The following is a 56,450-nucleotide window of genomic DNA, read 5'->3' on the forward strand; positions in this document are numbered from 1 at the left end:
CAGCTCGCGGCCTTCTCGTCCTTCTTGTCGTCCTTTGCGTCTGCCTTCGCGGGCTCGCCCTTGGTGCGGACGCCGGTGATCATCTGGCGCATCTGGCGCACGCGGATGCCGTCGGCGATCTCGAACTCGACCTGGTCGTCGTCGACGACCTTGGTCACCTTGCCGACCAGGCCGCCCTGGGTCACGATGGTGTCGCCGCGGCGGACGTTCTTGACCAGGTCGGCATGCTCTTTGACCTTCTTCTGCTGCGGCCGAAGGATCAGGAAATACATGATCACGAAGATCAGCGCGAACGGCAGCAGCGACATCAGCATGCTGTTGGTGTCGCCAGCGCCGGCGGCCTGGGCATAGGCAGGGGTGATCAGCATGTGGTCGATCCTCGTGGGCAGCGCCCGGTGAGACGGGAATAGCCGGCGAACCACGCATGTCTCGGCGCGGGCCGGCCTCTTGCGAATTTCGCGCGGAATATAGCGGCAGCAGTCCCAATAGCAAGGCGCCCCGCCCCTTCATTTCGCCCCGCTTGCGGCAGCCGGCGAGGCCCGATATGGCTGCCCCATCAGGAACTTGCAGCATGTCGAAAAAACCAGCCAAAGCCCCGTCCCGTAGCCCCGCCAAAAACGCCCTCAGACCGCTCGCCAAAGGCACCCGGCCTGCAGCGCAAAAGCCACCAGAGATCGCGGCAAAACGTCCTGCCCGCCCCGCCTCCGACGATACGGCTGACCGGATTGCCCGTGCGCTGGAAGCCATTGCCACGCATCTGGCGGCAACCCATGCGGGTGCCACGCCCGCGCTGGACCTCAACGCGGCCGACGCCTTCGTCTGGCATCCGAACGGCCGGCTCTCGACGGTGCCGCGCGTCAGCCGTGTCGAGATCGACCTGCTCAAGGGCATCGACCGGATGCGCGACATCCTGATCGAGAACACCGAGCGCTTTGCCAACGGCCTGCCGGCCAACAACGCCTTGTTGTGGGGCGCGCGCGGCATGGGCAAATCATCGCTGGTGAAGGCCGCCCATGCCAGCATCAACGTCACGCGCAAGCCGGCCGACCGGCTGAAGCTGATCGAGATTCACCGCGAGGACATCGAGAGCCTGCCGGCGCTGATGGACATCCTTCGTGCCGCGCCGTTCCACTTCATCGTGTTCTGCGACGACCTGTCGTTCGACGGCAATGATGCGTCCTACAAATCGCTGAAGGCCGTGCTCGAAGGCGGCATCGAGGGACGGCCCGAGAACGTCATTCTCTACGCCACCTCGAACCGACGCCATCTGTTGGCCCGCGATATGATCGAGAACGAGCGCTCCACCGCGATCAATCCGGGCGAAGCGGTCGAGGAGAAGGTCTCGCTGTCCGACCGTTTCGGCCTGTGGCTCGGCTTCCACCGCTGCAGCCAGGACGAATATCTCGCGATGGTCAAAGGCTATTGCGGTCATTTCGACATCGCAGTCGCCGAGGATCAGTTGGAGCGCGAGGCGCTGGAATGGGCCACGACGCGCGGCTCGCGCTCCGGCCGCGTCGCCTGGCAGTTCACGCAGGATCTGGCGGGCCGCCTCGGCGTGCGGCTGAGCGCGAAGTAATCCGACCTTCCGCGCCCCATCGCAGGCGATGACAGTCGCCTGCGTGGCACGCAACCAGTCTCAGCCTCCGTCATTGCGAGCGCAGCGAAGCAATCCAGAGTCCCGCACACCACCCTGAATTGCTTCGCTGCGCTCGCAATGACGCCTTTGGCTGATATCCCGCCTCAAACGACAAGGGCTCGCCCAGAGGCGAGCCCTTGCATGTGAGGACGGCAGGCGTCGCGGCTCACGCCCCGTTGAGGAATTGCAGCGGGTCAACCGGAGACGATCCCTTGCGGATCTCGAAGTGGAGCTGCGGCGATCCGACTTCTCCCGATTGACCCGACTTGGCAATGACCTGGCCGCGCTTGATCGGATCACCGCGCTTCACCATCAGCTCACTCGCATGGGCATATGCGGTGACATAGCCGTTGGAATGCCGCACCAGGACCAGGTTGCCGTAACCCTTCAATTCATTGCCTGCGTAAGCGACGACGCCATCTTCGGCCGCCTTCACCGGGGTGCCCTCGGGGACGGCGATGTTGATGCCGTCGTTGGACTTGCCGTTGGTCTTGGCGCCGTAGCTCGTGATCACCTTGCCGCGAGCCGGCCAGCGGAAGGTCGGCAGCGAGCTGGTGGTTTCGGCCGGCCGCGCCGGCTCCTCCTCCTTCTCGGGCGCCGGATTGGCCTGGGCCAGGCGGGCGCTCTGGACCGGACCTGCCGCCGCAACCCGCGTCGTCGGCGCTGGCGCCGGCACGGTCGCAACCGCCTGGGGAACGGTTGCGACCGGGGCCACCGGCGCGGCTGCCGCTACGGCCCTGCCAGGGACGGTCAGCCTGGTCCCGAGCTTCAGCGGCGATGCCTGATCGATGTTGTTGGCGCGGGCGAGCTCAGCCGCCGTCAGATGATTCTGGCGGGCGATGCTGGCGAGTGTCTCGCCGCGGTTGACGAAGTGGACGGTGGACGGTGCTGCGGCCGCCACCGGCTTCGGCGCGATCATTGGCGCCGCAGCAACGGGCTGGGCCGCGGGCGCAGCCGCCACCGCGCCAGGATGCGGAATGATCAGCTGCTGGCCCGGCGACAACGCGCGCGGCCCCTTGTAGCCGTTGGCAGCCAGGATCTCAGCCGGCGTCACGCGGTAGCGCTTGGCGAGGATGTCGAGCGTATCGCTGGTGCCGACGATGATCTTGGTGCCACTGGCAGGACGCGCAGCCGCGACCGAACGCGGCGGCACGGTGCCGGTGGTCTCGAGCCGCGGCTGAGCCGGCGGAGCATAGGAATGCGCCGGCTGTGCATAGGCCTGGGGTGCGGCGACGGCGGGCGCTGCGACGGGGACCGCAGCGGGTGGCGCATAGGATGCGACGCCGCGCCCGCCCGACGACATGCCTCCGGCACCGCCGCCCGTCGGATAGGATTGCGGAGCCCCGACCGCCGGGGGCGGCAGCGCCGAGGACGAATAGGCTGGCGCCGGCGCGGGAGCCGGCGTGTAGGACTGGCTGTATTGCTGGTGCTGCCGGGGCGGCTGCGCCTGCACCGACCCGGTGGAATCGGATGCAAACGGGTTTGAAAACGGATTTTGCGTCTGCGACAGCCGCGTCGACATGTCGGCGCTGCAGCCGGCGACGCCGAATGACATCAGCGCCAACGCCGCAACCTGCGGCAGGCGGCGCGAGCGAAGCAACTCGACAGTGGCGGGCATGGTTACTCACTCGTACGCAACAAACAACGAATTCGAGTAAACACAGCCGCGGTAAATAAGCGCTTAAGCCGCGAATAAAGCGTTGTGCGGCCTGCTGATCCGTCTCTTTAGAGTTCGCGCGCAATTCCCGGAATTGCCGGCACAAATCGCACGTCGACGAGCTCTTTTCGGTCGAAACGATCACCCGTCCGCGTGATCCTGACGAGCGTCTGCACCCCGTGTTGCGGCCCGACCGGCGCGATCAGGATACCGTCCGGCTCCAGCCGGTCGAGCAGGCTCTGGGGAATCTCATCCATCGCCGCCGTTACGATGATGCGGTCGAACTGGCCGCCCCCCGGCGGCAGCGCGTAGCCATCGCCGAGCATGACCTCGACATTGAAGCAGCCGAGCTTCTCCAACCGCTCCCTGGCCTTGTCGGCCAATGTCCGGAAGCGCTCCACCGTCAGGACGTTGGTAACCAGCCTGGACAGAATCGCGGCCTGGTACCCCGACCCCGTCCCGATTTCGAGGACACGATGGGACTTCTGCAGCTTGAGCTGCTCGGTCATGTAGGCGACGACGAAGGGCTGGCTGATGGTCTGTCCACAGGCGATCGCCATCGCGCTGTCGCGATAGGCGTCCGGGCGGTCGGCCGGCAGAACGAACTCCTCCCGCGGCACCTCTTCCATCGCACGCAACACCGCCTGATCGCTGATCCCGCGCCGACGCAGGGTCAGCTGAAACATCATTTTCTCGGGAGGAGCAGCTGGGGGCATCGGGATGTCGGTTGGTGGGCTCCTGCGCAATTTACCTGCCGGGCGAGGGTTGCGCACCGATTTTCCGCGCGCCCGTCGCAACCAGGATGCACCGTCATGGTCCCGACGACGACCGCGTTCCGCACGAGGAACCAAGTCGGGTCCGGTTCGTTCACCTTATGGGCGATCGTGCCCACGCCGCACGGCCATGAAAGACGACATTGTTGACGTTGCGCCATAAGCCGTTATTTGCGAGCGTCAAATCGGATATGGGCAAGGACTGACATCATGACTGCACCGCGGCCGCCGCGCGGCTCTGTGTTTTTGGTTGAAGACGAAGTCATGATCCGAATGATGGTGGCCGACATGCTGGAAGAGCTCGGCTACACCGTCGCGGCCGAGGCCGGCGAAATCGGCGAAGCGATGCGGCTGGCCGAGAGCACCTATTTCGACGTTGCCATTCTCGACGTCAACGTCAACGGCAAGGTCATCTCGCCGGTGGCCGATCTCATCAAGGCGCGCAACCGGCCCTTCATCTTCGCAACCGGCTACGGCTCGTCGGGGTTGCCGGAAGAATATCGCGACCGGCCGGCCCTGCAGAAGCCGTTCCAGCTCGAGACGCTCGGAAAGGCGATCGATCATGCCCTGCGTGGCGCTGAGCCGCAGGGGTAGAAGGCGCTTCAGCCGAGAATGTCGCTGAGCTTGCCGGAGAACGCCTCGTCCGTGCGATCCAGGCGAAGCGGAGTCACTGACACGTAGTGCGCCGCGAGAGCTGCGAGGTCCGTCCCCTCGTCGGGCAAATCGAGCGAAGCTGCCCGGTCGAAGCCGATCCAGAAATAGGGGTTGCCGCGGCCGTCGCGCCGCTCATCGACCTTCAAGAAGCCGAGATTGCGCTTGCCCTGGCGGGTGACCACGACGCCCCTGACCTCTTCCGGTGCACAGGCGGGGAAGTTGACGTTGATCACTGTATTCCTCGGCACGCCGGCTTCGAGCACCTTGCGCACGATCTGCGGGCCGAATTTGAGCGCGGTGTCCCAGGACGGCTTGTCGCGAGTGGCGATACTGAATTCCTGCGACAGGGCGAACGACGGCAAGCCGAGAATGGTGCCTTCGAGCGCGCCGGCGATGGTGCCCGAATAGACCACGTCCTCGGCAACGTTGCGGCCCTTGTTGACGCCGGACAGCACCACGTCGGGCAGCTTCGCCCCCAGGATATGCCGGGCCCCCATGATGACGCAGTCGGTCGGCGTGCCGCGCACGGCAAAGTGGCGCGGGCCGACCTCGCGCAGCCGCAACGGATCATTGAGCGAGAGCGAATGCGACACGCCGCTCTGGTCGAGCTCGGGCGCCACGATCCAGACGTCGTCGGACAGGGCCCGTGCGATCTCCTCGATCACCTTGAGACCCGGCGCATGGATCCCGTCGTCATTGGTGCAGAGAATCCGCATGGCCAACCTTCCGTCTCTTCGAAAGCATCGTTCGGGGGTGTCTTATCTGCTGTGCAGCAGCGAGGCAAACCCGAGCGCTCGCCGGCATCACCCGGTCAATGCCGGATCCGCCACTGCGGCAGGAACCTGGCGAACTGCCCTCGTATGCCCAGCCTCAACGGTAGGCTGGACGTGCCGGATACGCCGGCTGCCTGCTGAGCAGGAGGCGCCGGCACTGCTGAAGGCTCGGTCGGCGGCACTGCTGCAAACCGGGCCCGCGCGACACTCAACGCCTTCTCGAAGTCGACCGAGTTGAACCAGGGCTGATCGCGCAGCGAGTCGTGCAGACCCTCGTCCCAGACCCTCGAGCAATCGACGTCGAACGCTCCCTTCAGGCGCTGATCGACCGCCTGGATGCCGGAGCCGGTGACGGCCCATTGCCGCCCGATCCAGAAAATATCCCGATGCAGGACCATGTTGCCGGTTTCTGAAAAGCAATTGCTGAACAGAACCGGAGGATACGACCCGCCGGCCGCCACGCAATGGCGGCGACCGGGGCGGATGCAATTTGCCGCGGCGCTATGGCTCGGCGGCCACCACCTTGAGGCCGCCCATATAGGGCTGCAGCACGTCGGGGACCGCGATCGAGCCGTCGGCCTGCTGATAGGTCTCCATGACCGCGATCAGCGCACGGCCGACAGCCGTGCCCGAGCCGTTCAATGTGTGCACGAAGCGCGGCTTGCCGTCACTTCCGCGATAGCGTGCATCCATGCGGCGCGCCTGGAAGTCGCCGCACACCGAACAGCTGGAGATCTCGCGGAAGGCGCCGCCATCGCCTTGCCCCGGCATCCAGACCTCGATGTCGTAGGTCTTCTGCGAGGAGAAGCCCATGTCGCCGGTGCACAGCGTGATGACGCGATAGTGCAGATCGAGCCGGCGCAGCACCTCCTCGGCGCAGGCCAGCATGCGCTCATGCTCGTCCTTGCTGGCTTCCGGCGTCGTGATCGAGACCAGCTCGACCTTGGTGAACTGATGCTGACGGATCATGCCGCGGGTGTCGCGGCCGGCCGCGCCTGCCTCGGCGCGGAAGCACGGCGTCAGCGCCGTGAGCCGCATCGGCAGCTCCTTCTCGTCGACGATGGACTCGCGCACCAGGTTGGTCAGGGCCACCTCGGCGGTCGGGATCAGACCCAGCCGTTCATTTTTCAATTTAAGGAAGTGCCCCAAGTGCGCCATCTGCAACTCGTCGCGGTCGGCATTCGCAACCGCACTTTCGTCAGGCCCCACCGTCAGCTCGCCCTTCACGGCCCAGAACTGGTCGTCCTCGAACTTCGGCAATTGTCCCGTGCCGAACATGACGTCGTTACGCACCAGCAGCGGCGGGTTGATCTCGGTGTAGCCGTGCTCGGTCGTGTGCAGGTCGAGCATGAATTGCCCGAGCGCGCGCTCCAGCCGCGCCAGTCCCTTCTTCAGGACGACGAAGCGCGCGCCCGACAGTTTTGCGGCCGCCTCGAAGTCCATGCCGAGCGGTGAACCAATGTCGTCATGCGGCTTGGGCGCGAACGCGTAGTTGCGCCTGGCGCCGAACACATGGCGCTCGACATTGTCGTGCTCGTCCTTGCCGTCGGGCACTTCGTCGAGCGGCAGATTCGGAATCGCTGACAGCTCGCGCGCCAGCTCCTGGTCGGCCTGCTTCGCTGCGGCCTCGAGCTCCGGCATCGTGGTCTTGAGCCTCGCGACCTCCTCCATCAACGCGCTCGCACGCGCCTCGTCCTTGGCCTTCTTGGCCTCGCCGATTTCCTTGGAAGCGGCGTTGCGCCGGGCCTGCGCCTGCTCGGACGCCAGGATCGCCGCGCGACGCCGCTCGTCGATGCCCAGCAGTTGCGACGACTGGGGCGACAGACCCCGGCGCGTCAGCGCCGCATCGAAACCTTGCGGGTTGTCACGGATCGATCTGATGTCGTGCATGGTCGTTCGGTCCTGGGAACGAAAGATGTCGGCGAGTCGCCGTGGATCACGGGCCGGCCTGCACTACCGCGAAAGGCGGCGGATGGGAACAGGCAACGCCCGGGATGGAGCCCGGGCTTGCGGGCCTGCCCTATTCCGCTGGCGTGGTCGGCAAGTTGCCGGAGCCCGACGAAGAGCCCGCCTTGGCCGCAGCCGCCTGCTTCTCGACGATGCCGACCGCGATGATCGCGCCCTCGTACAGCGCGAGCAGCGGCAATGCCAGCGAGGCTTGGCTGAGCACATCCGGCGGGGTCAGCACGGCCGCAATGATGAAGGCGATCACGATGAAATAGCGCCGCTTCTCCTTCAGCATCTGCGAGGTGACGATGCCGATCCTCCCAAGCAGGGTCAGGATGACCGGGAGCTGGAATGCGATGCCGAAGGCGAAGATCAGCGACATCATCAGCGACAGATATTCGCCGACCTTTGGCATCAACGCGATTTGCGCCGTCTCGGGGCCGCCGAGCTGCTGCATGCCGAGTGAGAAGCGCACGATCATCGGCCACACCGCAAAATAGACCAGCATGGCGCCGAGCACGAAGAAGACGGGGGTCGCTATCAGGTAAGGGAGGAAAGCATTGCGCTCGTGGCGGTAGAGGCCGGGCGCCACGAACTTGTAGATCTGCGTCGCAATGATCGGAAAGGAGATGAAGCCGGCGCCGAACATCGCCAGCTTGAGCTGCGTGATGAAATATTCGAGCAGCTGGGTGTAGATGAACTTGCTGTTCTCGGCACCTGCCACCCAGACGAACGGCAGCACTAGGATGTTGTAGATCTGCTTGGCGAAGAAGAAGCAGAAGATGAAGGCCACGCCGAAGCCGAGCAGCGCCTTGATCAGCCGCGACCGCAGCTCGATCAGGTGGTCCATCAACGGGGCCTTGCTGGCCTCGATATCTTCGACGGTCATGACGCTTTGGCGTCCTTCAGGCGTTCAGCTTCTGCTGACGCAGACATTTCGGGCTGCGGCTCGGGCTTGATTTCACGTACGATCGCCAGCGGCTCGCCCACCGGTTGATGAGCTTCAGCCTCCACGAAGGTCTCGGCCTGTGGCGGTTCGGGGGTCGTCGGGGTCATCAAAGGAGGCTCGGACGAAGCAGCGGCCGCGTCCGGTGCGGGCGCCGGCTCAGTAGGCTTGTCGATCCCCTCGATATCGAGAGCCTTGTCGACGTCGCGCTGCAACGAGGAGATCACGCCGGTCGGGGTGAAACCGCTGGCGGCCTCACGGACCTCGTCGAAACTCTTCTTGAGGTCGGCCATTTCCGCTTCGCGCATCGCCTCCTGGAACTGGCCCTGGAACTCCGAGGCCATCCGGCGCGCCTTGCCGATCCATTGCCCGACCATGCGCAGGACGCCCGGAAGCTCCTTGGGACCGATCGCGATCAACGCGACGACCCCAATGACGAGCAGCTCACTCCAGCCGATATCGAACATGAAACAATCCGCCTACGCGACGACGCCTCTGATCCCGCCTGCCCGGGCCTGCCTGAACAGGTCCCGGTGCCGTCCCTGCGGGGGCGCGCCGCCCGCGCCTTTCACGCGCAGATCAAACGGCTTTGCTGCCGACATCCGTGCGGGTGGCCGAAGGCGTGGCGCCATGATCGATCGACTTGACGGGCTCGGTCTTCTCCGGCGCCTTGTCGTCGTCCTGCATGCCCTTCTTGAACGCCTTGATGCCCTGCGCGACGTCGCCCATCAGATCGGAAATCTTGCCGCGCCCGAACAACAGCAGGACGACCGCGATCACGACGATCCAGTGCCAAATGCTAAGCGAACCCATCCTGCAACCCTCCAAACACCGGCGCAGCCTTCACCCGACTGCCCGTCGACGCTACCGCCGAAACCGCGTCATATCCATGGACTTGACCGCGACACTTCGCTTCTAGCATTCGATTGCGAAACAGCAACACGAACGCGGCCTAGCACCGGCCGAAAATAGCGCGCGGACAGCCCGATCTGGGCGGAAGGTAGGCGCCAACGCCTCCAAAAACAAGCACTTAAGGTCCGACAATTCGCGGCGGGACCTACGTAATAACGCGAGTGTTAACAGCTCCGACCACTAGTTTTGGTGCGGCGAGCCGTCCTCGTCGGTATCGCGGTCGTGCTCGCCATCGGCTGCGTCGATCTCATGGTCTGCCGCGTCGATCTCGGCCTCTGCTTCTGCCTCGTCCTCCACCTGAGCCTGAGCCTCGGCAGAAGTTTCGACGAGCTCGGTCACGGCCTCGTCCTCCTGCTCGAGCTCGGTCTCCTCGACGGCGAAGTCCACCTCCGTCGTGTCGGTTTCCGCATCGGTGCCGGGCAGTTCCAGATCGCCAACGGCGACCTGCGACGAGGCGTCGTCCTGAACCGCGGTCTCGGCGGTTCCCATCTCGCCCTCGGCAGCCTCGGCCGCCGCCGTCTCGGCTGCGACTGTTTCCATCTCCGCCGTTTCGGCCTCTGCCGCCTCAGCGTCGCCAGGTTCGGCCTCGACCGCCGGCGCAAGCGCCAGATCGAGATCGCCCGGATCCAGCGGCTCCTCGTCCTCCCGGAGCGTCGGATCGTCCGATGGCGTCGGGACGGTGAAGCCGGTCGGCAGACGGGAATCCAGCAGGCCCGTGCCCTTCAGCTCTTCCAGGCCTGGCAGATCGCCCAGGGTCTCCAGGCTGAACTGGGCCAGGAACGCATCGGTGGTGCCGAAGGTCAGCGGACGGCCTGGGGTCTTGCGGCGCCCGCGCGGCTTGATCCAGCCGGTCTCCAGCAGAACGTCCAGCGTTCCCTTGGAGGTGACGACGCCGCGGATCTCTTCGATCTCGGCGCGCGTCACCGGTTGATGATAGGCGACAATGGCCAGCACCTCGATCGCCGCACGCGACAGCTTGCGCGTCTCGGTGCTCTCGCGCGTCATCAGCCAGGCGAGATCGCCGGCGGTGCGGAAGGTCCATTTGTTGGCAACGCGCACGAGATTGACGCCGCGATTGGCGTACTCCGCCTGCAGCTGCGCCAGTGCGGCCTTGATGTCGACACCTTCAGGCATACGCTTGGCGAGCGCGGCCTGCTCGAGCGGCTCGGCCGAGGCAAACAGGAGAGCCTCGAGGATGCGCAACTCTTCGGGGCGCGCCGCGGGCTCGATCGCGATCTCGTCGGGCTCTTCCATGCGCAGTTCCGCCAAGCTTGCCATGGCAGGGTCTCCTTGTTCGTTACTCAACCGTCAAGTCCGGCGCAGCCATGGCGCCGGGCTGGATCGGTGGACGCTTACGAAAATACAGCGGCGCGAACGCCTGCTTCTGGTTCAGCTCGAGCTTGCCTTCGCGGACCAGTTCGAGGACGGCCGCAAAGCTCGATGCGAAGACGGTGGCCTTCTGTGCAGGCTCGACGACGTAGTCCAGCAGGTAGTCGTCGAGACATCCCCAGTCGTCCGACACCTCCGTCATGCCGACGAGCCGTTCGAGCGACGCGCGCGCCTCGGCGAGCGACCAGACGGTGCGCTTGGCCATATGAACGGACGTGACGACGCGCGACTGCCGCTGGATGGCATAGGCCGACAGCAGGTCGAACAGGGTCGCGGTGAATTTGGGACGACGGACCTCCGCGATGGCCTCCGGGTTGCCGCGCGGGAACACGTCACGCTGGAACTGCGGCCGGTTCATCAGGCGATTGGCGGCCTCGCGGATCGCCTCCAGCCGGCGCAGCCGGTTGGCAAGTGCTGTGGCCATCTCCTCGGCGCTCGGACCTTCCTGCGCCGGCGGCTCGGGCAGCAGCAGGCGCGACTTCAGAAAGGCGAGCCAGGCCGCCATCACGAGATAGTCGGCGGCGAGCTCCAGCCGGATCTTGCGGGCGGCCTCGATGAACTGAAGATATTGGTCGGCGAGCGCCAGGATCGAGATCTTGGCGAGGTCGACCTTCTGCTGCCGCGCCAGCGCGAGCAGCAGATCGAGCGGGCCCTCGTAGCCCTCGACGTCGACGACCAACGCCGGCTCGGCCTCGGCCAGCTCCGTCGTGGGACGGCCGGTTTCAAACGACAGAATTTCAGCGGTCATGCGCTCGCGGGTCCCAGCCGGTTGATCAGGGCGTCGAGCTCGCCGCGCGCGGCGTCACGATCGAAGCCCGTGGGCGCCTTGCGCGCCGCAAGTGCACGATCGGCGCGGATCAGGGCTTGGCCGGCCAGCTCCGGCGTCTCGGCGGCCACGGCCTGCATCTCGTCGAGCTTGCCGTTGCAATGCAGAACCATGTCGCAGCCGGCCGCCACGATCGCACGCGTGCGCTCGGCGATCGATCCGGCCAATGCGTTCATGGAAACGTCATCACTCATCAACAAACCCTGGAACCCGATCCGTTTGCGAATCACCCGTTCGATCATTGTCGCAGAAGTCGTGGCCGGATGGGCGGCGTCGATCGCGCTAAACACAACATGTGCAGTCATCGCCATCGGGAGGTCGGCCAGCGGCCGGAAGGCGGCGAAATCGGTTGCATCGAGTTCCGCTTCCGGCGCGTCCACGGTCGGCAGCCGGAAATGGGTGTCGGCGGTGGCCCGGCCATGTCCCGGAATGTGCTTGAGCACCGGCAGCACGCCGCCCCGCTCCAGCCCCTCCGTCACCGCCCGGGCGATCGCCGCCACCTTTTCCGGCGTCGTGCCATAGGCCCGATCCCCGATCACGGCATCGGCGCCAGCGACGGGGACGTCGGCGAGCGGCAGGCAATCCACGGTGATGCCGAGCGCGATCAGGTCATCGGCGATCAGGCGGGCGCTGAGCCAGGCGGCACGGAGGCCTGCGGCCGAATCAAGGTCGTAGAGACGGTCGAACACCACGCCGGCGGGATAGGCCGGCCAATGCGGCGGCCCCAGGCGCTGCACCCGGCCACCCTCTTGGTCGATCAGAACGGGAGCGTCGGCGCGGCCGACGCAGGCCCTTAATTCCTCAACCAGTTCAGTCACTTGGGCGGGTGACTGGACGTTGCGCTTGAACAGGATGAAGCCCCAGGGCCTGAACTCGCGGATGAACGCGCGCTCGGCGTCGCTGAGATCAGGTCCGGAGATGCCGGTAATGAAAGCCCGCATGGTCATGCGGGCCGCATAGACCCCGCCTCGGAGGCGGTCAAGCGAGCCTTAATTGTTGCTAAACGGGAAACACTGTCCGCCGGCAGTTTTCAACGATCCGCACATCTTGTTGGCCTCTTCCTTCGTCGCGAAGGGCCCAACGGCCGCGCGGTACCTGACGCCACCCTTCTCACCCAGATCCATCCGCTTGATGATCGGCTCGTATTTGCCCAGCACGGCGCCGTACTTGTCCTGCACCGCCTTGTACGATGTCATCGCCTCGGCCTCGCTGGCCTGCGACGAGATCGAGACCAGATAACCGCCGGTCCGATCGTTCTGGGTCTGCTCGGTGACCGGCACGGCGGCGGCGATCCGGGCCGGCGCGCTCGCCGGCGCGGCCGGCTGCGGTGTCAGCGGCATCGGGCTGTCGTTGGCGGCCGACGCGTTGGCGTTGGCCGGCGATTTACGGCCCTTCGGCGTCGCCGCCGGTTTGGTTGCAGGCGTCGCAGGCATCGGCGGATCGACCGCGGCGGCCTGATTGCCTCCCGTCACGGACAGCGTCTTGATCGGACGCGGATCACTGTTGGGCAAAATGCCATTGGCATTGGCCATCTGCGACATCGGGGCCGCCCCGGCGCTGACCGGCGGCGGCGCCGCATTCTGGTTCATCTGCGGGAACACCACGCGCGGATTGCCGCCGCGGGTGTTCAGATCCATCGGCGTCTCCTCGCGGGACACCAGCTTCTCGCCGCCGTCATTGCCGAGCAGCCGATCCGGCACCTTCGGCGTCGGATCCTGCTGGGCCATGATCTTGGTCGGACTGTTGTCAGCGCGGATGATCGGCGGCTCGCCGGTCCGGCCGGACGAGATGTAGGTCTTGTAGCCGTAGGCGCCGCCGGTGCCGACCACCGCAAGGGTCAGCACCGCGAGCACGGTGCTCATGCCGCTGCGCCGCCGCGGCCGCTCCTCTTCCTCGCCTTCGTCGTAACCGTCCTGATAGCCGTATTGGCTGTCCTGGAAATCGTTGTCGCCCTGAAACCCCTGCTGTCCCGAGCCCATCTGCCCGAACAGCGCATCGTCATAGCGCGAGGAGTCCGGCTCGTTGTCATCGAAGCCATTGTCGCGGTTGTAGTCGCGATCATTCTCGGCGAACCCGTGGCGCGACTCGCCGACGCTGTAGTCGAGCTTGGACAACTGATCGGCAAACTCCGCGTTCGGATAACCCTGCTGCTGCCGGGGAGCGGGCGCGGGCGCGAAATCCTGATCAGGGAAGCCTGGCTGGCCGCGCGGATCCTGATAGCCCGCCGGAAAGGCCGGCGGTGCGGGCGCCGGCTGCGGCGGCTCGCGGCCCATGTCGGCGAAGGGGTTGGCGGCGGCAGGCTGAGCTCGCTGCATCCAGGCCGGGGCACCGGCCGAAGGCAGGCCGGGGACCGGCTGTTCTGGCGCGGGCGCCGCGGGGCGCGCCATCGGCCGCGGCTGAGACTGCGGGGTGGCCCGGCCCGAGGCGGCAAAAGGATCGTTCTGCCCGATCAGGCGAGCGAGTTCGGCGAGCGGATCGGCATCGGCCTGCTGGTTTCCACCACGGCCAAAACCATCAGCGGGAAAGGGTCTGTCCTGGTAACGATCAGCCATCGTGATGAAGCGTCCCTGCGGGTGAGCCGCATATGCGTCCTAAGGCGGACCCTGCCAGATTGAGGCCCCCAACTGAAGTCGTGTGTTTCCCCCAATCAGCGCATTGCATCAGGAGCATTAACGCCCAAGATCGCAAGTCCCGACGCCAGAACCGAGACGACGCCCTGAACCATGGCCAAACGTGCCTTGGTCAATTCTGCATCATCATCGATAATGAAGCGTAAATAGGGCAAATCCCGCCCCCGCGTCCAGAGGGCGTGAAATTCGCTTGCAAGTTCATACAGGTAGAAGGCGATCCGGTGCGGCTCATGCGCCAGAGCCGCGCTCTCCACCGTACGTGGGTACAGTGCCAGGCGTTTCAAGAGGTCGTGTTCGGCCGAGTCGGAGAGTTTTTCGAGGTTGGCCTCGCGGAGGAACGCCAGCCGTGCCCCCTCCTCCTCCGGCAGCTCGGGCACGCTCTCCCGCGCATTGCGGAAGATCGAATGCCCCCGCGCGTGACCGTACTGGACGTAGAACACCGGATTGTCGCGCGACTGCTCGATCACCTTGGCCAGGTCGAAATCGAGCACGGCGTCGTTCTTGCGATAGAGCATCATGAAACGGACCGCATCGCGCCCCACTTCATCAACAACTTCCCGCAAGGTGACGAAGTCGCCGGAGCGCTTCGACATCTTCACCGGCTCGCCATTGCGCAACAGCTTGACGAGCTGCACGACCTTGACGTCGAGCACCGCCTGTCCGGCGGTCACCGCTTTCACCGCGGCCTGCATGCGCTTGATGTAGCCGCCGTGATCGGCGCCGAACACGTCGATCAGGTCGGCGAAGCCGCGCTCGAACTTGTGCCGGTGATTGGCAATGTCGGAGGCGAAATAGGTGTAGCTGCCGTCCGACTTGATCAGGGGACGATCGACGTCATCGCCATAGGCGGTAGCGCGGAACAGCAGCTGCTCGCGATCCTCCCAGTCCTCGGGCGGCGCGCCCTTCGGCGGCGGCAGACGGCCTTCATACACGTCGCCCCGCTCGCGCAGGAACTCGATCGTGTCGGCAACCTTGTTGGTGCTACCTGCGATCAGCGAGCGCTCCGAGAAGAACACGTCATGACGGATGTTGAGCGCGGCGAGATCGTCCTTGATCTCGGCCATCATCATCGTGATCGCCTTGTCGCGTACGATCGGCAGCCATTCGGTTTCAGCGAGCGACTTGAGCTTGTCGCCGTGCTCGGTCGCGAGCGCCTGCCCGACCGGCTTGAGGTAGTCGCCCGGATAGAGCCCATCCGGAATCGCGCCGATATCCTCGCCGAGCGCCTCGCGATAGCGGAGGAAGGCGGAGCGCGCGAGTACGTCGACCTGGGCGCCGGCGTCGTTGATGTAGTACTCGCGCGTGACGTCGCGCCCGGCGAACTGCAGCAGGCTGCATAGCGCATCGCCGAACACGGCGCCGCGGCAGTGCCCGACATGCATCGGCCCGGTCGGATTGGCCGAGACGTACTCGACGTTGACTTTCGGCGCGCCCGGCACCGGCGCGACGCGGCCGTAGGCAGCGCCTTCGCGCAGGATCGTGCCGAGCGCTTGCGCCCAGACGGTCGGCTGCAGGGTCAGGTTGATGAAGCCCGGTCCGGCGACGTCGACCTTGGCGACCAGCTCGTCGGCGCGCAGGCGCTCGGCAATCTGTTCGGCGAGCTCGCGCGGCTTGGCCTTCGCCTCCTTGGCGAGCACCATCGCGGCATTGGTGGCCATGTCGCCATGGCTCGGATCGCGCGGCGGCTCGACCACCACGCGCGAGAAATCGATGCCCTCGGGCCAGCCGCCCTGCTTGGCGATGATGGCGCAGATGGTGTGGACACGCGCGAGCATGTCGGCAAAAAGGTAAGGGGTGGAAGCTTGTTCGACCATGCCGCCGCCTAACGCAAATCCGGAGTCGAGTCAAAAAGCCGGTGGTGCTCGGTTAAGGCGAAACGGTCCGTCATTCCGGCGATAAAATGGCCGATGCGGCGAGCCCGATCGCCCTCGCCGTCGCAACCGTCCAGCCAGCCTGCGGGCAGCGTCGAACCGTCCTCATGGTAGCGGCCATACAGGTCGGCGACGATGCGCTCGGCGTCGCGCATCACCCGCATCACCCGCTCATGGCGGTACATCCGCTGCCAGAGAAACCCCTTGATCGTCGCCTCGTGCTCAGCGACATCGGCCGGAAATGCCACCAGCGGCCCGCTGTGCCGCCTGATGTCGTGCGGCGACATCGGCTGCGCCCGCGTGATCCGGCGCTCGGCTTCGGCCGCTACAGCTGCGATCAGGTAGGAGATCAGCTCGCGCACCAGCTCGGCGCCGCGCCGGATCGGATCGAGCGCCGGATATTGCCGGTCGATCTCGGCGATCATCGCCGCGAGCAGCGGAATCTCCTGGAGGTCATCGACCGTGAACAGGCCGGCCCGCAGCCCGTCGTCGATGTCGTGGGCGTCATAGGCGATGTCGTCCGCGAGCGCGGCGACCTGGGCCTCGAGCGAGGCGTAGCTCCACAGCTCCAGGTCAAACCGGGCATTGAACTCGGCGATTCCCGGCGGGATCGGCGCCTGCAACGGCCCGTTGTGCTTGACGATGCCTTCGAGCGATTCCCAGGTCAGGTTGAGGCCATCGAAATCGGGGTAGCGCTGCTCGAACGAGGTGACGATGCGCAATGTCTGGGCATTGTGGTCGAAGCCACCATGCTCCGCCATGCAGCGGTTCAGCGCGCGCTCGCCGGCGTGGCCGAACGGCGGATGTCCCAGATCATGCGCCAAGGCCAGCGTCTCCGTCAGGTCCTCGTCGAGGCCGAACTGGCGGGCCAGGGCGCGGGCGATCTGGGCGACTTCCAAAGAATGGGTCAGACGGGTGCGGTAATGGTCGCCTTCGTGGAAGACGAACACCTGGGTCTTGTGCTTGAGCCTTCGGAAGGCGGTCGAATGGATCACCCGGTCGCAATCCCTGCGGAACGGGCTGCGGGTTCGGGACGGCGGCTCGGCGAACAGGCGGCCCCGGCTGCGATCGGGATCGCAGGAATAGGGAGCGCGGGGGGCAGCCATTCCGACCGACACGGGCAATTGTTCCTTTTGCGATTTGATTCCTCGGCGGAGCCCACATAACTATGGGGAGTGCCCGGGACCAAATGAATAGGGCATGACGCACTGCTCTCGGAGACCTCCTGCCATGACCGATGCCTCGACCGGCCCCGTCACCATCAGCGAACGCGCCGCCCGCCGCATCGGAGAGATCCTCGGCAAGGAGAGCGCCGGCGCGATGCTGCGCATCTCGGTCGAAGGCGGCGGCTGCTCCGGCTTCCAGTACAAGTTCGACATCGACCGTGCCAAGGCCGACGACGACCTCGTCATCGAGCGCGATCGCGCCGTGGTGCTGGTCGATCCCGCCTCGGTGCCGTTTCTCGCCGGCTCGGAGGTCGATTTCGTCGACGACCTGATGGGCGCCTCGTTCCGGGTCAATAATCCCAACGCCACCGCCTCCTGCGGCTGCGGCACCAGCTTCTCGGTCTAGCTCCCCTCGTTATCGGCTCAGGCCTCCGCCGTCGCAGCCGGGACATCAGACGGCGCCAGTGCCGGCGCCTCGACGCTGGGCGCGGGCGTGCCGATTGCCTTCAGCATCGCCGCCACCATCGCCGGCTTGCGCAACGGCTTGGCCAGAAAGTCGGTCATGCCGGCCTCGCGGCACTGCTTGATATCGTCGGGGAAGGCATTCGCGGTCAGCGCGATGATCGGCAGCCCGGCCAGCCGTCCACCCTTGGCCCGAATGGCCCGGGTCGCGGTGATGCCGTCCATCTCCGGCATGCGAACGTCCATCAGCACCAGGTCGAACGCCTGTTCGTCGGCCGCCTTCACCGCCTGCAAGCCATCCGGAACGATGCATTTGTCGACCGGGAACTCCTGCAGCATCTTCGACACCACCATGCGGTTGGTGGCGTCGTCCTCGGCGATCAGCACGCGCAAGGGACGGCCGAGCGCCTCGATCCGCGCCTTGAGGTCGCCGGCACCGACCCGGTCGGCGCGCTGATCGGACACCTGCTTGTCACTCCACGGCAAGGTCAGGCTGAAGCGGAAGGTCGAGCCTTCGCCCTGCACCGACGACACCGCGATGACCCCGCCCATCTGCTCGATGATCCGCCGGGAGATCGCAAGCCCGAGCCCGGTGCCGCCGAAGCGGCGGTTGATCGAGGCATCGGCCTGGGCGAAATCGGTGAACAGCTTGCCGACCCGGTCGGCGGGAATGCCGATGCCGGTGTCGGAGACGCGCCACTCGATGGTCGCCTTGTGGTCGTCGCGCTTGCGGCAGGCCACGGCGATGGTGATGCCTCCCTGCTCGGTAAACTTCACCGCATTGGAGGCGAGATTGATCAGCACCTGACGAATGCGCGCCACGTCGCCCTTGAGCGCCGGCGGCAGCTTCGGATCGATATCCGCGTTGACCAGCAGGCTCTTCGATTTCGCGTTGACGCCCATGATGGCAGTAACCGCCTCGACCAGCGCCGCCGGCGAAAACTCCACCGTCTCGAATTCGAGCTTGCCGGCGTTGAGCTTGGACAGATCGAGGATGTCGTTGAGGATGCGCTGCAGGTTGTCGCCGGACTCGCGGATCGTCATGACCGCATGACGCTGCTCGTCGTCGAGCTTGGTCTCCAGCAAGGTCGAAGCGAGCCCGAGCACGCCGTTCATCGGCGTGCGGATCTCGTGGCTCATCATCGCCAGGAAGTCGGACTTGGCGCGGCTTTCAGCTTCCGCCTGCTCGGCGCGCCAGCGCTCGGTGACGTCGCGGCCGAAGCCGCGATAGCCTGCGAACTTGCCCTCGTGATCCCGCGCCGGCCGCGCCGTCAGCGCCCAACGGCGGCGCTCGCCGCCGGCGACCACGACGTGGATCAGGATCTCCGGGATCGACAGCCGCTGCGCCATCCGATCGGCGAACGTCTTGAGCGTCGCCGTATCCGTCGGGCAGAGATATTTCAGCGTATCGATCAGCCGCTCGCCCTTGAGCTGATCGAGCGGAAGCTGGGCCACGTCGGCGAAGCGCTGCGGCGCGTCGATCAGACGGCCCTCGGCATCGGTCTGCCACAGCCAGCTCGCGGCGTTCTCCTGGAATTCCTTCAGAAGCAGCGAGATCGTCTCGTTCTGGCGCTCGTGCCGGATCTGCGCCTTCAGGTTTTCCAGGAACACGTTGCCGTGCGACACCAGGTGCCGCACCATGAACGAGGTATAGAGCAGCAGGAACACGACGAGCACGAGATAGGTCGCGCCGCCGCAAAGAAAAAGCGAGCCGACCGAGGCGAGCATCAGGGTCCAGGTGTAGGCGAGACCAGCCCGCGGCACGCTCGACATCGCGAACGCGCCACCGGAGATCATCCCGGTCATCAGCGAGCCCACGATGATCTGCAGATGCGGATCGACCTGCGGCATCACGATCAGCGGCAGCGATCCCCAGATGGTCGCCAAGAAAAACGCCTGCAGCGTCATCCGGGAGGTGGCGCGTTCGGACGCCTCCTGCGGCCGCGACTTGCGCGCGCGCCACCAGCCGCGCAGCGCCATGCCGCCGGCCACGCCGATCGCAGTGCCCCACGCGATCAGGAAGAGATTGGAGACCGTGTTCCAGAACACGCCGAGAATGATGGCCGCGTTCGCGAAATTGATGCCGATGGTCACGGGGACAAGGCGCGCGACGGCATCGACCTGCCGTGCCCGGATACGCCGGCGATCGCGCTCGGTCAGCGCTTCGTCGTCGAGGCCTTCGATGGCGTTGAAACCGCTGATCCAAAGGAAGAAGGCGCCCAGCAGACTGCCGCCCACGGTACGCTTCGCGATCGAGGAGTCCCCAGGCCAATTCATGTGGGCGCAGAACCTTCCTTGTGATCCCTTGCCATGCCTGATCGGCTGCTTCAGCCGCGTTAATTGTTCCGCCCGTAGAATTACGGAACCTCCGAATGCGCGCGCTGACAGGGCTGGATGCAACTCGTCGTTCCCGCGGCACGATGTGCCCGAGTCATGATCGTCCATGTCCCCCTCGTTCAGGTCGAGGGCGCAGGGAATGCCGGGTGCTGGCCGCAACCCATGGCCCGCCTGCAGAAAGAAAGCAGGCGGCAGTCACCACAGGTCCAGCCGGTCAACCGGCATTCCCTGCACGACGGCTCTACGCCTTATACGCACTCTCCCCGGGGACCGGCTGTCTTGCCCCCGTCGCCGGCGGATCATCGTCCCCACCGGCTTGGCCTCAGCATCGGGAGGCCAGGACCATGCGATTTCGGCGTGCGCCAGGGCTGTTCGTCCGCACGGCATCAGCCATGCTGCAGCCCCAAGCGCCCATCGCATCCCACCCCGCGTGTCATGACGATCGCGATACGCCCCTCGTGCCGGGGCGGGACGGGCCCATCGAAGCATGAATTCCGGAAAAACGAAACAGCGATATTTTTCGCAGCAGGACTGGACAGGGCAAATCAGCTTGAAGGCGTTGGAGAAATGAATTTCTGCGCGCAGGCAGATTTAAAGCCGGTGCCGCCCGTTGCATCGCGCACAACAGCGATGAAGCGGCCTTGATTTGCCCGACGGGCATGGCCGATCGCATAGCGCCTCGCCAAGTACCTCGCCAAGCACCGCGTCGTCGTACCCTGTCAGATCACCGCGCCCGAGGCGTAGGCGCCGGCCCAATGCGGAAAGCCGTTTTCGGCGGCGCGCGCCGCCGCGCGATCCCAGTCATAGGTCAGCGCCAGCAGCTCGGCCTGCCAATGTCCGCGGCGCTCCGTCAGCACGGCGTAGCGGGCGTGCGGCGAGCGATATTCGAGCTGTGCCGCAATAGGAATGTCGCCGAACACGGGACAGCCGACGCTGCCGGGATTGACCACCAGGGGTCCGCGCGGCACCTGCACCATCGCCTGCCGATGACTGTGGCCGCACAGCACGAGCGTGGCACCGCCGAGATTGACGAGGCGCGAGGCCAGCACGTCGCGTCGCGCCGGGACGTAGCGGCCGTCATCGAGCATCTCCTCGAGCAGAAGGGCGCAGTCGTCGTCGGGCGTGCCATGGACGGCGAGGATGCCCTGCTCCAGGGCGAGCCGTGGCGGAAGCGCATGCAACACCCGGCGCTGCTCGGCGGTCAGCGCCGCGCGAGCGAAGCGACCGGCGGGAGAGAGCCTCTCTTCCGGAAACTCCTCGATCCAGCGGTCATGATTGCCACGCACGGTCGGCAACTGCAGCGACTCCAGCAGGTCGAATGTCTCGCGCGGCCACAACGGGCTGGTCACGCAGTCGCCGAGATTGACAGTGGCATCGACCCCGCGTGTCTCGATGTCCGCGAGCACCGCCTCCAGCGCCGGCAGATTGCCATGCACATCGGAAATCACTGCCAGCCGCATCGTCATCTCCTTCGTCACGCGGTTCGATCGGTCCGTTCAAGGCAAAGCCTTAGCATCTTCGCCATTGCGAGCGAAGCGAAGCAATCCAGGCCGCGCGTGGGACTCTGGATTGCTTCGCTCGCAATGACGGCGGAGAGGCCGGTGTCCGAAGCGACGCCAGCGGGCGGCGCGTGCCGACGACCCTCAAAGAGACGCGCGGATCACAACCTTGCGGGAACAACCGTCAACACCGGCGCGCGGCCTGCATAGCGCAGCAACAGTCGGTGGGTCGGATAGAAGATCACGAGCGGCAGGCCGATCAGCAGCATCGCGAACCATGCCGGAGCCGGCATGAAGCTCTGCGCCAGGGCATCGCTGAGGCCGAACACGTAGTTGATGTTGACCGGCAGGTCGCTGGTCGCGGGTGGCGGCGGCATCAGGAAGTAGCACACCGACAACAGCGCCCAGGCGGCGACGGTCCAGACCGCGAAGGCGCGGCGGTCGTAGCCGAGCCGCCATACCAGCCAGGCCAGCACGAAGGGCAGCCAGAAATGGAAGAACGACAGGCTGCGGGTGAACAGCGGCAGCTTGGCGTCGAACATGTAGGCCGTCATGCCCGTCAACGGCACGCCTGCAGCGGTGCCGAGGAAGTCGACGACCCACAACGCCTGCGGCAGGAGGATGCCGACCGCCGGCGCCGAGGCGAGCAGCGGGCTCTCCAGCCAGACCGCGGCCAGCGTCGTCAACAGCGCGACGTCGCAGAAATACAGGAAGTTGGTCGGGCCGTAGGCCATCAGATAGGTCGGCACCAGCACCGCGCAGAACGCGCTATAGGCAAGCTTGAACCACAGCGGAATGCCTGGCTTCGCGGCCTCGTTCATCGATCCCCTGCCCCTGCAATATGACTGCTTGCGAAATCGCGCGGAGATTGCGGGCAGATGAGACGGCGCGTCAATCAGAGCGCCGGTGATGTTCATCCTCAGCGTTAACAAGCGTTTGCGCTGACCGGATCTGCAGAGGAAATCGATGGCGCAGCAGCGTGCGCTGCCTGACACAGCGCCCTCTCCCCTTGCGGGAGAGGGCTGCACCGGCTTCTCGACGCACTCATTCGGGTGAGGGGTATCTCTCCGCGATCGCGGCTTGTGGAGACATCCCCTCACCCAACCGAGCTTGCCGCGCTGTCCTACAAGCCCTCTCCCGCAAGGGGAGAGGGCGCATTCACGGGCACCGCGCTCATTCTGACCTCACCTACAATGAGTTCTAACATCGCTATACTCTTGTGGCCATTGCCGCACCAATCGCGAACACGTCCGCGCGCTCGATGATCAGGTCGCGGAACAGGCGGGCGCGGTGCGACATCCATTGCGGGTCGGGATAGACAACGTGGAGCGGCAGCGACGGCACATCGTAGTCCGGCAGCAGGTGGACGAGCTTGCCGGAGGCGATGTGGCACACCGCGCACCAGTCCGGCAGGACGGCGGCGCCGAGGCCTTCCAGCGCCGCCAGCGCCATGATGTCGGCGTCGTCGCAGGTGAGCGAGGGCGCGATGCCGACGACGTGGCGGCCGGTCTCGGATTCGAAGCTCCACTCGTTCTTCGGCGACAGCCGCGAATAGGTCACACAAGGAAGCTGGCGCAGATCGTTGGGCAGGCGCGGCGGGCGGTGTCTCGCGAGCAGCGATGGCGCCGCGACCAGCAGCCGCTTGACCGTGCCGACGCGTCGCGCGACCAGCGAGCTCGATGAGAGCAAGCCGATGCGGATGGCGAGCTCGGTGCCGGTCTCGACGAGGTCGACGAACTGCTCGGTGAAGCGGATGTCGAGCCGCACCTCGGGATAGCGGCGGCCATACTCCGCAAAGATGTCGGCGAAGAAGAAGCGGCCGAACGAGGTCGGCACCGTCATCCGCAAGGTGCCCGAGGGCGCGCCGACGCGCTTCGGCGACGGCATGCCCGCGCTCTCGAACAAGGTGACGATGTCCTTGGCGAGCTTGAGCACGCGGTCGGCCTCGGCGGTCGGCCGCAGCTTGCGCGTGGTGCGTACGAATAGCCGACAGCCGAACTGTTCCTCCAAGAGCGCGATGCGCTTGGTGATCGCCGGCTGTCCCAGGCCGAGATCAGCCGCAGCCTGGGTGAAGCTGCCGGCCTCCATGACCCGGATGAAGGTCTGCAGCGCGTCGATCCGGTCCATCCATTCCTCCCCGGAATGAGTTTTATTCTGGCTATTCCGTATACGTCAGGAGGCGGCCTAGTCTAGCCTCTCAAAAAAGATCACAGGGAGGGGAGACCCATGGAGAAGTCGATTGGCATCGTCGGCGCCGGCATCGGCGGGCTGCATCTGGCGCTCTATCTGCAGCAGCACGGGATCCAGGCGACCGTCCTGACGGATCGCGCGCCCGAGCAGTATGCTGCAACGCGGCTGATGAACACGGTGGCGCATCACGGCATCACGGTGGCGCGCGAGAACGAGCTCGGCGTGAACCACTGGGACGATCCCGATGTCGTCTATCACCACCATGATCACTTCTTCAATTTTCCGGGCAGCCCCCTGCTCTTCCGCGGCGCCTTCAAGCAGCCGAGCCGCGCGGTCGACTACCGGATCTATTTGCCGGCGCTGATGAAGGATTTCGAAGATCGCGGCGGCACGATCGAATACGCCAGCATCCAGGACGACGACATTCCGGCGCTGGTGGCGCGCTTCGACCTGCTGGTGGTGTCGACCGGCAAGGGCGCGCTCGGGCGGATGTTCAGCCATCGGCCGGAGCTGTCGCCCTACAACCAGCCGCAGCGCCTGCTCTGCGTCGGCCTCTATGACGGCGTCGATCACGGCAGCCCCGAGGGTGACGATCCGCGCGGCGTCACGCTGTCGGTGTCGCCGGGCCATGGCGAGATGATCGTGATCCCGACGCTGACCTTCGGCGGCATGAAGACGGCGCTGCTGATGGAGAACATTCCCGGCGGCGACATGGCCGAGCTGGTGTCGCTCAACTACGACGCCGATCCCTCGGCCTTTCGGCAGACGCTGCTCGACAAGCTCGAAAAGCACCATCCGCACACCTACAACCGGATCGACACGCACCGCTTCGATCTGCAGCCGCTGGACCTCTTGCAGGGCGCCGTGGTGCCGACCGTACGGCGCTCCTCGGTGAGCTTCGACGACGGCAAGATCGCGATCGCGCTCGGCGACGTGCACTCCGTGGTCGATCCGATGATGGGCCAGGGCGCCAACATGGCTTCCTACGCCGCGTTCGAACTCGGCAAGGCGATCACCGAGGCCGTGGCGTTCGACGACCGCTTCGTCGAGACGGTCGATCGCGCGCGCGAGAACCGCGTGCTCGCCGCGGCGCGCTGGACCAATCTGATGCTGCAGCCGCCGTCGGAGGCGATGGGCCGGCTGATCTTCACCATGGCGCAGGATCGCGCGCTCTGTGACGAGTTCACCGACAATTTCAACTATCCGGAGCGGCAGTGGGACCGGTTGGCGAGCGACCGGCGTATTCATGCCTGGATCGATGACCGGGCAAGGCTCGCAGCGTGATGGCGGAGAGAAGCCGATGAGCCATCATCCGGACCCGGCCAGCTTTCGCGCTGCCGCCTCGCGGTTCTCGACAGGCGTGACCGTCGTGACGAGCCGCGATGCCCAGGGCGCACCGGTCGGGATGACCGCGAACAGCTTCACCACGGTCTCGATGCAGCCGCCCACGGTGCTGGTCTCGCTGAAGCGCGGCCGCACCTGGCAGGCGGTGAGTACCTCCGGCCGCTATGCGGTCAACGTGCTCGCGGCGGATGACGTCGCGATCGGCCGGCATTTCGCCGGCGCACCGCTGCCGCAGGGCGCACCAAGCTTCGACGAACGCGATGGATTCTTCCTGCTGCCGCAGGCGATCGCGCAGTTCGGCTGCGAGGTCGTCAACGCGATCGAGATCGCCGACCATACGCTGTTCATCGGCGAGGTCCGCTGGTGCCGCCACCAGGAGGGCCTGCCGCTGGCGTTCTATGCCAGCCGATTTTGCAACGGGCTGGGCGCTGAGATCAAGCCGGCGGAGGCGCTGGCGTATCCGGCAGAGGGATGGAGCATTTGATCGCACAGCCGGCGAGCCGAATACGCCACCCTCGTTCGCCGTAAGCAGCTTCGCATGATCAAGGTGCAGCGCCGCTCTCGGAGCGGCCCTCAAGGTGAGGAGGCGCGGAGCGCCGTCTCGAACCATGAGGCCACAGTGTGGGCCTCGCCCTTCGAGACGCCCGCCTGCGGCGGGCTCCTCAGGGTGAGGAGCAAGAGTTTCGCTCTTCAACACAAATCGGATGCGGTTCGCCGGGACGACTTAGTGAGCCAAACATCGTCACATTGAAGACTGCGGGTCCGGCACAGTCGTGAGGCTCAACCGCCGATCGGTCCGGGGTCGATGCCCCCCGTTGTGGCGGCTCCAGAATGACCGGAGCGCGGCCACGTGACGATCGAAGCGTGATTTTAGTGCCGGCCGGGGGACGTCGTCAAATGCATCGGCGCCGCAGGCACGAGGCCTGCGGTCGATGGTCCACAGCAGTTTCGCTCGTCGGCTAGCGCCGCTCGTTCAGCATCGGGAAGCCGCGCTGATGCCAGACCGGATAGGCCGCGGGAATGTCGCTGGCGGCATCGAGCGTGGCCACGTGCTCCGCCGCCAGGCTCCAGCCGAGCGCGCCGATGTTCTCCATGAGCTGGCTCTCGTTGCGGGCGCCGACGATGATGGTCGACACGGTCGGGCGCTGCAGCAGCCAGTTCAGCGCCACCTGCGGAATCGTCTTGCCGGTCTCCTTGGCGACGCCGTCGAGCGCATCGACGACGCGATACAGCCGCTCCTCCTCGTAATGCGGTCCCGTGCCGGCGATGTCGTGGGCGCGGGTGCCGGGCTTGGCCGGCTGTCCGCGGCGGATCTTGCCGGTCAGCTTGCCCCATCCGAGCGGGCTCCAGATCACGGCGCCGACGCCCTGGTCGCGGCCCAGCGGCATCAGCTCCCACTCATAGTCGCGGTTGAGCAGCGAGTAGTAGGCCTGATGCGCGACATAGCGCGGATAGCCGTAGCGGTCGGAGGCGGCCAGCGACTTCATCAGGTGCCAGCCGGAGAAGTTGGAGCAGCCGATGTAGCGGATCTTGCCGGCGCGCACGAGCTGGTCGAGCGTGGACAGCGTCTCCTCCACCGGCGTGTTGTAGTCCTGGCCGTGCAGCTGGAACAGGTCGATGTGGTCGACGCCGAGCCGCGCGAGCGAGCCGTCGATCGCCTCGATCAGATGCTGGCGCGAGGAGCCATAGTCGTTCGGGCCACTGCCTTTCGGGAACGTCGCCTTGGTCGAGATCAGCAGGCGGTTGCGCTTGCCTTTGATGGCCTGGCCGAGAATGCTCTCGGCCAGGCCGTCCGAATAGACGTCGGCGCTGTCGAACATCGAGAGGCCATGATCGAGGCAGACGTCGATCAGCCGGGAGGCGCCGTCAGCGTCGGTCCCGCCCCAGGCCTTGAAGAAGTCGTTGCTGCCGCCAAAGGTCGCGGTGCCGAAGCTGAGCGCGGGCACGCGGAGGCCGGAATGGCCGAGACGTCGATGGTCCATCATGATCTCCCTGGGTGTTGGCCGCATGAATACGCGCAGCGCGCGCCCCCGACCATGCCGCACCGTGCATGGCATTGTTGCGACGCCTGTGATTCCCACGCCATTCGCCTTGACCGGAGTGGTCGCGGCTTGATCTAACCGGGGCCGTTTCTCTTTCCCCCCGGGAACCTCAGGCCATGCGTATCGCCACTTGGAACGTCAATTCGGTCCGGCAGCGGATCGATCACCTTCTGACCTGGCTCAAGGAATGCTCCCCGGACATCGTCTGCCTGCAGGAGATCAAGTGCACGGACGACGCATTCCCGCGGCTGGAGATCGAGGCGCTCGGCTACAACGTCGTGACCCACGGTCAGAAGACCTTCAACGGCGTCGCGCTGTTGTCTAAGCTGCCGTTCGACGAAACGAAGTCCGGGCTCGATGGCGATGCCGAGGACGTGCATGCGCGCTTCCTGGAGGGCGTGGTCAGCCTCAAGAGAGGGGTGGTGCGCATCGCCTGCCTCTATCTGCCCAACGGCAACCCGCCGAACACGGAAAAATATCCCTACAAGCTCAAATGGATGTCGCGGCTTCGTGACTACGCGCGTGAACGGCTGAAGACCGAGGAGCCGCTGATCCTCGCAGGTGACTTCAACGTGATCCCCGCCGCCGCCGACGTCTCCAACCCCGAGGCCTGGGTCGAGGACGCGCTGTTCCGCCCGGAGACGCGCGCGAGCTTCCAGTCGCTGCTCGGCCTCGGGCTCACCGACGCGCTGCGCGCCGTCACCGACGCGCCGGGGCAGTACACGTTCTGGGACTATCAGGCCGGCGCCTGGCAGAAGAACATGGGGATCCGGATCGATCACCTGCTGCTGTCGCCGCAAGCCAGCGACCGGCTGGTCGAGGTCGGCATCGACAGCTATGTCAGGGCCTGGGAGAAGCCGTCGGATCACGTGCCGGTGTGGGCCGATTTCGATCTCGAGACGGCGTCACTCGAGGACGCTCGATGACGATGTACACACGGCGGCAATTGTTTCCGCTCGCACTCGTGCCGCTGCTGGCGGCGAAGCCGGCGCTTGCCGCCGACCTGCAGGCGACGATCGCCGGCATCGAAGCCGACAGCGGCGGTCGGCTCGGCGTGGCCCTGCTGGACACCGCGAGCGGCGCCCTCGGCGGCCATCGGCTCGACGAGCGGTTCCCGATGTGCAGCACCTTCAAGGCGCTGCTGGCGGGCGCGATCCTCACCAAGGTCGATGCCGGCTCCGAGCAGCTGGCGCGCCGCATTCCGATCGCGCAAGGAGACATCCTGTCCTATGCGCCGGTCACCAAGGCCTATGTGGGGACGTCGGGCCTGTCGGTCGGCGAATTGTGCGAGGCGACCGTGACGCTCAGCGACAACACCGCGGCGAATCTGCTGCTGGCGACGCTCGGCGGCCCCGCCGGCTTGACCCGCGCCATCCGCGGCTTCGGCGACGCCATCACCCGGCTCGACCGCATCGAGCCTGCGCTCAATGAAAGCGTGCCCGGCGATCCGAGGGACACCACCACGCCCGCGGCGATGGCCCAGACCTTGGCGAAGCTGACCACCGGCACTGCGCTGTCGGCGGCGTCGCGCGATGTCCTGAATGGCTGGCTGATCGCCTGCAAGACCGGTGGCGCCAAGCTGCGCGCCGGCCTGCCCGGCGAATGGCGCATCGGCGACAAGACCGGCGCGGGCGACAACGGCAGCAGCAACGATGTCGCCGTGATCTGGCCGACAGGGCGCGCGCCGGTCCTCGTGAGCAGCTATCTCACCGAGACCAAGGCCAGCGACGAGAAGCGCAACGCGGTTCACGCAGCGGTCGGCCGCGCCGTCGCCGGCGCGCTCGGGGCCTGAGCCGCCGCCTCGCGATAGATCGCGGCGATCGCGTCGAATCCGGTGCGCAGCTGGCGCATCTCGCGGGCGGCGAGGCGCACGCCGAGACCGGCGCTCTCCGGCAGCAGGCTCGCCGCGGCGTAGAGGCCGTCGATGCAGGACAGCGCATCGGCGAGACGCTGGCGGAGCGCGGCGAGATCGTTCGTCGGCGGCAGCATCAGCACGGCCGAGCCGAACGCGCGATGACCGTTGAAGACGGCGACATCAGGATCGCTCAGATGCATACGGTCGATGAGGAGCGGCTCCTCGCCCGTCCGGCGCACGACGAGCGCGGAGTCGAGCTCGCGGAACAAGCGTCCTTGCCCGTCCGGGTCATGCATCGTGAAGGCGTCGGTGACGAGCGCCGATGCATCGGCGGCGCAGTTCAGGTCGAGCACCTGGCACAGGGCCGCCCCGGGAAAGAGGATGCGCGGCTCCGGCCGATAGTCGAGCCTGGCGCCGGTCGCGACCCGGAGCAGAACCTGCTCCTTGGCACGTGCGCCCGGCTCGGCGCGATGTACTGAGGTGGCGCCCTGCGTGGCCACGCAAACGGCTGTACCCGCAGATAGCGTGAAGCGCTGCGTCAACCGGTCCTCGCCATGCACCGCGCCACTGCCCGTCTGCAAGATCACCCTGAGGCAATCCGGCCGCGCAGCATCGGCGTGGAAGCTGCGCGTCAGCACAAACGGCCAGGCGAACAGGCGCCGGTCGATCACGGTACGTCCGCCCCGGCGGACGAAGGAGAGATCGAGCCGCGGCGGCTCTGGGGCGGAAGCGCTCACGAGCGGAACAAAACCTCGCGCTCCAACAGATCGACGATTGCGTTCACGCCTTCGCCGCGCCGGCAGTTGGTCAGGAGCACCGGCCGGCCGCCGCGCACGTCCGTCGCCTCGCGCTGCATGCGCGCGAGATCGACGCCGACATGAGGGGCGAGATCGACCTTGTTGATCACCAGGAGATCGGCGCGGATGACGCCGGGGCCGCGCTTGCGCGGGATGTCGTCGCCGCCGGCGACGTCGATCACGAACATCCAGAAATCGGTGAGGTCGCGCGAGAAGGTCGAGGCGAGATTGTCGCCGCCGCTCTCCAGCAGGATCAGCTCGACGCCGGGAAAGCGCCGCTCCAGTTCGTCGGCGGCCTCGATGTTGAGCGTCGGGTCCTCGCGGATCACGGTGTGCGGACAGGCGCCGGCCTCGACCGCCGAGACCCGCTCGGGGTCGATCAGGCCGGAGCGCCGCACGCGCTCGGCATCTTCGGCGGTGACGAGATCGTTGGTGATGACGGCGATGTCGATGCCGCGCGCCTGCAGCGCCGGGATCAGCCGCTCGACCAACGCGGTCTTGCCGGAGCCGACGGGGCCGCCGATGCCGACGCGCGCGGCGGTCATCGGCGCATCGGTGCGGGTGAGAGCGAGACGGCTCATCGCAGCATGAACCTCCTGGCAAGCGGCACGGTGGTGGCTGGCGGACACATCAACAGCTTGCCGTCGGCGCGCACCTCAAAAGTTTGCGGATCGACCTCGACATGCGGCATCGCGGCGTTGCGGACCATGTCGGTCTTGCGCAGGCGGCGCACGTTCTTGATCTGCACCGTCTCGCGGCCGAGCCCGAGCCTGCCGCGGATGCCGGCGTCGACCGCGAGCTTCGACATGAAGTTGACGCCGAGCCGCTGTGGCGCCGCGCCGAGCGCGCCCCACATCCGCTTCTGGATCATCGGCTCCGACAGGCCGAGGCTGCCGTTGCCGTCGCCCATCGCGGCCCAGACTGGGAAGCCGTTCTTGATCACCATGTACGGCTTGAGCCCGAACGAGGCGCGCGGCCACAGCACGAGATCGGCCATCTTGCCGACCTCGATGGAGCCGACGACATGATCGATGCCGACGGCAATAGCCGGATTGATCGTGAGCTTGGCGACGTAGCGCTTGATGCGCTCATTGTCGGCCCGAACAGTTGTCTCCTCCGGCAGCCGGCCGATGCGGTCCTTCATCACGCTCGCAAGCTGCCAGCACTTGGCGACGTTCTCGGCGAGCCGGCCCATGCCCTGCGTATCCGTGCCGAAGATCGAGATCGCGCCCATGTCGTGCAGGAAATCCTCCGCCGCCATCGACTGCGCCCGCACCCGCGCCTCGCCGAACATGACATCCTCCGGCGCATTGTAGTTGAGCTGATGACAGATCATCGTCATCGGCACGCCCTCCTCCATCCCATAGGAGGTATAGGGATTGGTCGGGTTGGTCGAGGACGGGATGACGTTGGGCCAGGACACCACCTTGAGCAGGTCGGGCGCATGGCCGCCGCCGGCACCCTCGACGTGATACATGTGGATGGTGCGGCCATCGACCGCGGCCATCGTATCCTCGCAGAAGCCGTATTCGTTGATCGAGTCGGTGTGCAGATGCACCGCGAAGTCGTGACGATCCGCCGCGATCAGGGTCTTGTCGATGACATCGGGCGACGCGCCAAAGTCCTCGTGGATCTTGACCGACATGCCGCCGGCCGCGACCGCCTCCTCGACCGCTGCGGGATCGGAGCCGCCGCGGCCGAACAGCGCGTAGTTCAGCGGCGAGAACTCGATCGACTTGAGGAAATGGCCGAAGTTCGGGCCCGAGCCTGAGCCGACGTCGAACACCGGCCCCGAGCCGTTGCCGACCATCGTGGTGGTGCCGCCGGCCAGCGCGTGATCCGACTGCTCCGGCGAGATCAGATGCGCGTGGCTCTCGATCGCGCCCGCGGTGACGATGAACGGGCCGCCGGCGATCGGCGCGGTGGTGTGACCGACCACCATGTCCGGATGCACGTCCGGCATGATGTCGGGATTGCCGGCCTTGCCGATGCCGACGATGCGGCCGTCGCGGATGCCGATGTCGGCCTTCACGATGCCGATCACGGCGTCGACGATGGTCGCGTTCTTGACGACGACGTCGAGGATCTTGTGGGACGAGGTGCGGTGGCCGGCGATGGCCTCGCCGTCGCGCAGGTTCTTGCCGGCGCCGACCAAGAGCTCGTGGCCGTAGGTCGTGTAGTCGTGCTCGATCTCGGCGAGCAGGCTGGTGTCGGCGAGACGGACAAGATCGCCTTTGGTGGGGCCGTACAGCTCGGCATAGGCGCGGCGGGTCAGCGTGGCCACGAGTTCAAGCTCCCAGATAACCGCGCGACTGCGCGAGTTTCAGCGCGGCATCGCGCGCGCCGGGCGCGTCAAGCGGACCGTTGACCAGCCCGGCCTGGCCGCGCACGATCCGGTCGCCCGTGATCGGCACCAGCCGCACCGATTTGAAGATCCCCGGCTCGAAGCGCATTCCGAGTCCTGCCGGGCGATCGATCTTCATGCCCCAGGCCGCGGCGCGGTCGAAGCGCAGCGCACGGTTGACCTCGAAGAAATGGGTATGGCTGCGCACCTGGATATCGCGATCCCCGGTGTTGACGACGTCGATGGTGACCGCCGGCACTTCGCTGAACATCGCGATGTCGTCGCCGCCGGCGATGATCTCGCCGGGCACGATGGTCTCGGCGGCCGCGCCTTCGGCCGGCTGGATCGGCTCGAACAGCGCCATCACCTTGGTGCCCTCGGCGAACATCAGCTCGACATAGAGCATCGGAATCATCTGGGCGACGCCGGGCTCGACATCGTCTGATGTGAGCAGCCGTCCGGCCATGTCGCGGATCTCGGCATAGGGCAGATTACGGCGCGCCGCGGTCATCACCTCATCGGTGATGTAGGCGACCGCTTCGGGATGGCTCAGCTTGATGCCCAGCGAACGGTTGCGCCGCGCCATCTGCGCAGCACTGAAGATCACGAGACGATCGAGCTCCGTCGGAGACAGATTCATCATGGCGCAGCACCTCAGGTCGTGAACATGCGCACGCGCCGCAGCGGCCCGCGCGAGATGGCGATATCGATGAAGGGCGTGAAGCTCGACGGCATCGCGTCGTCGTCGGGTGTGTTGGCAAGCAGCTCGGCGAGACGCGCGCGGGCGCGTGCTAGACTCTGCTGCGAGTCGATGTGGCCGATCAGGCCGAGCCGCACGGCGGCGCTGACGAGGCCGGTGACGAGGGTCCAGCCGGAGACCAGTTCGGCCGCGTCGAGACCAAGGCCGGCATCGCGGCCTGTGATGGCCTGGACTACGGGCAGATGGCCAAGCCGCGCGTCGGAAGAAACGCGGGCACGGTACGCTTGAGATAAAGGACCGACGAGCTTGACCCAGACGCCGAGCAGCGCCCTGCCCGCGCGCCGCGAGCCCTCGCGCATCTCGGCCGACGGCGTTGTCGCCTCGGCGAGGCGATCGACGGCGGCGATCGCGGCAATGTCGTTCGCGTGCCAGGCGCGCCGCAGCAGGATGCGATCCATCGTGGCCCAGCGCTGCGCAAGGTGATCGGCAACGACGCCGTCGAGATCGCTACGGTCGGACAGCAGGCCATCGGCCGCGAGGCCCTCGATGCCCCAAGAGAAGGCAAAGCCGCCGGCGGGAAAGGCGCTGTCGCCGAGCTGCAGCATCGCGAGCGCCTCGCCGCGGTCAAACATGCACGCGCTCCACGACTTCGCCGACGTCGAGCAGCGGCTTGATCCGCGCGCGATAGGTCTCGATCGGGGCGTCGAGCAGCACGACGAGACTGTCGCCCTCGAAGCGGACGCGCCAGTGCAGATTGCCGGCATGCCAGCCGAGCTTGAGCGCGCTGGCCTCGTCACGCGCCTTGAGGCGCAGGACCTGCTGCTCGCCGAAGCGGGCGATGATCGCGCGCTCCGTATCGAGATGCAGCAGCGCGCCGTCGATCAACTCCTCATCGCGGTCGAGGCTGACGGCGCAATCGGTGCCGCGGTCGGTGGTCAGGCGGAAGCGCTTGCGGCCGGCATCGGCCGGCGGCACGAACAGCAGCTCGATGCCGCCGCGATGCTCCAGCGCGTGGATGCGGCCGGCATAGGCCTTGTCGCTGGCGCGTCCCAGGATGCCGTGCAGACGGAGCATCGGCGGGGTTCCTCTTGTTGATATAGTCTTCGTCATTCCGGGGCAGCCTGTCAGGGCTGAACCCGGAATCTAGAGATTCTCAGGTGCGCAATTGCGCACCATAGTTCGATGCTGTCGCATCGCCCCGGAATGACTGTGGAGACGGTTGGCGCCTGCCCCTACCGCAGCGTCGCCGACACCTCCTGCGAGGTCACCAGGATGACCTCGCCATCGAGGATCGGCTTGGCGATGCCGAAGAAGGTCGCCACCGCGGCGGAGCCGTTGTGGCGGTCCATCGCGGCCTTGTCGGCGAAGCGCTCATAGGTGGTGAACAGACCGGGCTCGGTCTCGCTCTGCGAGATGAAGAACCCGATCGTCTCCGGCTCGTTGGCCGCGACATGGGCCGCGACGGCGACGAGAGCGTCGCGCATCGTGGCCTCATGTCCCGCCTTGGCCCTGATGACCGCGGTGATGGTGATCATCAGAAGGTCTTCCAGTCGCCGTCGGCCTCGAACGCCGCCGCCGCCTGGTAGATTGTGGATTCGGCGTAGTCCTTGCCGATCAGCATCAGGCCGACCGGCAGGCCGTCCGAGAGGCCGCATGGCAGGGTCATTGCCGGATGGCCTGTGACGTCGAACGGGCTGGTCGTCGCGGTCATCTCGAAGGCGCGCTGCACCACCTCGGCGAGCGGCGCGTCCTTGGCCGGGATCGGCGTGGCGACGCACGGCAGGGTCGGCATCAGCAAGAGGTCGTAGGAGCCGAACATCGCGTCATAGGCCGCCTTCGCCTGGATCGCGATGTTGCGCGACTTGGCGTAGTAGCGGCCGCGGTAGTGCTCGAGGCCCCACTGCCCGACCAGCATGGTCAGCTTCAACGTCACCGACAAATCGTCGGCGCGCGTGCGCCAGCCGGAATGCGCGTCGAGCAGGCCGACGTCGTAGAGGCCCTTCCAGTTGAAGCCCATGCCATTGCCGAGCATCATCTGCACCAGGAAGCCTTCGAGCGTGATCGGATTCCACGCCGCCAGCGCATGCATGTGCTCGGGGATCGAAACCTCCGACACGGACGCGCCCATCTTGGCGAAGCGCTCCGCGCCGGCCTTGACCTTGCTGACCACGCCCTCTTCCATGTTCGGCGCGCTGAAGCCTTCCTTGAGCACGCCGATCTTGAGGCCCTTGACGCCCTTGCCGAGCGCCTCGGTGTAGGCCGAGACCTTCGGCGCATATTGCCGCGGGTCGAGGCCGTCGGCGCCGGCCAGCACTTCGAGCAGCAGCGCGTTGTCGGCGACCGACTTGGTCATCGGCCCGGTGTGGTCGATCGTCGACTCGATCGGCATGACGCCGGTGTAGGGAACGAGACCGTGCGTCGCCTTCATGCCGTAGATGCCGCAATAGGACGAGGGAATGCGGATCGAGCCGCCCTGGTCGCCGCCGATCGACATGTCGACCTCGCCGGCCGCCACCAGCGCAGCGCTGCCCGAGGACGAGCCGCCGGCCGAATAGCCCATCTTCCAGGGATTATGCACCGGCGCGGGATTGGAGGTATGGCTGCCGCCGGACAGGCAGAAGTGCTCGCAGACGGCCTTGCCGACGATGGTGCCGCCGGCATCGAGAATACGCGACACGATGGTGGCGTCGGCGGCGGGAATGAAGCCTTCGAGCGTGGTCGAGCCGTTCATCATGGGAACGCCCGCGAGCGCGACGTTGTCCTTCAGCACCACCGTGCGGCCGGCGAGCTTGCCGGACGACGCACCCTTCACCTCGGTCTTGATCGCCCAGGCGTTGTACTTGTTCTCCTTAGGCATCGGCTTGGCGCCGGGCGTGCGCGGATATTTCACAGGCGGCAGCGGGTTCGGCAGCTCATCGATGATGTCGTACTGGTCGAACATGCCGCCCATCAGCGACAGATATTCGGCGGCCTCCTCGACCGTCATGTTCATGTGCAGACTGGCGGCGAGATCGGCGACTTCCTCGGCATTCGGGCGTTTGATAGACATGAGTCATCCTTTCTTGTGAGGACAAGCTGGCAGAGACAGCAAATTATCAGTTCAATGGGCCGGCGCTCGCGCGCCGGTACGGGCTCTAGCTCGGGATCATCTGACCTTCCCGGGCCAGGAGAGTCTCACGGTCGAGTTCCTCGGTGATACGCCCCTTCTGGATGTGCAGGATGCGATCCGATAACGACGTGATGAATTCGAGGTTCTGCTCGACCACGATCAAAGACATCTTCCAGCGCGACTTCAACGCCAGCAGCGTCTCGATGATCTCCTCGATGATCGACGGCTGGATGCCTTCGGTCGGCTCATCCAGCAGGATCAGCTTGGGCTTTGTGCACAGGCAGCGCGCCAGTGCCAGCAATTGCTGCTCGCCGCCCGACAGCGCGCCGCCGCGGCGGTCGAGCAGCCGCACCAGGCGCGGAAAATCCTGCAGCACGGCATCGATGACACTGCGGTCCTCCTTCGGCGCCGCAGCGAGCCCCATGCGCAGATTTTCCATGACCGACAGGTCCGGAAAGATCTCGCGGCCCTGCGGCACCAGGCCGATGCCGAGCCGAGAGCGCTCGTGCGGCTTCAGATGCGTGATGGCTCGGCCTGCGAACACCACCGAGCCGTCGGTGGTCGGCAGATGCCCCATCAAGGTGCGCAGCGCCGTGGTCTTGCCCATGCCGTTATGGCCGAGGATGCCGAGATATTCGCCGTCGGCCACCGTCAGGTCGACGCCGAACAGGATCGGAATCCGGCCATAGCCGGACTTGAGCCCCTTGACCTCGAGAAGCGCGCTCATGCCGCCACCTTCTTGCCGAGATAGACGTCGCGCACGCGCTGGTCGGCGAGCACCTTGTCGACGGTGTCCTCGACCAGCACGCGCCCCTGGTGGAATACGGTCACGCGCTTGGCAATCTGCTTGATGAACTCCATGTCGTGCTCGACGACGACGATGGCCCGGGTCTGGTTGATCTCGCGGATGATCGCGGCGGTGTGGAAGGTCTCCTCGTCGGTCATGCCGGCGGCGGGCTCGTCGAGCAGGATCAGCTCCGGCTCGGCGGCGAGCACCATGCCGATCTCGACCCATTGGCGCTGGCCGTGCGACAAGGTCGCGACGATACTGTCGGCGTAGTCGGTCAGCCGGATCATCTCCAGCACGGCATTGACCGCCGGCCCCTGCTGCCGCGGCGTTGCCTTGCGCCGTACCGCCATCCAGATGTTCTCACGCACCGAGAGGCCGTTGAACACGTTCGGGACCTGGGTCTTGATGCCGATGCCCATGCGCGCGATCTCGTGCGACAGCTTTCCCGCGATCGGCATGCCGCGGAACGCGATGCTGCCCGACGTCGGCACCAGTTGTCCGGTCAGCGTCTTGAAGAACGTGCTCTTGCCGGCGCCGTTCGGGCCGATCAGGCAGCGCAGCTCCATCTCCTGCAGGGTGAACGTGATGTCGTCATTGGCGACCACGCCGCCGAAGCGCATCGTCAGGTGCTCGGCCTTGAGCAGAGGAACGAGGTCGGCCATGTCACTCGGCTCCTGCAGGATGCGGCGCCGCCGCTGACGGGACCGGCGGACCATTGGTCTTCGGCTTCTTGTCCGGGATCAGCCGCATCACCAGATCACGCGCGGTCGGGAAGATGCCCTTCGGCAGGAGCAGCACGAACACCACGAGTACGCCGCCGAGAACGAGGTTGGAGTTCAGGAGCTGCTGCGAGCCGATATAGGCGACGATGTACTCGATCACGACGCAGCCGATGATCGGCCCGAGCAAGGTGCCGAGCCCGCCGACCGTGATCCAGATGATGATCTCGGCGGACAGCGACAGGCTGAAGATGGTCGGGCTGACGAAGGCGCCCCAGTTGACGTAGAGCGCGCCGGCAAGACCGGCGATGGCGCCGCCGAGGATGAAGGTCAGGCACTTCACCAGCCGCGGATCGTAGCCGAGCAGCGACGCCCGCACCTCGTTCTCGCGCACCGCGACGATGATGCGCCCGGCCGGCAGCGCCAGCAGCAGCCGCAGCAGCAGGAACACGCCGAGCAGCACGTAGGCGGTGGTCCACCACGACTGCTCGGGCGACAGCACGGTCGACGGATCGAACGGCATGTTGAAGGTCGGCACCGCCGGCATGCCGTTGAAGCCGCCGAGCAGCGCCTTGCCGATCTTGTAGGCGTCGCCCGAGGTCGAATTGACCGAGTTGAACAGGATCAAGGTGACGGTGAGCGTGATGACGCCGAGATAGACGTCCGAGATGCGGCCGAAGAAGATGAAGTAGCCGAGGATCGCCGCGAACAGCGCAGGCACGGCGATCGCCAGCAGGATCGCCGGCGTCGAGTCCTGGAAGTTGACGGCAGCGATCGCGTAGGCATAGCCGCCGAGGCCGAAGAAGGCGGTTTGGCCGAACGACAGGATGCCGCCATAGCCCCAGATGAAGGCGAGGCTCAGCGCCAGAACCGACATCGCGGCGAACAACGTCAGTTGCATCAGGCCGAACAACTCGATCACGCTCGGCATGATCGCGATCACGCCAATGGCGACGACGGTCCCCGCGGCCTGGAGAGCGAGGCGAAGGCGCTTGTCCATCACAGGTTCCCCTTGAAGAAGCGCCCGGAGATGCCCTGCGGCAGCAGACGGATGAGCACGATCGCGGTGGTGAAGACGATCACCTCGCCATAGACGGGCGTGGTGAAATAGGCGCCGATCTGGTTGACCGAGCCGAACAGGCTCGCCGCCGAGAGCGTGCCCGACAGGATCGCCGCGCCGCCGCCAACCACCGTCATGAAGGCCTTGGCGACATAGGCGCCGCCCATCACCGGCGTGATGCCGGACACCGGCGCCAGCAGGCCGCCGGCGAGACCCGTCACGGCGGCCCCGAGCGCGAACGTGCTCATGTAGACGCGGGCCGGGTTGACGCCGAGCGTGGCCGCCATCGCCGGGTTCTGCATCGTGGCGCGGGCGACCAGGCCGAACCGGGTGTAGCGCATCACGCCGTAGATGATGGCCATCATGACGGCCGCCATCAGTGCAAGGAACAGCGTGTAGTAGCTCGACTGGTACGAGCCGATCGAGAAGCCGCCGAGCGGCGTCGGCACGCCCTGCTGGGTGTTGCCGTAGATCGTGGTGATGATGCCGATGATCAGGAGGCTGAGGCCCCAGGTCGCGAGCATGGAATCGACCAGGCGGCCGTAGAGAAACCGGATCAGGCAGCGCTCGATCACGAGGCCGACGATGCCGACGAACAGGGGCGCGATGATCAGCATCGCGATCCAGATGTTCACCCCGGCATTGGCCGAGATCACGGTGGCGTAGGCGCCGAGCATGATGAACTCGCCATGGGCGAGATTGATGATCTTCATCATGCCGAAGATGATCGCCAGTCCCAGGCAGAGCAGGAACAGCGATGAGATTCCGTTGAGGACATCCAGCGCGAGGATGACGTAGATCGCCATGCGTCAGGTCTTTCAGGGCAGTCCAATGAAACCGGGTCCCGCCGAATGGCGGGACCCGGCACGCGTCAGAGATTGATGATGTACTGCTTGACGTCGTTCGGGTTCTTGACGAGGTCACAGACGCTCGCGGTGTCCGCGGGCTTGGCGTCGGTGTAGGTCTCGAGCACCGACCATTTGCGGTCCTTCACCTCGGCCAGGAACGCGTTGCGGACGGTGTGATGGGTCTGCTTGTCCAGCGAGACCTTGCCGCTCGGGCCGTCGAAAACGAGGCCGCTTTCGAGCGCCTCGATCACCTTCATGCGGTCGATGCTGCCGGCCTTCTTGACGCCTTCAGCCCAGAGCATGACGCCCTCATAGGTGCACGAGGCGAGCTCGCTGATGTAAGGCGAATCCGGATGCGCCTTCTTGATCTTCTCGACGAAGCTCTTGGAGGCCGGCGTGGTCAGCTCCTCGAAATAGCCGTAGGCCCCGATGACCCCATCGCTCTCCGCCGCATCCAATGTCGAGGGCTCGTTGACGAGACCAAAGGTGGTCGAGGCGATCGGGATCTTCCCCTTCATGCCGGCCGCGGTCCACTGCCGGTAGAACGCGGTGTGGTTGCCGCCGACCAGCGCCGACAGGATGAGGTCGGGCTTGGCCGCCTGGATCTTCGAGATGGTCGAGCCGAAATTGGTGACGTCGAGCGGGAAGAAGTCGGTCGCCAGGATCTCGCCGCCATTGTCCTTGCAGTATTTGGTCATCCACTTCGCGGTGATCTGACCGTAATTGTAGTCGGCCGCGATGATGTAGGCCTTCTTGCCGGACTTCTTCATCGCGCTCGGCACAAGCTTCTCCACCGTCTGCGCCGGCGTCGTGCCGGTGCAGAAGGTGTTGCGGTCGCAGACGCCGCCTTCATACAGCGTGTTGTAGAAGTACAGCACCTTGAAGCGGTCGAAGGTCGGACGGATCGCCTCGCGCGAGGCCGAGGTGATTCCGCCGTGAACGACGTCGACCTTGTCCTTGACCGCCAGCTGCTGGGCGTATTGCGAATACATCTGGATGTTGGACTGAGTGTCGTAGTGGATCACCTTCAAGGGACGCCCGAGCAGGCCGCCCGCGGCGTTGATCTCCTCAACGGCAAGCTGCAGCGCGTAGACCATCGGCGTGCCGGAGGTGCCGATGGGACCGGACTGGTCGTGCAGGCTGCCGACCGTGATCGGGTTCTCGGCCGCGAGCGCACCCGAGCGCAGCACGGCGGGTGCCGCGATCAATGTCGAGGTCGCGATGGCCGAGCGTTGCAGGAAACGACGTCGGGAGAGAGTCATAAAGGTCCCCATGGGTTGATGATGCTGGTTCATGATCCGCGAGAAGTTTAAAATTACAATATTTGAAAAGGCAAGTGTTTTTTGGAGCGCGCCCTGCGCCTCAGCGCGAGGCGACGACCGCGAAGTCGTAGCCATCCAGCTCGGCGAGATGGATCGGATGGCGCCCGCCAACCACCGGCTGCGCCTCGTTGCCGCGCGCCGTGCGCCGCTGCAGCGTGCGCCCGAAGACGCGCCTGAGATCGCGGGCGTCGAAGCTCTCGGCGCACTCGATCAGCGCGGCGAGCGCGTGAATGCCTTCGTAGCAGGACTCGCCATAGCCGTTCGGCGGCGGCGGATTGTCACCGAAGGCCGTGTAGTAGCGCTCGAGAAACGCGCCGTTGTTGCGCGAACGCAGCGAGGCGAAATAGCTGGAGGCGACATAGACATTCTCGGTCTCGCCGCTGTCGAGCCCGTAGACGATGGTCTCGTCGAAGGCGGACGAGAATCGCAGCACGTGACGGCTGAGACCGGCGGCGCAGAAGGCGCGGCTGAAGGCGATGCAGTCGAAGCCGAGAAAGACCGGCAGCACCACGTCGCTGCGCGTGGTCTTGATGCGGTCGAGCATCTCGTCGAAATCGTGGACGCCGACCGGCACGTAGCATTCGCCGGTCACGGTCCCGCCGAAGCGCGCGATCAAGCGCCTGGCGATGCCGAGCGACGAGCGCGGCCAGATGTAGTCGTTGCCGCACAGGAAGAAGCGCCGGGCGCGCTTGATCTCGGAGAGCCACTGCACCGCCGGCCCCAGTAATTCGCCGGCGGTCTCGCCCGTGGTCATCACATCGCTGTTCGCCGGCAGGCCCTCGAACTGGGGCGTGTAGACGAACGGCACGCGGCCGCGCGCGGCTTGCGCGACGGGATCGCGCGCGTAGCTCGGCAGCATGCCGATCAGGCCATCGACGGCGAGCTCGTCGACCGCCTCCACCGCAGCCCGGCCCGCGCTGGCGCCGGTCGCGCCGGCGTCGATGACGATCAGCTCGACCTGTCGGCGGCGGATGCCCGCGGCCTGGTTCAGCTCGGTCACGGCCAGCCGCCCACAGGCTTCCGCGGAGGGTGCCCACAACCCTGCCGAGCCGCGCCGAGGAATGATCAGGCCGATCCGAACGCTGCGCAAACGTGCCGCCTCTGCTGTTGCAGGGGACTTGCACTCACGAATCGTGCCAAGCGCGTTTTGGCGTCATCGCGGTCGTTCGTGTACCAAAGATCGCCGATTTTGGTTATGGAACCTGACGCCGATCAAAACATCGGCGCGCCGACGCCTATTCGTTAGGCATCCGCGGCCATGGTCTCGATGTCTCACCATGGCTCGCGACTCACGGCGCAGTGGCGAGGGTCTTGCTCATCGGATAGGAGGCCGCGGTGCCGAACTTGCCGGCGGGCACGCCGACATCCGCGTAGCCGCGGGCGAGATAGAATCGGTGCGCGGTCTCGGTGCTCAGCAGGGCCACGTCACGCGCGCCCAGTGCGGCCGCCCGCCGCTCCAGCTCCGCCAGCAGAGCCGAGCTGATGCCGCGAAAGCGTCCGCGCGGCGACACGTAGTTGAGCGTGATCTCGCCGGGGTGGGCGAGCCCGCCGACGGCGAGAATCACATCATCCTCGACCGCGACGAGCAACGATCGCCCTCGCCCGTCCGCCCAGGCCGCGACGTTCTGCGGTGTCTTGTTGGCGAGCCAGCGCGCCAGGATATCAGGGTTGCCGCGGTGATCCGCCAGGCACAATTCGGATATGGAGGCGCGCAGCACGGCGCAGGCCGCCTCGGCATCGTCAGCCGTCGCATCGCGGATGATCATCGCAGTCCCTCTGTCGAACGGAGGGAACGCGATGCATTCCGCTCCTGCTACTCGCGCTTGCCCTGCACCCAGCTCTCGAGCATCTGCAGCGCCGAGGCGCGGTCATCGTCCGAGGCCTTGGCGAAGGCGCGGTTGTAGCTCTCCTTGATCCAGGCTTCGTCCGGACCGGCGCTGTCGCGCGCCAGAGTGAGCCACATCAGTCCGCGCGCCGGCTGGCGCGGCAACCGGTCGCCGTTGAACAGCATCTGACCAAGCAGCGCCTGGGCCTGGTGCTGGCCCTTCTGCGCGGCGAGGCCGAGCCAGCGCGCGCCATAGCGGAAGTCGTCGCGCGAGGCGTCTGCGGTCTTCAGGTACATCCGCGCCAGATCGTACTGGGCGTCGGCATTGCCGAAATAGGACGCCGCATAGGAGAACATCTCCCGCGCGCGATCCGGATCGGCCTTGACCTTCGTGTTCGGAATGCCGCTCAGGTAATAGCGGCCGAGCGCGACAAAGGCATTGGCGACGATCTGCGCCTGAGGCGCCGACGGACTGTCCTCCGCATGCGCATTGGCGATGCGGCTGAAATAGTCGAAGGCGCGCATGTCGTCGCGCGCAACGCCATCGCCCGCCGCATACATGCGGCCGAGCTTGAACTGCGCAATCGGGTGACCTTCCTCCGCCGCGTATTGCAGCGCCGTCAGGGACTGCGTGGGCGAGGTCGAGGACGTCGTCGCGGGCAGCGCCTTGCGCAGCGCGCCGGCGCCAGCCTGCTGTCCAGCCACGGGGATCGCCGGCTCCTGGTTGACCGGAGCGCCATCGAACGCGAACGATGGCGTCGGCAACGCGAGCGGGGCAACCCCCAGCATCAATGCGAAAAGGATCCGATCAGATGTCCGCATAGCAATACTTCTCTTGCGCACCACCTGGATGGGTCACGGCGCCCGCCACGGCCGGCCCCACCTGCTGGGCATATTTCCAAAGTGCACCTGACGTGTGATGCGTCTCACGCGGCGTCCACTTGGTCTTGCGTGTCGCCAGCTCGGCATCGCTCAACTTCACGTTAAGGATGCCCGCCTCGGCGTCGATCTCGATGATGTCGCCATCCGCGACCAGCGCGATCGGTCCGCCGACCGCCGCCTCCGGTCCGATATGGCCGATGCAGAAGCCCCGGGTCGCGCCCGAGAACCGGCCGTCGGTGATCAGCGCGATCTTGCCGCCCATGCCCTGCCCGGTCAGCGCCGCCGTGGTCTGCAGCATTTCCCGCATGCCCGGACCGCCGCGCGGCCCCTCGTAGCGAATGACGATCACGTCGCCTTCGCGATAGGTGCGCTTCTGGACGGCGTCAAAGGCGTCCTCTTCCCGATCAAAGCAGCGGGCCGGCCCAGAGAATTTCAAGTTCGACATGCCCGCGACTTTCACGATCGCGCCCTCTGGCGCGAGATTGCCTTTCAGACCGACCACACCTCCGGTTGCAGTGATCGGCTGGTCGGCCGGCCTCACCACGTCCTGGTGCGGATTCCACTTCACGCCTTTGAGGTTTTCGGCGATCGTCCGGCCGGTGACTGTGAGGCAGTCGCCGTTCAAATAGCCATGGTCGAGCAACGTCTTCATCAAGAGCGGAATGCCACCAGCCTCGAACATGTCTTTGGCGACATAGCGGCCACCCGGCTTCAAATCCGCGATATAAGGTGTCTTTTTGAAGATTTCGGCGACGTCGAATAAGTCGAACTTGATGCCGGCCTCGTGTGCAATCGCAGGTAGATGCAGCGCAGCATTGGTCGACCCGCCGGACGCCGCCACAACCGCAGCGGCATTTTCCAGGGATTTTCGCGTGACAATGTCGCGCGGCCGGATGTTGGCGGCGATCAGCTCCATGACCTTCTCGCCGGCGGTCATGCAGAAGGAATCACGGATCTCGTAAGGCGCGGGGGCGCCGGCCGAATAAGGCAGCGCCAGCCCGATCGCCTCGGACACCGTCGCCATCGTGTTGGCCGTGAACTGGGCGCCGCAGGCGCCGGCCGACGGACAGGCGACGCGCTCGAGCTCGTCGAGGTCGTCGTCCGACATCGCACCCACCGAATGCTTGCCGACAGCCTCGAACATGTCCTGCACCGTGACCTGCTGGCCGCGGAAATTGCCGGGCAGGATCGAGCCGCCATAGATGAAGATCGAGGGCACGTTGAGCCGGACCATCGCCATCATCATGCCCGGCAGCGATTTGTCGCAGCCGGCGAGGCCGACGAGCGCATCGTAGGAATGGCCGCGAATCGTGAGCTCCACCGAATCGGCGATCGCCTCGCGCGACGGCAGCGACGAGCGCATGCCGTCATGGCCCATTGCGATTCCGTCGGTCACGGTGATGGTGCAGAACTCGCGCGGCGTGCCGCCGGCGTGGGCGACGCCCTTTTTCACCGCCTGGGCCTGCCGCATCAGCGCGATGTTGCAGGGCGCAGCCTCGTTCCAGCACGAGGCGACGCCGACGAAGGGCTGATGGATCTGCGCCGTGGTGAGGCCCATGGCGTAGAGGTAGGACCGATGCGGCGCACGCTCGGGCCCTTCCGTCACATGACGGCTGGGCAGCCTGCGCTTGATGTCGGTCTTCGCGTCCATCGCTGTTTTGGCCTCCCGGTGCTGCGGAGAACGCTCAAAATCCGGCAAGTGGATTTTCGGCAGCCTCACACGCACTGGTTATGTTCTGATCAAAGTATTTCACGACCAGGTGTGGCTAAAAAGCGGCGCGTTTGCGGAGCGCCGGAGATTGTTACCAAAACTTCGCAAACTGTGGCGACGTCGCAACATTCGTGGCCGATGCGCAACCATCCTTGGTTGGCAGGAATTGCGGGCGCCTACTCCGGCACCACCCCGGCGGCGCGGATCATCGGCCACCATTTGCGGATCTCGGCCCGCTGCAAAGTTCCAAGCGCGGCGGGGCCGCGCTGATCGGCCGCCGGCATCTGCAACCCCAGGTTTTTCAACTGGTTTCTCACATCCGGCTCGTCCAGCGCGGCCACCGCCGCCGCACTGAGCGTATCGACGATCTCCTTGCTGACGCCCTTCGGCAGCCAGAGGCCCGACCACAGGGTCATGTGGAAACCCGGCAGGCCGGCCTCGTCGGTGGTCGGAATCTCCGGCGCGGACTCGAGCCGCTTGGCGTCGGTGACGGCGTAGGCGCGGATCGTCCCGGCACGAACCTGGTTGATGGCGTTGGAGGTCTGGTCGACGATCAGGTCGATCTGGCCAGCGACCAGATCATTCATCGCCGGCCCCGTGCCGCGATACGGCACGTATTGCAGCTTGAGGCCGGTGACCTGCTCGAAATAGAGCCCTGCGATGTGGCTGCCGGAGCCATTGCCGGCGGTGCCCGCCGATACGGGGTTCGGCTGCGATTTCACCCAGGCGAGAAACTCCGGCAGCGACTTGGCCGGGATGTTGTTCCTGCTGACGATGATCATCGGATTGCTCGGCAGCAGCACCACCGGCTCGAGATCGGCCTCGAGGTCATAGCCGAGCCGGTAGACGGCGCCGTTCGCGACATGGGTGCCGAGATGGCCGAAGCTCACGGTGTAGCCGTCGGGCTTCGAGCGCACCGCGCGTCCCACGCCGATCGAACCGCCCGCCCCGGTCACGTTCTCGATCAGAATGGGCTGCCCGAGCGTCTGTCTCATGTGCTCGGCGAGGATGCGCATCATCGCATCCGACGGGCCGCCGGCGGCGAACGGCACGATCACGGTGATCGCGCGCGAGGGATAATTGTCGGCGCGCGCCGGCAACGCCAGCGCGAGACAGACAAACAGCACGGCGCAAAGAGCTCGTCGCATCACGTCCTCCCTTGTGTCGCACGCGCCGGTCACAGACGCTGATGCGTCTGCGCCGGAGCATGTGCCCGAGGCCGCGGTGCTGGTTGTTAGTTAGAACTGCCCGAAGTCGATCGGCTGGTGACGATCGAGCGTGCGGGTGACCGGCGGCAGCGGATATTTAAGTCCTGTCGCGCAATTGAACAGCATGACGCGATCGTTTTTCGTCACCCGTCCGTCGGCCAGGCTCTGCTTGTAGGCGGCATAAGTCGCCGCGCCCTCCGGGCACAACAGCAGCCCCTCCTCGCGCGCCACCTCGCTCAATGCAGATGAAATCTTCTCGTCATCGACCGCGATGGCGAAACCTTTGCTCTCGCGCACCGCCCGCAGGATGAGAAAGTCACCGACAGCCTGGGGCACACGGATGCCGGAGGCGATCGTGTGGGCGTCCTCCCAGCGCGTGGCGTGCTCGACGCCCTGCTCGAAGGCACGCACCATCGGCGCGCAGCCGGAGGCCTGCACCGCCACCATGCGCGGACGTTTTGCGCCGATGAAGCCGATCTTCTCCAGCTCGTCGAACGCCTTCCACATGCCGATCAGGCCGGTGCCGCCGCCGGTCGGATAGAAGATCACGTCGGGCACGTCCCAGCCGAGCTGCTCGGCGAGCTCCAGGCCCATCGTCTTCTTGCCCTCGATGCGATAGGGCTCCTTCAAAGTCGAGGTGTCGAACCAGCCGACCTTGGCCTTGCCCTCGCCGACGATCTTGCCGCAATCATCGATCAGGCCGTTGACGCGATACACGGTCGCGCCTTGCAGCTCGATCTCGCTGACATTCACCTCGGGGGTGTCTGCCGGACAGAAGATAGTGGTCTTGATGCCGCAGGACGTTGCATAGGCCGCGAGCGCAGCACCGGCATTGCCGTTGGTCGGCATCGCCATGTGCCTGATGCCGAGCGCCTTGCCCATCGACACTGCCATCACCAGGCCGCGCGCCTTGAACGAGCCGGTCGGCAGCCGGCCCTCGTCCTTGACGATGATCTCGCCGCCGCCGAGCTTCTTCGACAGCTTGGGCAGATTGATCAGCGGCGTCATCACCTCGCCGAGGCTCACGATGTCGGCGCATTTGCGCACCGGCAGCAGCTCGCGATAGCGCCACATGTCGGCCGGACGCTGCGCCAGCGCGTCCTTGGTCAGCGCCTGTTTCACCCCTGCGAGATCGTAGCGCACCAGCAGCGGCTTGCCGGCCTTGGAGAGGTTGTGGACCTGGTTCGCCGGATAATGATCGCCTTCCATCGCGCATTCGAGATGGGTGACGAAGGTCGGGCGCTCGGTGGTGAGATTGTCGCTGGATTTCACGGCGGAGCCTCTTGTTGTGCCCGTCTGGTCATCTCCGTCATTGCCGGGCTTGCCCCGGCAATCCATCCCCTTCGCAAGGATTTTCGAAGGGGATGGATGCGCGGGTCAAGCCCGCGCATGACGGCCGGTGAGCGGATTACATATTCAGCACGCGGCCGTAGGCGTCGAGCACAGCTTCCTTCATCATCTCCGACAGGGTCGGATGCGGGAACACCGTGTGCATCAGCTCTTCCTCGGTGGTCTCGAGGTTCATCGCGACCACATAGCCCTGGATCAGCTCGGTGACCTCGGCGCCGACCATGTGGGCACCGATCAGTTGCCCGGTCTTCTTGTCGAAGATCACCTTGACCAGGCCCTGGTCCTCGCCGAGCGCGATCGCCTTGCCGTTGCCGACGAAGGGGAAGCGGCCGACTCTGACGTCGCGGCCCTGCTCCTTGGCCTTGGCCTCGGTAAGACCGACGGAGGCGACCTGCGGATGGCAATAGGTGCAGCCCGGAATCAGGTTCTTGTCCATCGGGTGCGGATGCAGCCCCTTGATCGCCTCGATACAGACCACGCCTTCATGCTCGGCCTTGTGCGCGAGCATCGGGGGCCCCGCGACGTCGCCGATCGCGTAGAGGCCGGGCACGTTGGTCTTGCCGTAGCCGTCGATGACGATGCAGCCGCGGTCGGTCTTCACGCCGAGCTTCTCCAGCCCGAGATTCTCGATGTTGCCGACCACGCCGACCGCCGAGATGACGCGGTCGAACTCGACCGACTCGGTCTTGCCCTTGCCGTCGTCGATCGTCGCCACCACGCTGTCGCTCTTCTTGTCGAGCTTGGTGACCTTGGCCCCGGTCATGATCTTGAGGCCCTGCTTCTCCAGCTGCTTGCGGGCGATGCCGGCGATCTCGGCGTCCTCCACGGGGAGGATCTGCGGCAGCACCTCGACCACGGTGACCTCGGAGCCCATGGTGCGGAAGAACGACGCGAACTCGATGCCGATCGCGCCGGAGCCGACCACCAGCAGCGACTTCGGCATTTTCTCTGGCACCATCGCCTCGAAATAGGTCCAGACCAGCTTCTTGTCCGGCTCGAGGCCCGGCAGCACGCGCGGCCGGGCGCCGGTCGCGACGATGATGTGCTTGGCCTGATAGGTGCCCTCGCCGAGCGCGCCCTTCGGCGCCTCCACGTCGGATTTGGTCACGGTGACCTTGCCGGGCGCATCGATCGCGGCACGGCCCCAGATCACCTGGACCTTGTTCTTCTTCATCAGGAAGCCGACGCCGTCGTTCAGCCGCTTCGACACGCCACGCGAACGCTGCACCACCGCCTTCGGATCGTAGGAGATCTTCTCCGCCGACAGGCCGTAATCCTTGGCGTGCTGCATGTAGTGATAGATTTCGGCCGAGCGTAAGAGCGCCTTGGTGGGGATGCAGCCCCAGTTCAGGCAGATGCCGCCAAGATAGGACTTCTCGATGATCGCAGTCTTGAAGCCGAGTTGGGCTGCGCGGATCGCGGTGACGTAGCCGCCCGGGCCGGAGCCGATGATGATGACGTCGAAGGATGTGTCGGCCATTACGGCTCCCATTCAACTGAAGCAGTTGGAAATCAGATGGTCGTGGTGCTGCCGACGGAACGTCGCCAGATCAAGGCTCGAACCATTGCCTCCAGCAGCACCAGCACGGCGCAGATCGCAAATCCGGCAAGCACGATCGGCGCCCAGATGCCGCGCGACAGCGCCTCGCCGGAGTAGAAAGCAGAATGGATGACGTCGATCCCGAGCGGGTTGGCAAACAACGCGGCGCTCACCAGTGCCGTGATCCAGGGCCACCGCGTTCTGATGCGCATGCGCTGGCCCCGTCTGCCATCCCGCTCCGGAACGCAACGTCACACCATCATCATCACGGGATTCTCGATCAGCTGCTTGAACGCGCCGATCAGCTCGGCGCCGAGCGCGCCGTCGATGGCGCGGTGATCGCACGACAGGGTCACGCTCATCATGCTGGCGATCTCGATCTTGCCGTTGCGCACCACGGGGCGTTCTTCCGAGGTGCCAACCGCGAGGATCGTCGCATGCGGCGGATTGATCACGGCGGTGAAGTGATTGATGCCGTACATGCCAAGGTTGGACACGGCCGTGGTGCCGCCCTGATATTCCTCCGGCTTCAGCTTGCGCGAGCGGGCGCGTGCGGCGAAGTCCTTCATCTCGCCCGAGATCGCCGACAGCGTCTTGGTCTCGGCCTTGCGGATGATCGGCGTGATCAGCCCGCCCGGCATCGCCACGGCGACGCCGACGTCCGAATGCTTGTGCTTGACCATGCCGCCTTCGGTCCAGCTCACATTGCAGTTCGGAATCTTCTGCAGCGCGACCGCCATCGCCTTGATGACGAAGTCGTTCACCGAGAGCTTGTAGAGCGGCTTCTTCTCCTTGTCCTTTGGAGCTGCCGCATTGATCTCCTCGCGGGCGGCGAGCAACTTGCCGATGTCGCAGTCGATCGTGAGATAGAAGTGCGGGACGTTCTGCACCGACGCGGTCAGGCGCTGCGCGATGGTGCGGCGCATGCCGTCATGCGGGATGACCTCGTAGGAGCCCGGCTCGAACAGCGCCAGGATCTGCTTGTCCGACATCGACGGCGCCAGCGCCGGCGCGCCTGCCGCGGCAGGTGCCGCCGACGGCGCAGCCTTCAGGCCCTTGCCGGACTTTGCGTCCTCAACGTCGCGCGCGACGACGCGGCCGTGCGGGCCGGTGCCGGTGATGCGGCCGAGATCAATGCCGGCATCCTTGGCGAGACGACGTGCCAATGGCGACGAGAAGATGCGCGCGTGACCGTTGACCTGGGGCGCAGCCGCGGGAGCGGCCGGCGCAGGAGCCGCGGCCGGCTTCGGCGCGGGCGCGGCGGAAGGTGCAGGTGTGGCGGCGGGCGCCGCCGCGGACACCGTCGGCTTCGCCTCGGGCTTGGGAGCCGCCGCCGCCGGCGCGCTGCCGGCCGCCTTGACGTCCTCGCCCTCGCCGGCGAGCACCGCGATCACGTCGTTGACCGGCACGTCCTGCGTGCCTTCCGGCACCAGGATCTTGGCGAGCGTGCCCTCATCGACCGCCTCGACTTCCATCGTGGCCTTGTCGGTCTCGATCTCGGCGATGACCTCGCCGGACTTGACCTGGTCGCCTTCCTTCTTGAGCCAACGAGCGAGGTTGCCCTTCTCCATCGTCGGCGACAGCGCGGGCATCAGAATGTTGATCGGCATGATCAGTGACCTTGTTTCGACCTGGGGCTGGTGGTGCCCATATCAGTCGGCCGAGCCAGCTCGGCTTCGAACATCTCGACGATGCGCTGCAGCGCCTCGTCTTCGGAATAATCGCTCTCGCGCGCATAGGCGCGCGCAGCATGTCGGGCGACGTCGACCAGGAGCAGCCCCCACACGTCGGGCTCCTCGAAGGCGCGCTGAAACGCGATCGAGAGCCCGCCATCGAGCACGAAGGCGCGCAACACTTCGGTGGCGTCCTCGCGGCCGACGACGTCGGGCGGCAGCGGCTGCTCCTTGGGTCCGGCCATCTGGGATTCCCTTAGCGGTAGCAGACGGACTTGGCGGCCTGCACGACCTCGGCCGCCGACGGCAGCGCGAGCTTCTCGAGATTCGCCGCATACGGCATCGGCACGTCCTTGCCGGACACGCGCGTCACCGGCGCATCGAGATAATCGAAGGCGTGCTCCATGATGCGCGCGGCGATCTCGGCGCCGACGCCGCTCTGCGCCCAGCCTTCTTCCACCGTCACCGCACGGCCGGTCTTCTTGACCGAGGCGACGATGGTCTCGGTGTCCATCGGACGCAAGGTGCGCAGGTCGATCACCTCGGCCTCGATGCCCTCCTTGGCGAGCTCATCGGCGGCCTTCAGCGCGTAGGTCATGCCGTTCGACCACGAGATGATGGTGACGTCCTTGCCGCTACGGGCGATGCGCGCCTTGCCGATCGGGATCACGTAGTCGTCGAGCTTCGGCACCTCGCCGGAGTGACCGTAGAGCACCTCGTTCTCGAGGAAGATCACCGGGTTCGGATCGCGGATCGCGGCCTTCAACAGACCCTTGGCGTCAGCGGCGGAATACGGCGCAATCACCTTGAGGCCGGGAATGTGCGAGTACCAGGACGAGTAGTCCTGGCTGTGCTGCGCGGCGACGCGCGCGGCAGCACCGTTCGGGCCGCGGAAGACGATCGAGCAGCCCATCTGGCCGCCTGACATGTACAAGGTTTTGGCAGCGGAGTTGATGATCTGGTCCATCGCCTGCATGGCGAAGTTGAAGGTCATGAATTCGACGATCGGCTTCAGGCCGGCCATCGCGGCACCGACGCCGATGCCGGCGAAACCGTGCTCGGTGATCGGCGTGTCCATCACGCGGCGGGCGCCGAACTCCTGCAGCAGGCCCTGGGTGACCTTGTAGGCGCCCTGATATTCGGCGACCTCCTCGCCCATGATGAAGACGTCGCCGTCGCGGCGCATCTCCTCGGCCATCGCGTCGCGCAGCGCTTCGCGGATGGTTTGCGTCACCATCTCGGTGCCCGCGGGCACCTCGGGATCGGGCTCGGCCACGCTCTGCGGCGCAGCCACGCCGGTCGGCGCAGGCGATGCCGACACCGAAGCAGCCGGCTCGGCCGGCGGCGCCGACTGCGCGGCCTTCATCTCGGCTGCAGGCGCTGCCGCCTTGCCGAGATCGGCGGCGGTCTCGCCGTCGGCGAGGATGGTCGCAATCGGCGTATTGACCGCGACGTCGGCAGTGCCTTCGGGGATCAGGATCTTGCCGAGCGTGCCCTCGTCGGTCGCCTCGACCTCCATCGTGGCCTTGTCGGTCTCGATCTCGGCGATCACGTCACCCGACTTGATCGCCTCGCCTTCCTTCTTCAGCCATTTGGCCAGATTGCCCTTTTCCATCGTGGGCGACAGCGCAGGCATCAAAACTTGAATAGGCATATCAGCTCCAGAGAAACAGCTTGCGCGCGCTCAGCGATAAACGTCGGTGTAGAGCTCGGCGACATCGGGCTCGGGATCGGCTTGCGCGAAATCGGCGGCCTCGTTGACGATCTTGCGCACGTCGGCATCGATCGTCTTGAGATCCTGCTCGCTGACCTTGGCCGCCAGCAGGCGGTTGCGCACCTGCTCGATCGGATCCTGGTCGTGACGGACCTTCTCCACCTCCTCGCGGGTACGGTACTTGGCCGGGTCCGACATCGAGTGGCCGCGATAGCGGTAGGTCTGCATTTCCAGGATGTACGGACCCTTGCCCTCGCGGCACCACGCGACCGCCTTCTCGCCGGCGGCCTTCACCGCGCGAACGTCCATGCCGTCGACCTGCTCGCCCGGGATGTTGAAGGAGATGCCGCGCTTGGAGAAGTCGGTCTGCGCCGAGGCGCGCGACACCGCCGTGCCCATGGCATAGCGGTTGTTCTCGATGACGTAGATCACCGGCAGCTTCCAGAGCTCCGCCATGTTGAAGCTCTCATAGACCTGCCCCTGGTTGGCCGCGCCGTCGCCGAAATAGGCGACGCTGACCGAGTCGTTGCCGCGGTAGCGGTTGGCGAGCGCAAGGCCGGTGCCGAGCGAGACCTGGGCGCCGACGATGCCGTGGCCGCCGAAGAAGTTCTTCTCCACGCTGAACATGTGCATGGAGCCGCCCTTGCCCTTGGAATAGCCGCCGCGGCGTCCCGTGAGCTCGGCCATGACGCCCTTGGCATCCATGCCGGTGGCCAGCATGTGGCCGTGATCGCGATAGCCGGTGATGACCTGGTCGCCCGGCTTCAGCGCCATCTGCATGCCGACGACGACCGCTTCCTGGCCGATGTAAAGATGGCAGAAGCCGCCGATCGCACCCATGCCATAAAGCTGACCCGCCTTTTCCTCAAAGCGGCGGATCAGCAGCATGTCGCGCAGCGCAGCCAATTCCTGTTCTCTGGTGAATTCCGGCGGCGGGCCGTTATCTCTGTCCTGCCCTTGTTCCTTTGCGGCGGTCTTCTTCGGTGCGGCCATGGCAATTCCGGATGAGAGAAAAAGTAGCTCTCTCTAGCTCAACTCCAGGAGACGTAAAAGGACCGCGTGGCACGTCCGAAGGCTTTGGCGTGCCGCACTGCAATGCACACGAAATATTGCAAATACAATTCCACCATTTTTGGAATCCGACCGCAGGCCGCTACAAAAAAGAGCAGTCATCTCAGCGGATGGGACGCGTCAGGCCAAGCCGACGACGCCCTCCGCGACACCCTCATCGGTGGATCTCGACGACGCCATCGGCGACCAAAAAACCCGACATATCGAACATCGGCATAACGGATATTCCGACCGAGCAGCGGCAGAGAGTCTCCGTGTTTCTACGGGCCTTCGAATCAATCAATTCTAAACCTTCCGCAATGCACAATTTTTCCGAATTCATCAACGAAATCAAATAACTCAACGGAAATCCCTGGCTGCCTGAACTGTCCGGCTGCCTCGGCCCCCTGACAGGAACGAACATGGTTCTCACCATCCCTCGCCGCTTTGCGGTTCTGGTCGCGTTATCCATCGGCGTCTGTATCGTCGCCGTCGTCAGCCAGCTGCTGGCCACCCGCACAGCCCTGGTCGAAGAGCGTAAGGCCGCGGTCGTCGGACAGGTGCAATCTGCCGTGTCGATCGTGAAGGGCTTTGCCGATGCGGCAGCGAAGGGCGCCCTGACCGCGGACGAGGCGCAGAACCGCGCCAAGGCCGTGCTCCGCGGCATCCGGTTCGGCAAGAACGACTACATCTTCGTCTACCAGCCGGACGGCGTGAACCTCGTGCTTGGCCCGAAGCCGGATTGGGAGGGCAAGGGCCTGCTCAACGAGAAGGACGCCAACGGTCTGCCTTTCGTACGCGAGTTGATCGCGGCTTCGACCCAGCCTGGTGGCGGCTTCGTCAGCTATATGTTCGCGCGCGCCGGCAGCAGCGTCCCGGTGGCGAAGCTCGGCTACACCTTGAAGGCCGATCCGTGGAACTGGGTCGTCGGCACGGGCGTGTATGTCGACGATCTCGACGAGGCGTTCTACGCCTCCGTCAAGGTGACGCTGATGTGGGCCGTCGGATTGATCGCCCTGCTGTGCGTTGCGACCCTGATGATCGCGCGCGGCCTGGTCCGGCCGCTGCAAGCGATCACCCGGACGATGACCGAGCTTGCGAACGGGAATCTCGCTGTGCAGATACCGAGCTCGGAACGGCGCGACGAGGTCGGCGAGATGGCCCGTGCCGTCGAGGTGTTCAAGGTCAATGCCGTCGCCCGCCAGCGGCTCGAGGCCGAGCAGAATGAGCTGGAGGCACGCCAGGCCGAGCAGCGCAAGATCGATACGATGCGCCTCGCGAACGATTTCGAGACCGCGGTCGGCCAGATCATCGAGACCGTGTCGTCGGCAGCGACCAATCTGGAGTCATCGGCCCAGTCGCTCAGCGCAACGGCCGAGCGCTCGAAGGGTCTCGCCACCGTCGTAGCCGGCGCCTCAGGCGCCGCCTCCAACAACGTCCAGTCGGTCGCCGCCGCCACCGAGGAAATGTCCTCCTCCGTGAACGAGATCAGCCGGCAGGTGCAGCAGTCTTCGGCGATCGCCAGCGAAGCCGTCGAACAGGCCCGCAAGACCAATGAACGCGTGGGCGAATTGTCGCAAGCGGCGGCTCGCATCGGCGACGTGGTGGAGCTCATCAACACCATCGCCGGCCAGACCAACCTGCTGGCCTTGAACGCCACCATCGAGGCGGCGCGGGCGGGTGAAGCCGGCCGCGGCTTCGCTGTCGTCGCCTCGGAGGTCAAGGCGCTCGCCGAGCAGACGGCCAAGGCGACCGGAGAGATCAGCCAGCAGATTGGCGCCATCCAGACCGCCACCCAGCATTCGGTCACCGCCATCAAGGAAATCGGCGACACGATCGGCCGGATGTCGGAAATCGCCGCCACCATCGCAGCCGCTGTCGAAGAACAGGGCGCCGCAACCCAGGAAATCTCGCGCAACATCCAGCAAGCCGCCAGCGGCACGAAAGAGGTTTCCGCGAATGTTGCCGACGTCCAGCGCGAAGCAACCGAGACGGGGACGGCTTCGTCCCAGGTGCTCAACGCCGTGCAGTCACTGTCCCAGGACAGCAACCGCCTGAAGGCCGAGGTCCACAAGTTCCTCGCCACCGTGCGGGCCGCATAAGGAGCAGCGCATCAGCGATCGTCGAAGGCCCGCGCGCAGCGCGGGTCTTCCTCGTCATGGGCTTGTCGTGCACGCGTTCGGTACGCAGACGCGAGGCCAGTCTCCCAACGGATGCCTCGCGGAGACCGGCTCGCTCAGTTTGGCCGATTGATCCGGATCAGATCACGCGGATTGGCGTAGCCGAGCTGGAAGCGGGCGCGCTCATCGAGCATGTCGGGATCGACCCGGTCGGAGCGCAGCAGCGACACGCGCTTCTCACCCTCCGCCCGCTCCTGCTTCAGCCGGGCGAGCTCGGAGGTCAGCGCGATGATCTCCTGGTCGAGCTCCTGGCGCGCGGTCAGGCCGTAGCGGCCGGTATAGGCGTTGATGCCGAAATAGCCGATGATGGCGGCCGCCATCGTGTAGAGGGCGAGCCCGGTCAGGAACGATTTGAGCCGCGCGCGGGAGACCATGGCCGGAAGATGGGGCACCTTGGTTAAGGATCTGCTAATCCGCCCCGCGAGGCTTCTTTACGAAGGTCGCATCACCCGTCACGGGCTGACGGATTGCCGAAGCACCGTGAAACACAAGGTGGCTCGCGACACGAAGCCGAGACGCTCATACAGCGCGATCGCGGCATGATTGTCCTCTATGACGTGGAGAAACGGCGTCTCGCCCCTGCCCCTGATGGCCGTCATCAGGGCCGTCACGAGCCTCTGGGCATAGCCACGGCCGCGAGAGTCCGGATGGACACAGACCGCGCTGATTTCCGTGAACCCGTCGAGGCGCATGCGCTCCCCGGCCATGGCAGCCAGGCG

55 protein-coding genes (2 of these 55 running past the window's edge) are annotated in these 56,450 nt (G+C 65.8%); 8 read left to right on the plus strand and 47 right to left on the minus strand.

Annotated elements, in window-relative coordinates; translation table 11 throughout:
- A protein-coding gene (yajC, locus tag ACQR1X_RS10740; RefSeq protein ID WP_172108587.1) for a preprotein translocase subunit YajC crosses the window boundary here: on the minus strand, positions 1-368 show its 5' portion. The gene continues 1 nt to the left of window position 1, outside the view; only the first 368 of its 369 coding nucleotides appear in the window; its start codon is at positions 366-368; the stop codon is cut by the window's left edge — 2 of its three bases fall inside, at positions 1-2.
- A 203-nt stretch (positions 369-571) separates the two neighbouring features.
- On the opposite strand from yajC, the gene ACQR1X_RS10745 reads away from it, so the two are divergent.
- On the plus strand, positions 572-1,576 hold the full coding sequence (locus ACQR1X_RS10745) for an ATP-binding protein (RefSeq protein ID WP_434892054.1): 1,005 nt from the start codon (positions 572-574) through the stop codon (positions 1,574-1,576).
- A 226-nt stretch (positions 1,577-1,802) separates the two neighbouring features.
- Here the strand turns inward: ACQR1X_RS10745 and ACQR1X_RS10750 are convergent, their stop codons facing one another.
- On the minus strand, positions 1,803-3,254 hold the full coding sequence (locus ACQR1X_RS10750) for a LysM peptidoglycan-binding domain-containing M23 family metallopeptidase (RefSeq protein WP_316218778.1): 1,452 nt from the start codon (positions 3,252-3,254) through the stop codon (positions 1,803-1,805).
- 107 nt (positions 3,255-3,361) lie between these two features.
- Positions 3,362-4,009 carry a protein-L-isoaspartate(D-aspartate) O-methyltransferase gene (locus ACQR1X_RS10755; RefSeq protein ID WP_315800417.1) on the minus strand — a complete coding sequence of 216 codons (648 nt, stop codon included), beginning with the start codon at positions 4,007-4,009 and terminating at the stop codon, positions 3,362-3,364.
- Positions 4,010-4,276: 267 nt separating this feature from the next.
- Between ACQR1X_RS10755 and ACQR1X_RS10760 the strand changes: the two genes are divergently transcribed.
- On the plus strand, positions 4,277-4,660 hold the full coding sequence (locus ACQR1X_RS10760) for a response regulator (protein WP_315799824.1): 384 nt from the start codon (positions 4,277-4,279) through the stop codon (positions 4,658-4,660).
- Positions 4,661-4,668: 8 nt separating this feature from the next.
- Here ACQR1X_RS10760 and surE read toward each other — a convergent pair whose 3' ends face one another.
- The 12 genes from surE to ACQR1X_RS10820 all read right to left on the minus strand — a co-directional run bounded on the left by surE (position 4,669) and on the right by ACQR1X_RS10820 (position 17,132).
- On the minus strand, positions 4,669-5,436 hold the full coding sequence (gene surE, locus ACQR1X_RS10765; protein ID WP_315799823.1) for a 5'/3'-nucleotidase SurE: 768 nt from the start codon (positions 5,434-5,436) through the stop codon (positions 4,669-4,671).
- A 95-nt stretch (positions 5,437-5,531) separates the two neighbouring features.
- Positions 5,532-5,891, minus strand: coding sequence for a hypothetical protein (locus ACQR1X_RS10770; protein ID WP_434892053.1), 360 nt, complete (start codon positions 5,889-5,891; stop codon positions 5,532-5,534).
- A 103-nt stretch (positions 5,892-5,994) separates the two neighbouring features.
- Complete coding sequence (gene serS / locus ACQR1X_RS10775) at positions 5,995-7,383, minus strand: serine--tRNA ligase (RefSeq protein WP_434892052.1); 1,389 nt, start codon at positions 7,381-7,383, stop codon at positions 5,995-5,997.
- Between the two features lie 130 nt (positions 7,384-7,513).
- Complete coding sequence (gene tatC, locus ACQR1X_RS10780) at positions 7,514-8,329, minus strand: twin-arginine translocase subunit TatC (protein WP_316178562.1); 816 nt, start codon at positions 8,327-8,329, stop codon at positions 7,514-7,516.
- Positions 8,326-8,853 carry a Sec-independent protein translocase protein TatB gene (tatB, locus tag ACQR1X_RS10785; protein WP_315799819.1) on the minus strand — a complete coding sequence of 176 codons (528 nt, stop codon included), beginning with the start codon at positions 8,851-8,853 and terminating at the stop codon, positions 8,326-8,328. The genes tatC and tatB overlap by 4 nt, the downstream gene beginning before the upstream one ends.
- 112 nt (positions 8,854-8,965) lie before the next feature.
- Positions 8,966-9,199, minus strand: a complete 234-nt coding sequence (locus tag ACQR1X_RS10790) for a twin-arginine translocase TatA/TatE family subunit (protein WP_006614346.1) — start codon at positions 9,197-9,199, stop codon at positions 8,966-8,968.
- 279 nt (positions 9,200-9,478) lie between these two features.
- Positions 9,479-10,576: an SMC-Scp complex subunit ScpB gene (scpB, locus tag ACQR1X_RS10795; RefSeq protein ID WP_315799818.1), complete on the minus strand. Its 1,098-nt coding sequence runs from the start codon at positions 10,574-10,576 to the stop codon at positions 9,479-9,481.
- 19 nt (positions 10,577-10,595) lie between these two features.
- Positions 10,596-11,435, minus strand: coding sequence for a segregation and condensation protein A (locus tag ACQR1X_RS10800; RefSeq protein ID WP_315751001.1), 840 nt, complete (start codon positions 11,433-11,435; stop codon positions 10,596-10,598).
- On the minus strand, positions 11,432-12,460 hold the full coding sequence (gene nagZ / locus ACQR1X_RS10805) for a beta-N-acetylhexosaminidase (RefSeq protein ID WP_315799817.1): 1,029 nt from the start codon (positions 12,458-12,460) through the stop codon (positions 11,432-11,434). Before nagZ ends, ACQR1X_RS10800 begins: the two co-directional genes overlap by 4 nt.
- A gap of 42 nt (positions 12,461-12,502) precedes the next feature.
- Positions 12,503-14,065: an SPOR domain-containing protein gene (locus ACQR1X_RS10810; protein WP_434898781.1), complete on the minus strand. Its 1,563-nt coding sequence runs from the start codon at positions 14,063-14,065 to the stop codon at positions 12,503-12,505.
- Between the two features lie 95 nt (positions 14,066-14,160).
- Positions 14,161-15,957: an arginine--tRNA ligase gene (argS, locus tag ACQR1X_RS10815; RefSeq protein WP_315799815.1), complete on the minus strand. Its 1,797-nt coding sequence runs from the start codon at positions 15,955-15,957 to the stop codon at positions 14,161-14,163.
- An 8-nt stretch (positions 15,958-15,965) separates the two neighbouring features.
- On the minus strand, positions 15,966-17,132 hold the full coding sequence (locus ACQR1X_RS10820) for a deoxyguanosinetriphosphate triphosphohydrolase (protein WP_315799814.1): 1,167 nt from the start codon (positions 17,130-17,132) through the stop codon (positions 15,966-15,968).
- 112 nt (positions 17,133-17,244) lie between these two features.
- Here ACQR1X_RS10820 and erpA point away from each other — a divergent pair, with 112 nt between their 5' ends.
- Positions 17,245-17,586 (plus strand): iron-sulfur cluster insertion protein ErpA, encoded by a 342-nt coding sequence (erpA, locus tag ACQR1X_RS10825; protein WP_315711699.1) that lies wholly within the window; start codon positions 17,245-17,247, stop codon positions 17,584-17,586.
- A gap of 17 nt (positions 17,587-17,603) precedes the next feature.
- Here erpA and ACQR1X_RS10830 read toward each other — a convergent pair whose 3' ends face one another.
- The 4 genes from ACQR1X_RS10830 to ACQR1X_RS10845 form a co-directional block, all read right to left on the minus strand.
- Entirely contained in the window at positions 17,604-19,919 is a 2,316-nt protein-coding gene (locus ACQR1X_RS10830; protein ID WP_434898782.1) for an ATP-binding protein, read from the minus strand.
- A 779-nt stretch (positions 19,920-20,698) separates the two neighbouring features.
- Positions 20,699-21,439: a metallophosphoesterase family protein gene (locus ACQR1X_RS10835; RefSeq protein ID WP_434889398.1), complete on the minus strand. Its 741-nt coding sequence runs from the start codon at positions 21,437-21,439 to the stop codon at positions 20,699-20,701.
- Between the two features lie 200 nt (positions 21,440-21,639).
- Complete coding sequence (locus ACQR1X_RS10840; RefSeq protein ID WP_434898783.1) at positions 21,640-22,299, minus strand: hypothetical protein; 660 nt, start codon at positions 22,297-22,299, stop codon at positions 21,640-21,642.
- Positions 22,300-22,687: 388 nt separating this feature from the next.
- Positions 22,688-23,605 carry a LysR family transcriptional regulator gene (locus ACQR1X_RS10845; RefSeq protein ID WP_434898784.1) on the minus strand — a complete coding sequence of 306 codons (918 nt, stop codon included), beginning with the start codon at positions 23,603-23,605 and terminating at the stop codon, positions 22,688-22,690.
- A 99-nt stretch (positions 23,606-23,704) separates the two neighbouring features.
- Between ACQR1X_RS10845 and styA the strand changes: the two genes are divergently transcribed.
- Both styA and ACQR1X_RS10855 read left to right on the plus strand, forming a co-directional pair.
- Positions 23,705-24,952: a styrene monooxygenase subunit StyA gene (gene styA / locus ACQR1X_RS10850; protein ID WP_434839834.1), complete on the plus strand. Its 1,248-nt coding sequence runs from the start codon at positions 23,705-23,707 to the stop codon at positions 24,950-24,952.
- A 16-nt stretch (positions 24,953-24,968) separates the two neighbouring features.
- On the plus strand, positions 24,969-25,496 hold the full coding sequence (locus ACQR1X_RS10855; protein WP_434898785.1) for a flavin reductase family protein: 528 nt from the start codon (positions 24,969-24,971) through the stop codon (positions 25,494-25,496).
- Between the two features lie 475 nt (positions 25,497-25,971).
- Here the strand turns inward: ACQR1X_RS10855 and ACQR1X_RS10860 are convergent, their stop codons facing one another.
- Positions 25,972-26,994, minus strand: coding sequence for an aldo/keto reductase (locus tag ACQR1X_RS10860; protein WP_434898786.1), 1,023 nt, complete (start codon positions 26,992-26,994; stop codon positions 25,972-25,974).
- A gap of 176 nt (positions 26,995-27,170) precedes the next feature.
- On the opposite strand from ACQR1X_RS10860, the gene xth reads away from it, so the two are divergent.
- Complete coding sequence (gene xth / locus ACQR1X_RS10865) at positions 27,171-27,980, plus strand: exodeoxyribonuclease III (RefSeq protein WP_434898787.1); 810 nt, start codon at positions 27,171-27,173, stop codon at positions 27,978-27,980.
- Positions 27,977-28,846: a class A beta-lactamase gene (gene bla / locus ACQR1X_RS10870; protein ID WP_315799803.1), complete on the plus strand. Its 870-nt coding sequence runs from the start codon at positions 27,977-27,979 to the stop codon at positions 28,844-28,846. Before xth ends, bla begins: the two co-directional genes overlap by 4 nt.
- On the opposite strand, the gene ACQR1X_RS10875 is transcribed toward bla, so the two are convergent.
- The 25 genes from ACQR1X_RS10875 to pdhA all read right to left on the minus strand — a co-directional run bounded on the left by ACQR1X_RS10875 (position 28,801) and on the right by pdhA (position 53,494).
- Positions 28,801-29,646: an urease accessory protein UreD gene (locus tag ACQR1X_RS10875; RefSeq protein ID WP_315799802.1), complete on the minus strand. Its 846-nt coding sequence runs from the start codon at positions 29,644-29,646 to the stop codon at positions 28,801-28,803. The genes bla and ACQR1X_RS10875 overlap by 46 nt on opposite strands.
- Positions 29,643-30,287, minus strand: a complete 645-nt coding sequence (gene ureG / locus ACQR1X_RS10880; RefSeq protein WP_434898788.1) for an urease accessory protein UreG — start codon at positions 30,285-30,287, stop codon at positions 29,643-29,645. Before ureG ends, ACQR1X_RS10875 begins: the two co-directional genes overlap by 4 nt.
- Positions 30,284-31,990 carry an urease subunit alpha gene (gene ureC, locus ACQR1X_RS10885; RefSeq protein WP_434898789.1) on the minus strand — a complete coding sequence of 569 codons (1,707 nt, stop codon included), beginning with the start codon at positions 31,988-31,990 and terminating at the stop codon, positions 30,284-30,286. The genes ureG and ureC overlap by 4 nt, the downstream gene beginning before the upstream one ends.
- Positions 31,991-31,994: 4 nt before the next feature.
- Entirely contained in the window at positions 31,995-32,693 is a 699-nt protein-coding gene (gene ureB / locus ACQR1X_RS10890) for an urease subunit beta (RefSeq protein WP_434898790.1), read from the minus strand.
- Between the two features lie 11 nt (positions 32,694-32,704).
- Positions 32,705-33,382, minus strand: a complete 678-nt coding sequence (locus tag ACQR1X_RS10895) for an urease accessory protein UreF (protein WP_434898791.1) — start codon at positions 33,380-33,382, stop codon at positions 32,705-32,707.
- On the minus strand, positions 33,375-33,824 hold the full coding sequence (gene ureE / locus ACQR1X_RS10900; protein WP_434898792.1) for an urease accessory protein UreE: 450 nt from the start codon (positions 33,822-33,824) through the stop codon (positions 33,375-33,377). Before ureE ends, ACQR1X_RS10895 begins: the two co-directional genes overlap by 8 nt.
- A 158-nt stretch (positions 33,825-33,982) precedes the next feature.
- Positions 33,983-34,285 (minus strand): putative quinol monooxygenase, encoded by a 303-nt coding sequence (locus tag ACQR1X_RS10905; RefSeq protein ID WP_257164995.1) that lies wholly within the window; start codon positions 34,283-34,285, stop codon positions 33,983-33,985.
- Positions 34,285-35,799, minus strand: coding sequence for an amidase (locus ACQR1X_RS10910; protein WP_434898793.1), 1,515 nt, complete (start codon positions 35,797-35,799; stop codon positions 34,285-34,287). The genes ACQR1X_RS10905 and ACQR1X_RS10910 overlap by 1 nt, the downstream gene beginning before the upstream one ends.
- 85 nt (positions 35,800-35,884) lie before the next feature.
- Complete coding sequence (locus ACQR1X_RS10915; protein WP_316178519.1) at positions 35,885-36,586, minus strand: ABC transporter ATP-binding protein; 702 nt, start codon at positions 36,584-36,586, stop codon at positions 35,885-35,887.
- Complete coding sequence (locus ACQR1X_RS10920; RefSeq protein ID WP_315711676.1) at positions 36,583-37,311, minus strand: ATP-binding cassette domain-containing protein; 729 nt, start codon at positions 37,309-37,311, stop codon at positions 36,583-36,585. Before ACQR1X_RS10920 ends, ACQR1X_RS10915 begins: the two co-directional genes overlap by 4 nt.
- Position 37,312: 1 nt before the next feature.
- The gene (locus tag ACQR1X_RS10925) at positions 37,313-38,368 is read right to left on the minus strand and encodes a branched-chain amino acid ABC transporter permease (RefSeq protein WP_315799793.1); all 1,056 of its coding nucleotides are present in this window, start codon (positions 38,366-38,368) and stop codon (positions 37,313-37,315) included.
- Positions 38,368-39,234: a branched-chain amino acid ABC transporter permease gene (locus ACQR1X_RS10930; protein ID WP_315711674.1), complete on the minus strand. Its 867-nt coding sequence runs from the start codon at positions 39,232-39,234 to the stop codon at positions 38,368-38,370. Before ACQR1X_RS10930 ends, ACQR1X_RS10925 begins: the two co-directional genes overlap by 1 nt.
- Positions 39,235-39,299: 65 nt before the next feature.
- Positions 39,300-40,538, minus strand: coding sequence for an urea ABC transporter substrate-binding protein (locus ACQR1X_RS10935; protein WP_316236396.1), 1,239 nt, complete (start codon positions 40,536-40,538; stop codon positions 39,300-39,302).
- 100 nt (positions 40,539-40,638) lie between these two features.
- On the minus strand, positions 40,639-41,688 hold the full coding sequence (locus ACQR1X_RS10940; RefSeq protein WP_434898794.1) for a substrate-binding domain-containing protein: 1,050 nt from the start codon (positions 41,686-41,688) through the stop codon (positions 40,639-40,641).
- Positions 41,689-41,887: 199 nt separating this feature from the next.
- A complete protein-coding gene (locus ACQR1X_RS10945; RefSeq protein ID WP_434872874.1) occupies positions 41,888-42,364 on the minus strand; it encodes a GNAT family N-acetyltransferase in 477 nt (158 codons plus the stop codon).
- A gap of 47 nt (positions 42,365-42,411) precedes the next feature.
- Positions 42,412-43,128 (minus strand): tetratricopeptide repeat protein, encoded by a 717-nt coding sequence (locus tag ACQR1X_RS10950; protein ID WP_409977886.1) that lies wholly within the window; start codon positions 43,126-43,128, stop codon positions 42,412-42,414.
- A gap of 103 nt (positions 43,129-43,231) precedes the next feature.
- Entirely contained in the window at positions 43,232-44,956 is a 1,725-nt protein-coding gene (gene ilvD, locus ACQR1X_RS10955) for a dihydroxy-acid dehydratase (protein ID WP_434898795.1), read from the minus strand.
- Between the two features lie 236 nt (positions 44,957-45,192).
- A complete protein-coding gene (locus ACQR1X_RS10960) occupies positions 45,193-46,164 on the minus strand; it encodes a tripartite tricarboxylate transporter substrate binding protein BugD (protein WP_434898796.1) in 972 nt (323 codons plus the stop codon).
- Positions 46,165-46,254: 90 nt separating this feature from the next.
- Positions 46,255-47,496 carry a threonine synthase gene (locus tag ACQR1X_RS10965; protein ID WP_434898797.1) on the minus strand — a complete coding sequence of 414 codons (1,242 nt, stop codon included), beginning with the start codon at positions 47,494-47,496 and terminating at the stop codon, positions 46,255-46,257.
- Between the two features lie 136 nt (positions 47,497-47,632).
- Entirely contained in the window at positions 47,633-49,054 is a 1,422-nt protein-coding gene (lpdA, locus tag ACQR1X_RS10970; RefSeq protein ID WP_434898798.1) for a dihydrolipoyl dehydrogenase, read from the minus strand.
- 32 nt (positions 49,055-49,086) lie between these two features.
- Entirely contained in the window at positions 49,087-49,326 is a 240-nt protein-coding gene (locus ACQR1X_RS10975) for a hypothetical protein (protein ID WP_434898799.1), read from the minus strand.
- 39 nt (positions 49,327-49,365) lie between these two features.
- Complete coding sequence (locus ACQR1X_RS10980; RefSeq protein WP_315799784.1) at positions 49,366-50,724, minus strand: pyruvate dehydrogenase complex dihydrolipoamide acetyltransferase; 1,359 nt, start codon at positions 50,722-50,724, stop codon at positions 49,366-49,368.
- Between the two features lie 2 nt (positions 50,725-50,726).
- Positions 50,727-51,032: a DUF5076 domain-containing protein gene (locus tag ACQR1X_RS10985; protein ID WP_008963957.1), complete on the minus strand. Its 306-nt coding sequence runs from the start codon at positions 51,030-51,032 to the stop codon at positions 50,727-50,729.
- Positions 51,033-51,043: 11 nt separating this feature from the next.
- Positions 51,044-52,441: a pyruvate dehydrogenase complex E1 component subunit beta gene (locus tag ACQR1X_RS10990; RefSeq protein WP_315799783.1), complete on the minus strand. Its 1,398-nt coding sequence runs from the start codon at positions 52,439-52,441 to the stop codon at positions 51,044-51,046.
- A 30-nt stretch (positions 52,442-52,471) separates the two neighbouring features.
- Complete coding sequence (gene pdhA / locus ACQR1X_RS10995; protein ID WP_316178501.1) at positions 52,472-53,494, minus strand: pyruvate dehydrogenase (acetyl-transferring) E1 component subunit alpha; 1,023 nt, start codon at positions 53,492-53,494, stop codon at positions 52,472-52,474.
- A gap of 479 nt (positions 53,495-53,973) precedes the next feature.
- On the opposite strand from pdhA, the gene ACQR1X_RS11000 reads away from it, so the two are divergent.
- Complete coding sequence (locus tag ACQR1X_RS11000; RefSeq protein ID WP_434892037.1) at positions 53,974-55,653, plus strand: methyl-accepting chemotaxis protein; 1,680 nt, start codon at positions 53,974-53,976, stop codon at positions 55,651-55,653.
- Between the two features lie 134 nt (positions 55,654-55,787).
- Here the strand turns inward: ACQR1X_RS11000 and ACQR1X_RS11005 are convergent, their stop codons facing one another.
- Positions 55,788-56,105 carry an FtsB family cell division protein gene (locus ACQR1X_RS11005; protein WP_315711657.1) on the minus strand — a complete coding sequence of 106 codons (318 nt, stop codon included), beginning with the start codon at positions 56,103-56,105 and terminating at the stop codon, positions 55,788-55,790.
- Between the two features lie 78 nt (positions 56,106-56,183).
- Positions 56,184-56,450, minus strand: the 3' portion of a protein-coding gene (locus tag ACQR1X_RS11010; protein WP_434882396.1) for a GNAT family N-acetyltransferase. The gene runs 444 nt beyond the window's last position; only the last 267 of its 711 coding nucleotides appear in the window; its start codon lies beyond the right edge, outside the window; it ends in the stop codon at positions 56,184-56,186.

Origin of the sequence: Bradyrhizobium sp. HKCCYLRH3073 (genome assembly GCF_051167995.1) — a bacterium.
GTDB lineage: Bacteria > Pseudomonadota > Alphaproteobacteria > Rhizobiales > Xanthobacteraceae > Bradyrhizobium.

Excerpts from the sequence above, each read along its gene's own strand:
- ACQR1X_RS10745 (WP_434892054.1), top strand. The coding sequence starts at position 572 with ATGTCGAAAAAACCAGCCAAAGCCCCGTCCCGTAGCCCCGCCAAAAAC.
- ACQR1X_RS10750 (WP_316218778.1), bottom strand. The coding sequence starts at position 3,254 with ATGCCCGCCACTGTCGAGTTGCTTCGCTCGCGCCGCCTGCCGCAGGTT.
- ACQR1X_RS10755 (WP_315800417.1), bottom strand. The coding sequence starts at position 4,009 with ATGCCCCCAGCTGCTCCTCCCGAGAAAATGATGTTTCAGCTGACCCTG.
- ACQR1X_RS10760 (WP_315799824.1), top strand. The coding sequence starts at position 4,277 with ATGACTGCACCGCGGCCGCCGCGCGGCTCTGTGTTTTTGGTTGAAGAC.
- surE (WP_315799823.1), bottom strand. The coding sequence starts at position 5,436 with ATGCGGATTCTCTGCACCAATGACGACGGGATCCATGCGCCGGGTCTC.
- ACQR1X_RS10770 (WP_434892053.1), bottom strand. The coding sequence starts at position 5,891 with ATGGTCCTGCATCGGGATATTTTCTGGATCGGGCGGCAATGGGCCGTC.
- serS (WP_434892052.1), bottom strand. The coding sequence starts at position 7,383 with ATGCACGACATCAGATCGATCCGTGACAACCCGCAAGGTTTCGATGCG.
- tatC (WP_316178562.1), bottom strand. The coding sequence starts at position 8,329 with ATGACCGTCGAAGATATCGAGGCCAGCAAGGCCCCGTTGATGGACCAC.
- tatB (WP_315799819.1), bottom strand. The coding sequence starts at position 8,853 with ATGTTCGATATCGGCTGGAGTGAGCTGCTCGTCATTGGGGTCGTCGCG.
- ACQR1X_RS10790 (WP_006614346.1), bottom strand. The coding sequence starts at position 9,199 with ATGGGTTCGCTTAGCATTTGGCACTGGATCGTCGTGATCGCGGTCGTC.
- scpB (WP_315799818.1), bottom strand. The coding sequence starts at position 10,576 with ATGGCAAGCTTGGCGGAACTGCGCATGGAAGAGCCCGACGAGATCGCG.
- ACQR1X_RS10800 (WP_315751001.1), bottom strand. The coding sequence starts at position 11,435 with ATGACCGCTGAAATTCTGTCGTTTGAAACCGGCCGTCCCACGACGGAG.
- nagZ (WP_315799817.1), bottom strand. The coding sequence starts at position 12,460 with ATGACCATGCGGGCTTTCATTACCGGCATCTCCGGACCTGATCTCAGC.
- ACQR1X_RS10810 (WP_434898781.1), bottom strand. The coding sequence starts at position 14,065 with ATGGCTGATCGTTACCAGGACAGACCCTTTCCCGCTGATGGTTTTGGC.
- argS (WP_315799815.1), bottom strand. The coding sequence starts at position 15,957 with ATGGTCGAACAAGCTTCCACCCCTTACCTTTTTGCCGACATGCTCGCG.
- erpA (WP_315711699.1), top strand. The coding sequence starts at position 17,245 with ATGACCGATGCCTCGACCGGCCCCGTCACCATCAGCGAACGCGCCGCC.
- ACQR1X_RS10830 (WP_434898782.1), bottom strand. The coding sequence starts at position 19,919 with ATGAATTGGCCTGGGGACTCCTCGATCGCGAAGCGTACCGTGGGCGGC.
- ACQR1X_RS10835 (WP_434889398.1), bottom strand. The coding sequence starts at position 21,439 with ATGCGGCTGGCAGTGATTTCCGATGTGCATGGCAATCTGCCGGCGCTG.
- ACQR1X_RS10840 (WP_434898783.1), bottom strand. The coding sequence starts at position 22,299 with ATGAACGAGGCCGCGAAGCCAGGCATTCCGCTGTGGTTCAAGCTTGCC.
- ACQR1X_RS10845 (WP_434898784.1), bottom strand. The coding sequence starts at position 23,605 with ATGGACCGGATCGACGCGCTGCAGACCTTCATCCGGGTCATGGAGGCC.
- styA (WP_434839834.1), top strand. The coding sequence starts at position 23,705 with ATGGAGAAGTCGATTGGCATCGTCGGCGCCGGCATCGGCGGGCTGCAT.
- ACQR1X_RS10855 (WP_434898785.1), top strand. The coding sequence starts at position 24,969 with ATGAGCCATCATCCGGACCCGGCCAGCTTTCGCGCTGCCGCCTCGCGG.
- ACQR1X_RS10860 (WP_434898786.1), bottom strand. The coding sequence starts at position 26,994 with ATGGACCATCGACGTCTCGGCCATTCCGGCCTCCGCGTGCCCGCGCTC.
- xth (WP_434898787.1), top strand. The coding sequence starts at position 27,171 with ATGCGTATCGCCACTTGGAACGTCAATTCGGTCCGGCAGCGGATCGAT.
- bla (WP_315799803.1), top strand. The coding sequence starts at position 27,977 with ATGACGATGTACACACGGCGGCAATTGTTTCCGCTCGCACTCGTGCCG.
- ureG (WP_434898788.1), bottom strand. The coding sequence starts at position 30,287 with ATGAGCCGTCTCGCTCTCACCCGCACCGATGCGCCGATGACCGCCGCG.
- ureB (WP_434898790.1), bottom strand. The coding sequence starts at position 32,693 with ATGATGAATCTGTCTCCGACGGAGCTCGATCGTCTCGTGATCTTCAGT.
- ACQR1X_RS10895 (WP_434898791.1), bottom strand. The coding sequence starts at position 33,382 with ATGTTTGACCGCGGCGAGGCGCTCGCGATGCTGCAGCTCGGCGACAGC.
- ureE (WP_434898792.1), bottom strand. The coding sequence starts at position 33,824 with ATGCTCCGTCTGCACGGCATCCTGGGACGCGCCAGCGACAAGGCCTAT.
- ACQR1X_RS10905 (WP_257164995.1), bottom strand. The coding sequence starts at position 34,285 with ATGATCACCATCACCGCGGTCATCAGGGCCAAGGCGGGACATGAGGCC.
- ACQR1X_RS10910 (WP_434898793.1), bottom strand. The coding sequence starts at position 35,799 with ATGTCTATCAAACGCCCGAATGCCGAGGAAGTCGCCGATCTCGCCGCC.
- ACQR1X_RS10915 (WP_316178519.1), bottom strand. The coding sequence starts at position 36,586 with ATGAGCGCGCTTCTCGAGGTCAAGGGGCTCAAGTCCGGCTATGGCCGG.
- ACQR1X_RS10920 (WP_315711676.1), bottom strand. The coding sequence starts at position 37,311 with ATGGCCGACCTCGTTCCTCTGCTCAAGGCCGAGCACCTGACGATGCGC.
- ACQR1X_RS10925 (WP_315799793.1), bottom strand. The coding sequence starts at position 38,368 with ATGGACAAGCGCCTTCGCCTCGCTCTCCAGGCCGCGGGGACCGTCGTC.
- ACQR1X_RS10930 (WP_315711674.1), bottom strand. The coding sequence starts at position 39,234 with ATGGCGATCTACGTCATCCTCGCGCTGGATGTCCTCAACGGAATCTCA.
- ACQR1X_RS10935 (WP_316236396.1), bottom strand. The coding sequence starts at position 40,538 with ATGACTCTCTCCCGACGTCGTTTCCTGCAACGCTCGGCCATCGCGACC.
- ACQR1X_RS10945 (WP_434872874.1), bottom strand. The coding sequence starts at position 42,364 with ATGATCATCCGCGATGCGACGGCTGACGATGCCGAGGCGGCCTGCGCC.
- ilvD (WP_434898795.1), bottom strand. The coding sequence starts at position 44,956 with ATGGACGCGAAGACCGACATCAAGCGCAGGCTGCCCAGCCGTCATGTG.
- ACQR1X_RS10960 (WP_434898796.1), bottom strand. The coding sequence starts at position 46,164 with ATGCGACGAGCTCTTTGCGCCGTGCTGTTTGTCTGTCTCGCGCTGGCG.
- lpdA (WP_434898798.1), bottom strand. The coding sequence starts at position 49,054 with ATGGCCGACACATCCTTCGACGTCATCATCATCGGCTCCGGCCCGGGC.
- ACQR1X_RS10975 (WP_434898799.1), bottom strand. The coding sequence starts at position 49,326 with ATGCGCATCAGAACGCGGTGGCCCTGGATCACGGCACTGGTGAGCGCC.
- ACQR1X_RS10980 (WP_315799784.1), bottom strand. The coding sequence starts at position 50,724 with ATGCCGATCAACATTCTGATGCCCGCGCTGTCGCCGACGATGGAGAAG.
- ACQR1X_RS10985 (WP_008963957.1), bottom strand. The coding sequence starts at position 51,032 with ATGGCCGGACCCAAGGAGCAGCCGCTGCCGCCCGACGTCGTCGGCCGC.
- ACQR1X_RS10990 (WP_315799783.1), bottom strand. The coding sequence starts at position 52,441 with ATGCCTATTCAAGTTTTGATGCCTGCGCTGTCGCCCACGATGGAAAAG.
- pdhA (WP_316178501.1), bottom strand. The coding sequence starts at position 53,494 with ATGGCCGCACCGAAGAAGACCGCCGCAAAGGAACAAGGGCAGGACAGA.
- ACQR1X_RS11000 (WP_434892037.1), top strand. The coding sequence starts at position 53,974 with ATGGTTCTCACCATCCCTCGCCGCTTTGCGGTTCTGGTCGCGTTATCC.
- ACQR1X_RS11005 (WP_315711657.1), bottom strand. The coding sequence starts at position 56,105 with ATGGTCTCCCGCGCGCGGCTCAAATCGTTCCTGACCGGGCTCGCCCTC.